This window comes from Kitasatospora sp. NPDC001683, from assembly GCF_053596495.1.
The window spans coordinates 1-51,007 of the sequence record NZ_JBSFGK010000058.1; the positions used below are offsets into that span (position 1 = coordinate 1).

Sequence of the window (51,007 nt, forward strand, 5' to 3'; positions counted from 1 at the left end):
GTGGGTCGCCAGCAGCACGGCGTGGCCCTCGGCGGCCAGCGAGCGCAGGATCTCCACCAGCCGGGCCTTGGCGGCCGACGGAGACGGGTCCTACGCCCAGGGCGCCGCCGGTGCCGTGCGGGCCGGGGTCGCGGCCAGGGCGGCGAGGGCGATCCGCACGCCCTCGACCAGCTGCGGGTCCTCGCCGGCCGCCCGCTGGTGCGGGGCGATCGGCACCTCGACGTCCGGGTCGACGCCGTGGTTCTCCACGCCCCAGCCGTACTTCTCCAGCCAGAACGCGTACTTGGGCTGGGTGACCAGGGTCCCGTCGACCAGCCGGTAGCGGCTGTCGATGCCGATCACCCCGCCCCAGGTGCGGGTGCCGACCACCGGGCCGATCCCGAGCGCCTGGATCGCGGCGTTGACGGTGTCGCCGTCCGAGCCGGAGAACTCGTCGGCCAGCGCGACCACCGGTCCGCGCGGGGCGTCGGCCGGGTAGGGCATCGGGTGGGCGACGTCCCGGGCGAAGTCCCAGCCGACGATCCGGCGGGCCAGCTTCTCGATCACCAGCTGGGAGAGGTGGCCGCCGCGGTTCTCCCGGACGTCGACGATCACCCCCTCCTTGGCCATCTCGGTGGTCAGGTCGCGGTGCAGCTGGGCCCAGCCGGCCGACTGCATGTCGGGGATGTGCAGGTAGCCCAGCCGCCCGCCGGACAGCTCGCGCACGGCGGCCCGCCGCCCGGCCACCCAGTCGTGGTAGCGCAGCGGTTCCTCGTCGGCGAGCGGGACGACCACCGGATGACGCCGGTCGGTGCCGTCCTTGCCGACCACGGTCAGCTCGACCGGCTGCCCGGCGGTGCCGGCCAGCAGCGGCGCCGGGCCGGTGACCGGGTCCACCCGGCGCCCGTTGACGGCGAGCACCGCGTCGCCCGGGCGGATCGCCGCGCCGGGGGCGGCCAGCGGCGAGCGGGCCCGGGGGTCGGAGGACTCGCCGGGCAGGATGCGGGCGACCCGCCACCGCTCGCCGTCCTTGACCAGGTCGGCGCCCAGCAGCCCCTGCCGGCGGGCGGGCTCGGTGGGCCGGCCGTACGGGAGCACGTAGGCGTGCGAGGTGCCGAGTTCGCCGTGCACCTCCCAGAGCAGGTCGACCAGTTCGTCGTGCGAGCCGATCCGCTCGACCAGTGGGCGGTAGCGCTCCAGCACGCCCGCCCAGTCGAGGCCGCCGAGGTCCGGGTGCCAGAAGTTGTCGCGCATCAGGCGGCCGTTCTCGTCGTACATCTGGCGCCACTCGGCGGCCGGGTCGACGGTCACCCGCAGCCGGGTGAGGTCGACGGCGGTCTCGTCGTCCTCGCCGCCCGCCTTGTGGTCGGCCGGGACGATCCGCAGCTCGCCCTCGTCCAGCACGGCGACCCGGGTGCCGTCCCCGCTGACCGCGAAGTCGTCCAGGCCGTGCACCAGTTGCTCGGCGCGGCGGCGCTTCAGGTCGAACCGCTCCAGCACCGGCCGGGGCCGCTCGTCGTCCAACGAGGCCGCGTCGTCGCCGAGTTCGCCGAGCAGCGGGGAACGGGTCCACAGCACGCCGTCCTTGGCGGCGCGCAGCCGGCCGAAGCGGCCGCCCTCGACCGGGAAGGGCACGATCCGGTCGGCGATGCCGTCCAGGTCGACCCTGGTCACCGGCGGGGCGTCGGCCTCGCCGTCCTCCTTCCTGCCGCGCGGCTCGTCCTCCTCCCCGCCGAGCGGGCGCCCGGCCCGCTGCGGCCCGAACGGCGAGGGCGTGTCGGCGGCCAGCGTGATCAGGTACGGGCGGCAGCCACCCGGGAAGGCCATGTCGAAGCCGTGCGAGTCGTACACCGGGTCGAAGTTGCGCACCGACAGGAAGGCCAGGTGGCGGCCGTCCGCGGTGAAGGCCGGCGAGGTGTCGAAGAAGCGCGGCTGGGTGGCCTCGCTGACGGTGCGGGTGGCCAGGTCGGCCAGCACGATGTGGCGCAGCGAGAACGGGCCGAGGCCGTGCACCGGGCGGGACCAGGCCAGCCAGGCCGAGTCCGGGCTGAAGGTCAGCCCGCTGACCTCGCCGTCCTGGCTGCGGGCCAGCTCGTGCACGGCGCCGTCGGCGAGCGCCACCAGCAGCACCCGGCCGTCGTGCACGCCGAGCGCGGCCTGCCGGCCGTCCGGGGAGACGGCCAGCGAGTTGACCCGGCCGAGCCGCCCGGCCGCCAGCCGGCGGCGCGCGGCGCCGTCCACGGCGGGCGCGAACTCCAACGCGTCCTCGCCCTCGGCGTCGGAGACCCACAGCACGCCCTGGGCGCCGTCCTCCCCCGGCACCACCCGGGCCAGCCGCCCGCGCACGCCCGGCGTCTCGTCCAGCACCCGGGCCGGGCCCTCCCGGTGGGTCAGCCAGTGCACGCTGCCGCGCACCACCACGGCGGAGGCCCGGCCGGTGCGGTCGGGGGCGGCGGTCTCCAGCCAGTGCCCGGCGTGGACCGGGCGGGGGCGGCGGCCGGTGCGCGGGCCGGCCAGCCGGACATCCAGGCGGCGCGGCGCGGCGCCCTCCAGATCGTCCACCAGCCAGAGGTCACCGGCCCGGTGGAAGACCACCCGGGTGCCGTCGGTGCTGGCGTTGCGGGCGTAGAAGCCGTCCGGGTCGGTGCTGTGGCGGCGCAGGTCGGAACCGTCCGGGCGGCTGGAGTACAGCTCGCCGACGCCCTCGTGGTCGGACAGGAACCCGATCCGGCCGCCCTCCGCCCCCGCCCCGGCGACCCACAGCGGCGAGCCGAGCTGACCGTCCAACTCCTCGTGGATCCGGACGAATTCGTCCCGGCCCAGCCACAACTTTCCCGCCCGGCCGCCCCGGTAGCGCTTCCACCAGGCCGGCTCGCGGGTGTTGGCGCTGACCAGCAGCACCCGGTCGCCGTCCGGTTCGAAGGCCAGCCCGCCGACCAGCCCGTACGGCAGCCGCTGGGCCTCGCCGCCGTCCAGCGGCACGGCGTAGGCGTGGGTGCGGCGCAGGGTGGCCTCGCCCGCGGTGGTGGCGGCGATCGGGCGCCCGTCCGCCGTCCAGCCGTGCACCTGGGTCTGCTGGCTGCCCCAGTACGTCAGCCGCCGGGACGGACCGCCGTCCACCGGCACCACGTGCACCTCGGGGGCGCCGTCCCGGGTGGAGGTGAAGGCGATGTGCCGCCCGTCCGGGGCGAACCGGGGGTGGTGCACCGGCAGGTGATCGGCCGTCAGCCGCCAGGCCCGGCCGCCGTCCAGCGGGGCGAGCCACAGGTCGTCCTCGGCGACGAAGGTGACCAGGTCACCGTGCAGATGGGGGTGGCGCGGATAGGCGCCCGCAGAGGTGCTCAGGGAGTCCGTCACCCGGTCAGCGTAGGCAGGTACGGGTAGGAGCCGCTCCGGTTTTCCGACACTCCCGGCGGGCGCACGGGAGTTGCGCCGGGCGGCCGGACGAGCCCTACGCCCAGCGGCCGGTGCGCCCCAGCAGCAGCGCCCCGGCGGCCACCCCGGCGGTGGAGGTGCGCAGCACCGACGGGCCCAGCCGGTACGGCTGGGCACCCGCCTCGGCGAAGGCGGCCAGTTCCTCCGGGGAGACCCCGCCCTCCGGGCCGACCACCAGCACGATGTCCCCGGCGGCGGGCAGCGCGGTCTGCGCCAGCGGCTCGGCGCCCTCCTCGTGCAGCACCGCCGCGAGGGAGGCCTGGGCCAGCAGCGGCGCCAGCTGGCGGGTGGTCATCAGCTCGCGCACCTCGGGGAAGCGCAGCCGGCGGGACTGCTTGCCCGCCTCCCGGGCGGTGGCCCGCCACTTGGCGAGCGCCTTGGCGCCGCGCTCGCCCTTCCACTGGGTGATGCAGCGGGAGGCGGCCCAGGGGATCACCACGTCCACGCCGACCTCGGTCATGGTCTCCACGGCCAGCTCGCCGCGGTCGCCCTTGGGCAGCGCCTGGACGACCACGATCCGCGGCGCCGGCTCCGGCTCCCGCCGCACGACGGCCACCGTGACGTCGATCGCGTCCTTGCCGAGCACCTCGGCGACCGTCCCGTCCACCCCGAGGCCCAGCCCGTCCGCCAGGGTCACCGCCTCGCCGGCCGTCAGCCGCTTCACCGCCGCCGCGTGCCGCCCCTCCGCCCCGTCGAGCCGCACCACGGCCCCGGGCGCGGCGGCGGCGATCCGCTCGGTCTCGACGACGAAGACGGGGGCGGTCATGACGGGGAACCTCCAGGGAAAGGGACGGGGGGACACGAAAGGGGTGCCGGGGAACTGCCCCCGGCACCCCTTCCCGGACGACTACCGGCCGTTGAAGGCGTCCTTCAGGCGCGAGAACAGGCCCTGCTGGCCCGGCGCGAACTGGCCGGACGGCCGCTCCTCGCCGCGCAGCATGGAGAGCCGGCGCAGCAGCTCCTCCTGCTCGGCGTCGAGCTTGGTGGGCGTCTGCACCTCGACGTGCACTATCAGGTCGCCCCGGCCGCCCCCGCGCAGGTGGGTGATGCCCCGGCCGTGCAGCGGGATCGACTGGCCGGACTGGGTGCCGGGCCGGATGTCGACCTCCTCCAGCCCGTCCAGGGTCTGCAGCGGCACCTGGGTGCCGAGCGCGGCGGCCGTCATCGGGATGGTGACGGTGCAGTGCAGGTCGTCCCCGCGCCGCTGGAAGACGCTGTGGGTGGTCTCGGCGATCTCGACGTACAGGTCGCCGGCCGGGCCGCCGCCGGGGCCGACCTCGCCCTCGCCGGCCAGCTGGATCCGGGTGCCGTTGTCCACACCGGCCGGGATCTTGACCGTCAGGGTGCGGCGGGCCCGCACCCGGCCGTCGCCGGCGCACTCGGGGCACGGGGTCGGCACGACGGTGCCGAAGCCCTGGCACTGCGGGCACGGGCGGGAGGTCATGACCTGGCCCAGGAAGGAGCGGGTGACCTGGGAGACCTCGCCCTTGCCGCGGCACATGTCGCAGGTCTGGGCGGAGGTGCCGGGGGCCGCGCCCTCGCCGCTGCAGGTGGTGCAGGTGACGGCGGTGTCGACCTGGAGTTCCTTGGTGGTGCCGAAGGCGGCCTCCTCCAGGGTGATCTCCAGCCGGATCATGGCGTCCTGGCCGCGGCGGGTGCGCGAGCGCGGGCCGCGCTGGCCGGCCGCGGCGCCGAAGAAGGCGTCCATGATGTCGGAGAAGCCGAAGCCCGCCGCGCCGGCGCCGAAGCCGCCCGCGCCACCGCCGCCGCCGGGCGACAGCGGGTCGCCGCCGAGGTCGTAGACCTGGCGCTTCTGCGGATCGGAGAGCACCTCGTAGGCGGCGTTGATCTCCTTGAACCGCTCCTGCGTCTTCGGGTCCGGGTTGACGTCCGGGTGCAGTTCGCGTGCCAGGCGCCGGAACGCCTTCTTGATCTCGTCCTGCCCCGCATCCCGTCGGACGCCGAGTACCGCGTAGTAGTCCGTGGCCACCAAATGCTCCGCTTGTTCCGCCTGTAGTAGTGCGACTGGACATCGCCGCCGGAATTCCCGACGGCGGTTGCTTGCTACGACTCGGCCAGGATCTGGCCCACGTACCGTGCCACCGCTCGCACCGCCCCCATTGTGCCCGGGTAGTCCATCCGGGTCGGACCGATCACACCCAGTTTGGCCACGCTCTCGTCGCCCGAACCGTAGCCGACCGAAACGACCGAGGTGGAATTCAGCCCTTCGTACGCGTTCTCCCGCCCGATCCGGACCGTCATCGCGGCGTCCGTGGTCTCACCCAGGAGGCGGAGCAGGACGACCTGCTCCTCCAGGGCCTCCAGCACCGGCTGGATGGTGAGCGGGAAGTCGTGCCCGAAGCGGGTCAGGTTGGCCGTGCCGGCCAGCATGATCCGCTCCTCGTTCTGTTCGGCGAGCGCCTCGAACAGCGTGGCCAGGACCGTGCTGACGGTCGGCTGGTCGATCTGCTCGAAGGTCGCCGGCAGCTCCTCCAGCAGACCGGGGACGTCCGGCAGCCGCTGGCCGGCCGCCCGCGCGTTGATCCGCGCCCGCAGGTCCGCCAGGACCGTCTCGCCGACCGTGCCCGGGCAGTCGATCATCCGCTGCTCGACCCGGCCGGTGTTGGTGATCAGCACCAGCATCACCTTGGCCGGGGCCAGCGCCACCAGCTCGATGTGCCGGACGGTGGATCGGGTGAGCGAGGGGTACTGCACCACGGCGACCTGCCGGGTCAGCTGGGCGAGCAGCCGCACCGTGCGCCTGACCACGTCGTCCAGGTCGACGGCGCCTTCCAGGAAGTGCCGGATCGCCCGGCGCTCCGGGGAGCTCATCGGCTTGACCTCGGCGAGCTTGTCGACGAACAGCCGGTAGCCCTTGTCGGTGGGGATGCGCCCGGCGCTGGTGTGCGGCTGGTGGATGTACCCCTCCTCCTCCAGCGCCGCCATGTCGTTGCGCACCGTGGCCGGGGACACCCCGAGGTTGTGCCGCTCCACCAGCGCCTTGGAGCCGACCGGCTCCTCGGTGCCCACGTAGTCCTGGACGATCGCGCGGAGCACGGCGAGCTTGCGGTCGTCCAGCTGGCGGACCTCACCGGCCATGGGGCACGCACCTCCGTCTTCGCACGTTGTCCGTCTGTGATGCTGCGAGCCGCTCCGGGGAGGGCCCCGATCCTGGCACTCTGCACGTACGAGTGCCAAAACCGTACCTGCCAGTGTACGGCCCGGGTCCTACCGCAGGAACGGCCCGGCCGGGGTGATCCTGCCCGCAGTTCCGGACGGCCGCCACGACACTCCGCGTGCGGGGGGTGGTGCCCCGGGGCCGTCCGGGTGGCAGCATCGAAAGCGACGGCGAACGGAGGAGCAAGAGATGTCGAGCTCGGGCCAGCACACCCGTTTCGCGCCCGACCGCGGCCTGACCAGCCGCATGGTCGCGACGATGTTCGTGATCGGGCTGCTGTACGTCGGTTTCACGGGCCTGCTGATCGCGCTGCTGCGCGGGGCCTGGCCGCTGATCGTGCTGATCTCCGGCGGGCTATTCGTGGCCCAGTTCTGGTTCAGCGACAAGATCACCGAACGGGCCATGGGCGCCCGCCCGGTGACCGAGGAGCAGTACCCCCAGCTGCACGGCACGATCGACCGGCTCTGCGCCCTGGCCGACATGCCCAAGCCCCGCGTGGCCGTCGCCGACAACGACATGCCGAACGCCTTCGCCACCGGCCGCAACCCGCAGAACGCCGTGGTGTGCGTGACCACCGGCCTGCTGCGCCGGCTCGAACCGGAGGAACTCGAGGGCGTCCTGGCGCACGAGCTGTCGCACGTCGCCCACCGGGACGTCGCGGTGATGACCATCGCCGGCTTCCTCGGCGTGCTCGCCGGGGCGATGACCCGGATCGCCATGTACGGCGGGTTCATGGGCGGCGGCCGCAACAACAACGACCAGAACGCGGCCATCGCGGCGCTGATCATCCCGCTGGTGTCGATGGTCGTCTACGCGATCAGCTTCCTGCTCACCCGGCTGCTCTCCCGCTACCGCGAGCTGGCCGCCGACCGGGCCGCCGCCCAGCTCACCGGCCGGCCCAGCGCCCTGGCCTCCGCCCTCACCAAGGTGACCGGGCAGATCGCGGCCATCCCCACCGAGGACCTGCGCCGCTCCCAGCCCTACAACGCCTTCTACTTCGCCCCCGCGCTGAGCGCCCGGGAGACCGCCTCCCAGCTGTTCTCCACCCATCCGACGCTGGAGAAGCGACTGGCCCAGCTGGCGAAGATCTCCGCGCAGCTCGGCCGCTGATCGACCTCCCCGACCCGAAAGGCCCGCCGTGGGATTCCTGGACGCCCTGTTCGGCCGCACCAAGCCCGTCAAGCCCGACCTCGACCAGCTGTTCGGCGTGCCGTCCGCCGCACTCACCCTGGAGGCCGCGGCCGGGTTCCTGCCCACCGGGCTCGGCTCGGTCTGCTTCGCGGCCGTCGAGGGCGCGGCCTTCGTCCAGGTGGAGCAGCAGGTCCGAGCGCTGCTCGACGCCGACACCGAGCGCGGCGGCGTCCCGGTGGAGGCCTCCAAGGACGGCTACGGCTACTCCTGGCTGCTCGCCCGGCACACCCCCGAGGAACTCCCGGAGCTGGTCAACGACCTGCACGCGGTCAACAGCGAGCTGGAGGCCAACGGCTTCGGCCCCCAGCTGCTCTGCTCACTGGTGGGCTTCCGCAATCCGGAGGGGCAGTCGCTGGCCCTGGTCTACCTCTACAAGCGCGGCACCTTCTACCCCTTCGCCCCGATGCCCGGCGGCGGGGAGCGGCGCAACAGTCCGCTGGAGCTGCAGGTCAACGCGATGCTGGGGAACGACCTGCGGCTGGAGAAGGACCTGAGCCGCTGGTTCCCGGTCTGGGGCGCGCCGGGCCTCTGACGGGCCGTCCGTATAGTCGCCTCCATGCGCAGCCACCAGTACGGACCCGACCTCACCCCGCCGTGGAAGAAGCAGCAGCCGGCACCCGAGGTGCCGGCCGAGCGGGATCTGGTGGTCGAGGAGGTGGCCACCGGCTTCTGCGGGGCGGTGGTGCGCTGCGAGAAGACCGCCGAGGGCTTCACCGTCACCCTGGAGGACCGTTTCGGCAAGCACCGGGTCTTCCCGATGGTCCCGCGCGGCTTCCTGCTGGAGGGCAGGGTCGTGACCCTGGTCCGCCCGACCGCCCCGGCCACGCCCCGCGCCCCGGGGCGTACGGCCTCCGGCTCCATCGCCGTCCCCGGCGTCCGCGCCCGGGTCGCCCGCGAGTCCCGGATCTACGTCGAGGGCCGGCACGACGCCGAACTGGTCGAGCGGGTCTGGGGCGACGACCTGCGCATCGAGGGCGTCGTCGTCGAGTACCTCCAGGGCATCGACGACCTCCCCGCGATCGTCGCCGACTTCGCCCCCGGCCCGGGACGGCGCCTCGGCGTCCTGGTCGACCACCTGCTCCCGGGAACGAAGGAACACCGCATCGCCGCCCAGGTCACCGGCGACTCGGTCCTGGTCGTCGGCCACCCCTACATCGACATCTGGCAGGCCGTGAAGCCGTCCTCCGTCGGCATCCCCGCCTGGCCCGCCGTCCCGAGGGGAGAGGACTGGAAGGAGGGCACCTGCCGCCGCCTCGGCTGGCCGGTGGACACCCCGGCCGCCTGGAAGCACATCCTGTCGAAGGTCGACAGCTACAAGGACTTGGAGCCCGAACTGCTCGGCCGAGTGGAAGAGTTGATCGACTTCGCCACTTTGGCCGATTGATCCGCGAGTGGCGTATATCCTGATACGGAAACGGATATACGCCACTGGTCTCGGAGGCTCGGATGTCCCGCACTGTGATTGACCTCGATGACGAGGCCCTCGCCGACGCAGCGCGCTTCCTCGGCACCACGACCAAGAAGGACACCGTCAACGCCGCCCTCCGGGAGATAGCGGATCGGCGGCGGCGTGCGGCGGCGCTCGCCCGGATGCGGGAGATGGTGGCCGAGGGCAAGATCGACTTCTCGGTCATCGGCTACCCGGACGAGCCTGAGCGGCCTGCGAGGCCGGCCGCGTGACCGAGGAATTCCTGATCGACACCAGCGCACTGGTGCGGTTGATGCGCGGCCGGGCTGGATCGGCCTGGGACGAGACGGTCAACGCCGGGCTGGTGTTGCTGTGCGAGCCGGTCCGCCAGGAGTACCTACGAGCGGTCGGTGGCCGGGCGGACTACTTCGAGGCGGCCGGCCTGCTGCGCGAGCTCTTCCCGTATCAGCACCTTCGGGACAACGCCTGGCAGGAGGCCGCCGAACTCCAGGAGCGGCTGGCACAGTCGGGTCGGCACCAATGCGCGAGCCCGGTGGACCTGCTGGTCGCGGTCACGGCGGCGCAGCACAAACTCACCGTGCTGCACCTGGATGCCGACTTCGAGACGATCGCCGAACTCACCGGCCAGGTTGTGCGCCGGATCTGCTAATCCACCAGATCCCGCACCACGGCATCCGCCAGCAGCCGGCCCTGGAGGGTCAGGGCAGCGCGGCCCTGTTCGTACGGCTCGGGGGCGAGGAGGCCGTCGGAGAGGGCCTTGGCGGCGGCCTTGCGGCCCGTCTCGGTCAGCAGGTCGAGCGGGACGCCGTCGACCAGGCGCAGTTCCAGCAGGATGCGCTCGACCCGGCGGTCCTCGTCGCCGAGCACCTCGCGGCCCAGGGCCGGGGTGCGGCCCTCGGCGAGGGACTGGGCGTAGGCGGCGGGGTGCTTGGCGTTCCACCAGCGGACGCCGCCGACGTGGCTGTGGGCGCCGGGGCCGGCGCCCCACCAGTCGGCGCCGGTCCAGTAGAGCTCGTTGTGGCGGCAGCGGCCCTCGGGGGTGGTGGCCCAGTTGGAGACCTCGTACCAGGAGTAGCCGGCCGCGCCGAGCGCCTGCTCGGCGATGAGGTAGCGGTCGGCGTGGACGTCGTCGTCGATCATCGGCAGTTCGCCGCGCTTGACCCGGGCGGCGAGCCGGGTGCCCTCCTCGACGATCAGGGAGTACGCGGAGACGTGGTCCGGGCCGGCGCCGATCGCGGCGTCCAGGGAGGCCCGCCAGTCGTCGTCGGACTCACCGGGAGTGCCGTAGATCAGGTCGAGGTTGACGTGCTCGAAGCCGGCTGCGCGGGCCTCGGCCACGCAGGCCTCGGGGCGGCCCGGGGTGTGGTGGCGGTCGAGCAGTCGGAGCACGTGCGGGCGGGCGCTCTGCATGCCGAAGGAGATCCGGTTGTAGCCGCCCTCGCGCAGTTCGGCCAGGTACGCCGGGTCGACGGACTCCGGGTTGGCCTCGGTGGTGACCTCGGCGTCCGGGGCGAGCCCGAACTCCTCGCGCAGCGCGGCGAGCATCTTCACCAGGTCGCGGGCCGGCAGCAGGGTGGGGGTGCCGCCGCCGAGGAACACCGTCCGCACCGGCAGGTCCGTGTCGCCCAGCACCTTCCGGGCCAGCCGGATCTCGGCGACCACGTTGTCCGCGTACGTCTCCTGCGAGGCGACCGCCCCGGAGGAGCGCAGCTCGGTGGCGGTGTAGGTGTTGAAGTCGCAGTAGCCGCAGCGGCTGGCGCAGTACGGCACGTGCAGGTAGAAGCCGAACGGCCGCGAGCCCAGCCCGGCGAGGGCGTGCGCGGGCAGGGAACCGTCGGACGGCACCGGTTCGCCGTCGGGGAGTGCGGAGGGCATGACCCCATTGTCCCGTACGGCCCGCGAAACCCGGCGCGGACCGTACGGGAACCGGGATCAGGCCTCGTTGGCGCCCGCGTACATGGCCGCCACGGCGTCCGCGTAGGTCCGCTCGACCACCGGGCGCTTGATCTTCAGGCTGGGGGTGAGCTCGCCGTGCTCGACGTCGAGGTCGCGCGGCAGCAGGTGGAACTTCTTGATCGTCTGCCAGCGCTGGAGGTCGGCGTTGACCCGCTTGACGAAGCCCTCGACCAGCTGGTGCACGGCCGGCTCGGCGGCCAGCTCGGCGTAGCTCTTCCCGGCCAGGCCGCGCTCGGCGGCCCACGGCAGCAGCACCGCCTCGTCCAGGCTGATCAGCGCGGTGCAGTAGTTGCGGCCGTTGCCGATCACCAGGATGTTGCTGGCGAACGGGCAGACCGCCTTGAACTTGCCCTCGACCTCGCTGGGCGCCACGTACTTGCCGCCGGAGGTCTTGAACAGGTCCTTCTTGCGGTCGGTGATCCGCAGGAAGCCGTCGGGGCTCAGCTCGCCGATGTCCTCGGTGTGGAACCAGCCGTCCGGCTCCAGCACCTCGGCGGTCTTCTCCGGCAGGTTGTGGTAGCCGCGCATGACGCCGGGGCCGCGCAGCAGGATCTCGCCGTCCTCGGCGATCCGCACCTCGGTGCCGGGCAGCGGGCGGCCGACCGTGCCGATCCGCACGTCCTCCTTGCGGTTGACGCAGGAGCCGGCGCTGGTCTCGCTCAACCCGTAGCCCTCCAGGATCGGCACGCCCGCGCCGAGGAAGAAGTAGCCGATCTCGGGGGCGAGCGCGGCGCTGCCGGAGACGGCGCCGCGCAGCCGGCCGCCGAAGGCCGCCCGGATCTTCGCGTACACCAGCTTGTCGGCCAGCGCGTGCTGCAGCCGCAGGCCGAGCGGGGCCCTCTCGACGCCGGTGGCGATCCGGCTCTCCTGGACCACCCGGGCGTACTCGCGGGCGACCTGGGCGGCCCACAGGAAGATCTTGTACTTGGCGCCGCCCTCGGCCCGGGCCCGGCCGGCGATGCCGTTGTAGACCTTCTCGAAGATGCGCGGCGCCGAGGCCATCACGGTGGGCCTGATGGCCGGCAGGTTGTGGATGATCCGGTCCACCCGGCCGTCCACCGCCATCACGTGGCCGGTGGCGATCTGGCCGGAGATCAGGGTCTTGCCGAAGACGTGCGACAGCGGCAGCCACATGAACTGGACGTCGTCGGGGCCGAGCAGGCCGCTGGCCTCCTGGGCCCTGCCCTCGTACGCCCAGCAGTCGTGCACCAGGCGCACGCCCTTGGGGCGGCCGGTGGTGCCGGAGGTGTAGATGAGGGTGGCCAGCTGCTCCTTGTCGAGCGCGGCCACCGCCTTCTCGACCGCGTCCGGGTACTGCTCCAGGTACTCGGCGCCGCGCCGTTCCAGCTCGGCGAGGGTGATCAGGTCCAGCCCGGCGGTGTCGGGGGCCTCGGCGGGCTCGTCGAAGAGGATCACGGTGCGCAGCTCGGGCAGCTGCTCGATGTGCTCGACGGCCTTGGCCAGCTGGGCGGCGTTCTCGGCGAACATGGCCCGGGAGCCCGAGTTGGAGAGGATGAAGGCCGTCTCGTCCGCGTTGGTGCTCGGGTAGACCGTGGTGATGGCCGCGCCCGCGCACATGGCGCCCATGTCGGTGAGGATCCACTCGAGCCGGGTGGAGGAGGCCAGCGCGACCCGGTCCTCCGGCTGGATGCCCAGCGCCATCAGGCCGGCGGCCACCGCCTTGACCCGGACCGCGGTCTGCGCCCAGGTGAGCGAGCGCCACTGCTCGGCGCCCGGCGCGCCGTCCGCGGCCTGCTCGTCGACCGAGGCGGGGTAGCGGTAGGCCTCATGGTTCGGGGTGGCGGCGACGCGTTCCAGGAACAGGTGGGCGACGGAGGCGGGACGCCCGGCCACGATGTCGGCTTTGCCGGAGTCGATCAGGGACTGCGCGGAACTCAACGAGGACCTCCGGGGGCGGGTGGCCGTCTGAGGGATTGTCGCGGCGTCCGTGGGGGCGGCCGCCGGGCCCCGGTCCAGCTGGACGGCGGGTGGTACCGGTCAGTAACAAGGGCTCAGTCAGCAGCCTAGGGGGAAACCGGTCATTCCGTAAGGGGGCGGATCCAGCTGACACCCCGCCGCACGGCAATTGGCAAAGGCCCGGCAAACCTCAGCCGGACAGCCGCCGAATCGTCTGTGCGACGCCACCGAACAACGAGAATTGGGGTGCGAACCCGACCGGCGACGACAAGAGTGGGCCAGTGCTGATCAGACTGCTCCGGGCGCACCTGCGCCCGTACTCCCGACCGATCACCCTGCTGGTGGTCCTCCAACTGGTATCCACCCTCGCGGCGCTCTACCTGCCCACGCTCAACGCCGACATCATCGACAAGGGCGTGGTCAAGGGCGACACCGGCTACATCCTGCGCCTGGGCGCGGTCATGATCGGCGTCACCCTGGTCCAGGCGCTGTGCTCGATCGGCGCCGTCTACTTCGGCGCCCGCACCGCGATGGCCTTCGGCCGCGACCTCCGCGCCGCCGTCTTCGAGCGGGTGCAGAGCTTCTCCTCCCGCGAGGTCGGCCAGTTCGGCGCACCCTCCCTGATCACCCGCACCACCAACGACGTCCAGCAGGTCCAGATGCTGGCCCTGATGAGCTTCACCCTGATGGTCGCCGCACCGATCATGTGCGTCGGCGGCATCATCATGGCGCTCAACCAGGACGTCCCGTTGTCCGGCCTGCTGCTCGCCGTCATCCCGGCGCTCGGCGCTGTCGTCGTCCTGCTGGTGCGCGCCCTGCGGCCGAAGTTCCGCAGCATGCAGGTGAAGATCGACACCGTGAACCGGGTGCTGCGCGAGCAGATCACCGGCATCCGGGTCATCCGCGCCTTCGTCAAGGACGACCACGAGCAGAACCGCTTCGGCGACGCCAACGAGGACCTCACCCAGACCGCCCGCCAGGTCGGCCGGCTGATGTCCGTCATGTTCCCGAGCGTGATGCTGGTCGTGAACGTCTCCAGCGTCGCGGTGCTCTGGTTCGGCGCCCACCGCATCGACAGCGGCGACATGGAGATCGGCGCGCTCACCGCCTTCCTCACCTACCTGATGCAGATCATGATGAGCGTGATGATGGCCACCTTCATGTTCATGATGGTGCCGCGCGCCGAGGTCTGCGCCGAACGCGTCCAGGAGGTCCTGGGCACCTCCTCCAGCGTCGTCCCGCCCGCCGCCCCGGTCACCGAACTGCTGCGCCGCGGCAACCTGGAACTGCGCGACGTCGACTTCCGCTACCCCGGCGCCGAGGCCTCGGTGCTGCGCGGCATCGACCTCACCGCCCGCCCCGGCGAGACCACCGCCATCATCGGCTCCACCGGCAGCGGCAAGTCCACCCTGCTCGGCCTCGTCCCCCGGCTCTTCGACGCCACCTCCGGGCAGGTCCTGCTCGACGGCGTGGACGTGCGCGAGCTCTCCGCCGACGCCATCGCCGACAGCGTCGGCATCGTCCCGCAGAAGCCGTACCTCTTCTCCGGCACCGTCGCCAGCAACCTCCGCTACGGCCGCCCCGACGCCACCGACGAGGAACTCTGGCACGCCCTGGAGATCGCCCAGGCCAAGGAGTTCGTCGAGCAGCTGGCCGAAGGCCTGGACGCCCCCATCGCCCAGGGCGGCGGCAACGTCTCCGGCGGCCAGCGCCAGCGCCTGGCCATCGCCCGGGCACTCGTCCGCAGGCCCGACGTCTACCTCTTCGACGACTCCTTCTCCGCACTCGACTACGCCACCGACGCCAAGCTGCGCAAGGCCCTCGCCCGCGAGACCGCCGACGCCACCGTCCTGATCGTCGCCCAGCGGGTGTCCACCATCCGCGACGCCGACCGGATCATCGTCCTCGACGAGGGCGCCGTCGTCGGCACCGGCACCCACCACGAACTGATGGCCGACAACCCGACGTACCGGGAGATCGTGCTCTCCCAGCTCACCGAGCAGGAGGCGGCGTGACCACCCCCGGAAAGCCCGCCACCAAACCGGAGGAGCGGCTCCCCAGCGACTCGCAGGCCGCCGCCGCCCGCCGCGGCCCGGCCGGACCGGGCCGCTTCATGGGCGGCCAGGGCGCCGAGAAGTCCATGGACTTCAAGGGCTCCGGAAAGCGCGTCCTCGGCCTGCTGCGCCCCGAACGCAAGCTGCTGATCGGCGTCCTGGTGCTCGGCGTGCTCGGCATCGGCTGCGCCGTCACCGGCCCCAAGATCCTCGGCGACGCCACCGACCTGATCTTCGCCGGCGTCATCGGCGCCCGCTTCCAGCCCGGCACCTCCAAGGCCGAGGTCATCGACGGGCTGCGCGCCCACGGCCAGGGCGGCATCGCCGACCTGCTCTCCGCGGTCGACTTCACCCCCGGCCACGGCATGGACTTCGGCGCCATCGGCTCCGTCCTGCTCTGGGTGCTCGGCATCTACCTCGCCTCCGCCGGCTTCGGCATCCTCCAGGGCCGCCTCGCCACCAAGGCGATCCAGTCCGCCGGCTACCGGCTGCGCCAGGACGTCGAGGCCAAACTCGCCCGGCTGCCGCTCAGCTACTTCGACAAGCAGCCGCGCGGCGAGGTGCTCAGCCGGGTCACCAACGACATCGACAACATCGGCCAGTCCATGCAGCAGACCATGGGACAGGTCGTCAACTCGCTGCTCACCGTGGTCGGTGTGCTGGCGATGATGTTCTGGATCTCCTGGCTGCTGGCGCTGATCGCCCTGGTCTCGGTGCCGCTGTCGGTGGTCGTCGCCGCCAAGGTCGGCAAGAAGGCCCAGCCGCAGTTCGTCCAGCAGTGGAAGTCCACCGGTCAACTCAACGCCCACATCGAGGAGATGTACACCGGCCACACCCTGGTGAAGGTGTTCGGCCGGCAACGCGAGTCCGCCGAGACCTTCCGCGAGCACAACGACGCGCTGTTCCACGCCAGTTTCCGCGCCCAGTTCATCTCCGGGATCATCCAGCCCGCGATGATGCTGATCGGCAACCTGCAGTACGTGCTGGTCGCGGTCGTCGGCGGGCTACGGGTGGCGAGCGGCTCGCTGTCCATCGGCGACGTCCAGGCCTTCATCCAGTACTCCCGGCAGTTCAGCCAGCCGCTCACCCAGGTCGCCAGCATGGCCAACCTGGTGCAGTCCGGGGTCGCCTCCGCCGAGCGCGTCTTCGAACTGCTCGACGCCCCCGAGCAGAGCCCCGAACCGGCCATGCCCGAGAAGCCCGACACCGTCCACGGCCGGGTCGTCTTCCAGGACGTGTCCTTCCGCTACGACCCCGACAAGCCGCTCATCGACGACCTCTCCCTCAAGGTCGAACCCGGCCAGACCGTCGCCATCGTCGGCCCCACCGGCGCCGGCAAGACCACCCTGGTCAACCTGCTGATGCGGTTCTACGAGGTCAGCTCCGGGCGCATCACCCTCGACGGCGTCGACATCGCCGCGATGTCCCGCGAGGACCTGCGCTCCGGCATCGGCATGGTCCTCCAGGACACCTGGCTGTTCGGCGGCACCATCGCCGACAACATCGCCTACGGCGCCCAGGGCGCCACCCGCGAACAGGTCGTCGAGGCGGCGAAGGCCGCCCACGTCGACCGCTTCGTGCGCACCCTCCCGGACGGCTACGACACCGTCATCGACGACGAGGGCACCGGCGTCAGCGCGGGCGAGAAGCAGCTGATCACGATCGCCCGGGCCTTCCTCGCCCAGCCGTCCATCCTGGTCCTGGACGAGGCCACCAGCTCGGTCGACACCCGCACCGAGGTGCTCATCCAGCGGGCCATGGCCCGGCTGCGCACCGGCCGCACCAGCTTCGTCATCGCCCACCGCCTCTCCACCATCCGCGACGCCGACGTCATCCTGGTGATGGAGAACGGCTCCATCGTGGAGCAGGGCTCGCACGACGAACTGATCGCCGCCGGCGGCGCCTACGCCCGGCTCTACCAGGCGCAGTTCGCGGAGGCCGTGGCCGAGGTCGACTGACCGGTCCGCACCTGGCGGCGAGCATGCGGAAGGGCCCGGGGCGATGCGCCCCGGGCCCTTCCGTCACCGCTACTTCTTGTCCTTCGGCCCCTCGGCGTCGGTGGACAGCGCGGCGATGAAGGCCTCCTGCGGGACCTCCACGCTGCCGACCATCTTCATCCGCTTCTTGCCTTCCTTCTGCTTCTCCAGCAGCTTCCGCTTGCGGGAGATGTCACCGCCGTAGCACTTGGCGAGGACGTCCTTGCGGATCGCGCGGACCGTCTCGCGGGCGATCACCCGGGAGCCGATGGCGGCCTGGATCGGCACCTCGAACTGCTGGCGCGGGATCAGCTTCTGCAGCTTGCCGGCCATCATCACGCCGTAGCTGTAGGCCTTGTCCTTGTGCACGATCGCGGAGAAGGCGTCCACCGCGTCGCCGTGCAGCAGGATGTCGACCTTGACCAGGTTGGCGGTCTGCTCGCCGATGGGCTCGTAGTCGAGCGAGGCGTAGCCGCGGGTCTTGGACTTCAGCTGGTCGAAGAAGTCGAAGACGATCTCCGCGAGCGGCAGGGTGTAGCGCAGCTCGACCCGGTCCTCGGACAGGTAGTCCATGCCCTGGAGGCTGCCGCGACGGGACTGGCACAGCTCCATGATCGCGCCGACGAACTCGTTCGGCGCCAGGATGGTGCCGCGCACGACCGGCTCGTACACCTCGGAGATCTTGCCGGACGGGAACTCGCTCGGGTTGGTGACGGTGTGCTCGGTGCCGTCCTCCATCACCACCCGGTAGATCACGTTCGGGGCGGTGGAGATCAGGTCGAGGTTGAACTCGCGCTCCAGGCGCTCCCGGATGATCTCCAGGTGCAGCAGGCCGAGGAAGCCGCAGCGGTAGCCGAAGCCGAGCGCGACCGAGGTCTCCGGCTCGTACACCAGGGCGGCGTCGTTGAGGCGCAGCTTGTCCAGGGCGTCGCGCAGCAGCGGGTAGTCCGAGCCGTCCAGCGGGTACAGGCCGGAGAACACCATCGGGCGCGGGTCCTTGTAGCCGCCGAGCGGCTCGGTGGCGCCCTTGTGCTGCGAGGTGATCGTGTCACCGACCTTGGACTGCCGGACGTCCTTCACACCGGTGATGATGTAGCCCACCTCGCCGACGCCGAGGCCGTCGGCGACCTTCGGCTCGGGCGAGATGACGCCGATCTCCAGCAGCTCGTGGGTGGCGCCGGTGGACATCATCTGGATGCGCTCGCGCTTGTTCAGCTGGCCGTCCACCACACGGACGTAGGTGACCACGCCGCGGTAGGCGTCGTACACCGAGTCGAAGATCATCGCGCGGGCCGGGGCCTCCGCGACGCCGACCGGGGCCGGGATGGTGTTGACGATGTGGTCCAGCAGGTCCTCGACGCCCAGACCGGTCTTGGCGCTGACCTTGAGCACGTCGCCCGGGTCGCAGCCGATGATGTGGGCGATCTCCTCGGCGTACTTCTCCGGCTGGGCGGCCGGCAGGTCGATCTTGTTGAGGACCGGGACGATCGTGAGGTCGTTCTCCAGCGCCAGGTACAGGTTGGCGAGGGTCTGCGCCTCGATGCCCTGGGCCGCGTCGACCACCAGGATGGTGCCCTCGCAGGCCGCCAGGGAGCGGGACACCTCGTACGTGAAGTCCACGTGGCCGGGGGTGTCGATCATGTTGAGGATGTGCGTCGTCCCGGCGTCCGGCCCGGTCTTGGGGGCCCACGGGAGGCGGACCGCCTGCGACTTGATGGTGATGCCGCGCTCGCGCTCGATGTCCATGCGGTCGAGGTACTGGGCACGCATCTGCCGGGGGTCGACGACGCCGGTGATCTGCAGCATCCGGTCTGCGAGCGTCGACTTGCCGTGGTCGATGTGGGCGATGATGCAGAAGTTGCGGATCAGCGCCGGGTCGGTACGGCTGGGCTCTGGCACATTGCTGGGGGTCGCGGGCACCTTGGTCCGATTCTCCGTTGGTCCGGGGCCGGGGGTGTCCGGATCATCGCTGACCGGCTATCCCGGGGACCGGACAGTCTCGTCCGATCGAAATAGTTCCTCCCATCTTCCCACGACTGCGACACCGGGCGCCGTTCGGGCACCTCGCAGCCTTCCGCCGCCCGGCCGCCGGGGGGCAGGATGGCCTGCCATGATCCTCGAAAGCGCCCTGCTCGACGTCCTGCCCGGCCGGGAGGACGAGTTCCTCGCCGCCTTCGCCGAGGCCCGTCCGCTGATCTCCGTCCAGCGCGGCTTCCGCTCCCTGCGGCTGCACCGCTGCCTGGACGAGGGGCGCGGCTCGCGCTTCCTGCTGCAGGTGGAGTGGGAGACGCTCGCCGACCACACCGAGGGGTTCCGCGGCTCGGCCGAGTACCAGCGGTGGCGGGAGCTGCTGCACCGGTTCTACCGGCCGTTCCCGGAGGTCGAGCACTACGGGGAGCCGGTGCTGAGCGCCTGAGCCGTCCGCGGGCCCGGCGGCCGGTTTGGGGCGGGCGGCGGGCCCCTGGTAGCGTGGGCTGCCGCACCTGGCCTCGGCATGCCCTCTCAGCTGGTCCGACGGCCACCGCGTGCAGCCCGTTCAAACCATTCAGACAAGACTGAGGCTCCTTCGTGGCGAACATCAAGTCCCAGATCAAGCGCAACAAGACCAACGAGAAGGCGCGCCTGCGCAACAAGGCCGTCAAGTCCTCGCTGAAGACCGCCCTGCGCAAGGCCCGTGAGGCCGCTGCCGCCGGCGAGACCGAGAAGGCCACCGTGCTGGCCCGCGCCGCCTCCAAGGCGCTGGACAAGGCCGTGAGCAAGGGCGTCATCCACGCCAACCAGGCCGCCAACAAGAAGTCGGCCATCACCAAGCGCGTCAACGCGGCCGCCCAGGCCTGACGCCTCCGGGGGCTCCGGCCCCCACCGCCTCCGGACGACCCGGCCCTCTACCCGGACCCCTGAGGCGCGCGAGACTCGCACCGCACGCGGCCTGCGTTCGCCACGCGGGTGCGGTGCACAGCAGCTGTACGGCAGGCGCCGCAGCCGGACTCCTCCCCGGAGACCGACTGCGGCGCCTGTCGCGTTCCGCGACCCGGCCGCTAAGGTCGATCACGCGCGACCGAGGATGCGGGGGCATCCCGGCGCCGGTCCCGAGGGGGGAACAGTCATGCCGACGCCACCACCGCCGAGCCCGGCGCCGAACGGGCCGGGATACGGGTTCCCGCAGCGGACGCAAGGGGCGCCCGGTTACGGTCCCCCTCCGGGGCCGCCCGCCGCGCCGGGGGCGCCCGGGGGCCGTTCTGAGGGCCGCTCCGAGCGCAACCTGCGGCGCAACGCCGTCTGGGCGTTCGTCGGCGCGGTGCTCGCCTCGGCCGGCTGGGCCACCGCCGTGACGGTCATCCCGGGCATGGTCGGCAACAGCGGCGACTCCGCGCCGCGCAGCCTCGGCAGCTACCACGTCTCGGACGACTTCTGCGCCACCGGGAAGCCCAACCGGCTGCTGGAGAAGTACTCGGTCAGCACGAGCAGTTCCTCGCCGAGCCACCACACCGACCGGAACCCGGCCCTGGACAGCATGAACTGCTCGATGACACTCAAGCGGATCGGCGGCGACAGCGACAGCGAGTACGCCTCGGCCTACCTGCGCGCCGACCTGCACAAGGCGGTCAACCCCGCGCCCGAGCTCTCGGCGAACAAGGAGACCTACCGGTCGCGCGGCTACCAGATCACGACCATCCCGGGGATCGGCGAAGAGGCCTACTTCGTCTACAAGGAAGACGGCTCCGACAAGTACCGGGACATCTACGCCGAGGTGGACGTCCGCGACGGCGGGATGACCTACTACATCACCTACAACGCCAGCTACACCCAGGGGAAGACCACCCCGCCGTCCATGAACGACCTCCGCACCATGCTGCAGGCGGACGCCGACAACGCCGTACGGGCCATGCGCAAGTAGCGCTCCCCGGCCCGGACGTCGCGGTCAGTACGCCGGGCGGGAGCCGGCCCGGGCGGCCCGGGCGACGGCGACCACCGCGCGCTCCAGGGCGAAGGCCGGGTCGTCCGAGCCGCCCTTGACGGCGGCGTCGGCCTGGGCGATGGCGGTCAGCGCGGTGGCCACCCCGTCGCCCGTCCAGCCGCGCATCTGCTGGCGGACCCGGTCCACCTTCCACGGCGGCATGCCCAACTCGCGGGCCAGATCGGCCGGGCGCATGTTCCGCCCGGTCGTCGCCAGCCGCCCGATGCTGCGCACGCCGGAGGCCAGCGCGTAGGTGATGCCGGTCGGCGGCTGGCCGACGGCCAGCGCCCAGCGCAACCGCTCCAGCGCCTCCGCCGCCCGGCCGGTGACGGCCAGGTCGGCCACCTCGAAGCCGGTCGCCTCGGCCCGGCCGCTGTAGTAGCGGGCCACCACCGTCTCGTCGATGGTGCCCTCGACGTCCGAGGTCAACTGGCTGCACGCGGCCGCCAGTTCGCGCAGGTCGCTGCCGAGCGCGTCCAACAGCGCCTGGCAGGCCTCCTGGGTCGCGGAGCGGCCCAGGGTGCGGAACTCGCCCTTGACGAAGGCCAGTCGCTCGCTCGCCTTGGCCAGCTTGGCGCAGGTCACCTCGCGGCCGCCCGCCTTGCGTCCGGCGTCCAGCAGGCCCTTGCCCTTGGCCCCGCCGGCGTGCACCAGCACCATGATCACTTCTTCGGCGGGCGCCTCGATGTAGGCCTTGACCTCCTTCACCGAGTCGGCGGAGAGGTCCTGGGCGGCGCGGACCACGATCACCTTGCGCTCGGCGAACAGCGAGGGCGTGGTCAGCTCGGCCAGGCTGCCGGGCTGCAGCCCGCCGGGCGGCAGGTCCCGTACGTCGGTGTCCGGGTCCGCGGCCTTCGCCGCGGCCACCACCTGGGCGACGGCACGGTCCAGCAGCAGCTCCTCCTGGCCGACCGCGAGGGTCAGCGGGGCGAGCAGGTCGTCGGGTGCACTCTTCCTGGCCATCGCCTACCAGCATCCCACGCGCCGCGGACACTCCCGGCCGTCCCGACCGAGTGCTCTGCCGACCGCCCTGCCGGAGCGTACGGGCCGACCTGGAGAATGGCCCGGTGACCGAGAACCACACCCCCGCCCTCCCGGACGTCGACGACCCGTTCGTCCGCCAGCTGCTCGTCCTGCCCGACCGCGACACCGCCGACGAGGCCGCCGAGGAACTCGGCGCCGCCCATCCGGACCTCGGCGAACCGGAGATCGTCCGCGACGCCCTGGCCGGCGAGGACGACGCCGAGGACGCCCAGTGGCTCGTCGTGCTCGACCCCCCGTCCACCGGCTGGACCCCCACCCTGCTGCAGGCCCTGGACACCCTCGCCGCCTCCTACGAGGGCTGGCGCGAAGAGGCCTGACCGGCTCCCGACCCGCCCAGCCGCCCTCGTTCAAGGATGTCCCCGTGACTGCTCCCGCCACCCCCTCGGTGCTGTTCGTCTGCGTGCACAACGCCGGGCGGTCCCAGATGGCCGCCGCCTTCCTCACCCACCTCGCCGGCGACCGGGTCGAGGTCCGGTCGCCGGCTCCGCCCCCGCCGACACCGTGAACCCGGCCGTGGTCCGTGCCATGGCCGAAGTCGGCATCGACCTCTCCGGCGAGATCCCCAAGGTCCTCACCGACGAAGCCGTCCGGGCCTCGGACGTGGTGATCACCATGGGCTGCGGCGACGCCTGCCCGTTCTTCCCCGGCAAGCGGTACCTGGCCTGGAAGCTCGACGATCCGGCCGGCCGGGGCGTCGACGCGGTCCGCCCGATCCGCGACGAGATCGAGACCCGCGTCCGCGCCCTGCTCGCCGACCTCTCCGTGCCGGCCCGGCACTGACTCCGACCGCCGGCCAGACCGGCCGCAGACCAGGCCGGCCGCGGCGGGGTCCGGTCAGTGCGGGAGCACCCAGTCCGGCCGCCAGGTGCCGGGGGCGTCGAGGGCGGGCCGGGTGGCGGCGAGGTGCGCGTGGAGGGCGGCCAGTGCCGGGTGGGGGTTGTCGCGGTGCCACAGCAGGGAGTGCGGGTAGACGGGCGTCGGGTCGGTCACCGGGATGCGGCGCAGGTCGTGGCCGGCGGGCCAGACGAGGCGGGTCCGCTCGCTCATGAAGGTGGCCAGGGCCGGGGTGTCGGCGACCGTGTCCAGGAGCACGTCGGAGCCGAAGTTCGGGCCGGTCGCCTCGATGGTGAGGCCGAACCCGGCCACGAGGTCGTCGTAGTAGGCGCCCCACTCGGTGCCGGGGACGATGCCGGGCATCCAGATCCGGTGACCGACGAGCTGGGCGACGGTCACCGAGCGGGCGCCCGCCAACGCGTGGGCCGGGCCGGTGAGCAGCTGGAGCGGCTCGTCGAGCACCCGGACGGACTCGATGTCCTCGGGAAGGGGCCGGCCGGGCATGGCGACGGCGCGGAAGGACGCGTCGATCGCACCGGAGCGCAGGGCGGCGACGGCCGCCTCGATCTCGAACAGCATCACTACGTTGAGGTCGAACTCGGGGTGCGCGGCGTGGAACCCGCGCATCAGGCCCGCCGCCGCTCCGCGCGAGGCGATCACGTCGACCCGCAGCGGGCGCCGGTCGGTGCGCACGGAGGCGACCGCGCGCTCGGCCACCTGCAGCAGCTCGCGCGCGTGCGGCAGGAACGCCTGCCCGTCGATGGTGAGCTCGGCGCCGCGCGGGGTGCGGCTGAAGAGCCGGACGCCGAGGTCCCGCTCCAGGGCGGCGACGCGCTTGGAGACGGCCTGCTGGGTGATCGCCAGGTCGACGGCGGCCTTCTGGAACTGGCCCGCTTCCGCGACGGCGGCGAAGGTGCGTACGGCTTCGAGGTCCACGTCGATCCACCCTAGTGAACAACGGTTGGTTGTGCGGCAACGGCCATGCGGTTGTTTGACCTGCGGTTGTGCCGCTCGGTTAGCTCTCACCGGTCAACGCCGGATTGTTCGAACGGAACATCGAGGGAGCGCGCCGGGCATGCTGAGCAGGGTGGGCGGACTGAGTAGGATCGGCAGGAAGCGGTTGGGGCGGCAGTTCGGCTGGCTGTGGGCGGCGTACGCGGTGAGCGCGTACGGGTCCGGGCTCGGGTTCGGGGCCCTGCCGCTGATCGCCGTGCTGGCGTTGCACGCCGGGCCGGCCCAGGTGTCCGCGCTGTCCGCGGTGGGCCCCGCGGTGGGCGCGCTGATCGCGGTACCGCTCGCGCCGTGGGTGGAGTTCCGGCGCAAGCGCCCGGTGATGATCGCGATGGACCTGATCCGGTTCGCCGCCATGGCGACGATCCCGCTCGCCTACGCCATCGGCCTGCTCGGCCTCGTCCAGCTGCTGGTGGTCTCGGCCGTGGTCGCCGCGGCCAAGATCGCGTTCAACGCGGCCAGCGGCGCCCACCTCAAGGCCCTCGTCCGACCGGACGACCTGCTCGTGGCCAACGCCCGCTTCGAGTCCACCAACTGGAGCTCCATCGCGATCGGACCACCACTGGGCGGGGCGGCGATCGGCCTGTTCGGGCCGGTCACCACCGTGGTGGCCGACGCGCTCAGCTACCTGCTCTCCGCCCTCGGCATCACCGCGATCCGCGGCCGGGAGGAGACCCCGCGGCCCATCGGTAGTACCCCGGTGCGGGCGGGCGCGGTGCTCGACGGCTGGCGGCACATCCTGGGCGACCCCGGCCTGCGGGCGCTCTACCTCAACAACATGCTCGTCGGCGGCCTGATCATGGCCACCGAACCGCTGCTCGCCGTGCTCCTGCTGCGCCAACTCCACTTCCCGGCCTGGCAGTACGGCCTCGCCTTCGCCGCCCCCTGCCTCGGCGGACTCATCGGCTCCCGGCTCGCCCAGCGCGTCGTGGCCCGCTACGGACGGCACCGGGTCTTCCGGACCGTCGGCACCCTGCGCGCGGTCTGGCTGATCGGTCTGGTCTTCGTCCGCCCCGGCGTCGTCGGCCTGGTCACCGTGATGGCCGTCGAGCTGGCGATCATCGTCAACATGAGCCTGTACACCCCGGTGCTCGCCACCTACCGGCTCGAACGCACGCCCAAGCACCTGGTCGCCCGCACCCTGTCGGCCTGGTCGATCGGCCAGCAGGCGTCCATCGCCGTCTGCACCGCACTCGGCGGGCTGCTCGCCGACGCCACCGGCCCGCGCACCGCCCTCGCGGTCGCGGGGCTGCTCGTCCTCGCGACCCCGCTGCTGCTCCCACGACGCGACCAGGCGTCGGCGCACGAGCCGGAGCCGTCCCTCAGCCACTCCTGACGCCACCGGCGCCCTCCGTCGCCGGCGAGACCGCACACCACCAGCACCAGCAAGGAGACACCCGCGTGAGCACCACCCCCGCGCTCGCCCCCGCGCACACCGCTCTTCTCGTCCTGGACTGCCAGCCCGCGATCCTGGCCGCCCTGCCCGAGGACGGTGCCCGCGAAGCCCTGCTCGGCCGCATCGAACGGGCCGTCGCCGACGTCCGGGCGGCCGGCGGCACCGTCGCCCACGTGCGCGTCGGCTTCACCGAGGCCGACTGGGACGCCGTCCCGGCCGCCAACAAGGCCTTCGCCCCGCTGGCCCGGCACCGCGCCATGCACCACGAGGACCCCGCCACCGCCGTCCACGAGCACCTGGCTCCCCGAGCCGGCGACATCGTCGTGCGCAAGACCCGCTTCGGCGCCATCTCCACCACCGACCTCGACCGGCAGCTGCGCGAGCGCGGCATCACCACCCTGGTCGTCGCCGGCCTCAGCACCGGCGGCGCCGTCCTGTCCACCGTCCTCGACGCGGCCGACCGCGACTACCTGCTGTACGTCCTGTCCGACGGCGTCGCCGACCCGGACCGCGAAGTCCACGACGTCCTGCTCAGCCGGGTCCTCCCCACCCGGGCGCACTTCGTCGACACCGCCGGACTGCCCGAGCTGCTCCGGACCGGCTGACACGCCCGACGACCGGGACCGCACACCACCGGGGTGAATCGACGGTGTGTCAGGACTCCGTCTCCGTCGGCGCCCGGGCCTCCTGATCCACAGTTGCGGACGGCAATCGACTGCCGAAGCACCCCTTTCCGCCTTCCAGGAGTAGCTCGTGAACATCTCACCGCCGGCCGCCGCCGGTCAGCCGGGCCCAGCGGCCAACGGGGGACGTGCCGGTTCGGCCGCCCGCCGCGGACGGGCACTGGCCGTCGCGGCCGGCCTGCTCGGCGTCGCCGGACTCGCCCCGGTCGCGCTGCCCGGGACCGCCCACGCGCAGGGCACCTGTACGGTCTCCGGCCCCACCACCACCTGCACGTTCGCCTTCACCGGCACCGAGCAGACCTTCACCGTCCCGAACGGCGTCACCCACGTCGACGTCACGGCGATCGGCGCGGCCGGCGGCCTGGAGGGAGGCAACAACACACCCGGCGGCCGTGGCGCTCAGGTTTCGGGCACGCTCACCGGCCTGTCCGGCGGACAGACCCTCTACGTCGAAGTCGGCGGCAAGGCCACCAACGACGGCTCCTGTTACGCGTTGTCCCAGTGCACCGGCGGCTTCAACGGCGGTGGCAGCACCTATTTCGGCGGCGGCGGAGGCGGAGCCTCCGACATCCGCACCCAACCTCGCACCACCCCCCTCACCACCACCGACTCGCGCCGCATCGTGGCCGCGGGCGGCGGTGGAGCCGGTCTGGTGGCGACCATCGGGTGCGCGGCAGGCCCGGGCGGGGATGCCGGCCAGGCGGGCACAGACGGGGGTTGCAGCGGCGGAACCGGAGGCGGGGCGGGCACGGCCACTCAAGGCGGGGCCGGCGGGCAGCAGTTCGGCAGCCCCGGCACGCTCGGCACCGGCGGCACCGGCGGCGGTCCAGGGATCAGCCTGACGGGGGGCGGAGGCGGCGCCGGCTACTACGGGGGAGGCGGTGGCGGCAACATCAACGTCGAGGTAAGCCCGATCGGGAATGCGGCTGGTGGGGGCGGCGGGTCGTCCCTCGTCCCGGCCGGCGGCACCGGCCCCACCGTGACCAGCGCCGCCGCAGGCATCACCATCAGGTACCCCACCCCGGGCAAACCGGTGAACACCCGCCTGTTCGCGATCCCCCAGCAGGTCCGGGTCGGCCGACCGGTGGTCCTCGACGACCTGGTCTGCCCGGCCGGCACGGGCGCCACGACCCCGCCCACCGGCACCGTGACGTTCACCGACACCACCACCGGCACGACCCTGGGCACCGCGCGCCTGGTCCTCAACATCGGAGACTGCGCCGCCGCCGGGCGCGTGGTCTTCTTCCGGACCACCGGCGCGCACGTCATCACGGCCGTCTACAGTGGCGACTCGGTCTACCAGGGCAACAGCGGCAACCCCGAGAGCATCACCGTGACGGTGAAATCCTGACGCCGAAGGGACCGCCGCGGCACAACCGCTGAGCAGTTCCACGAGGGCCCCGCCGGGTGGTCGGCGGAACCCGCGCCGTCTCCGTGTCCTGCACGTCCCCCGGCGCGCACCCTGGACGGCCACAGACCGGAATCGGATCGTCAAACTCCGCAAGGCATAGCCAATTCGGGTGAAGGTTCATCCACCGCTCGACGGGACGCCGGCGGGCCGCCATAGCCTCGGTGACGCCCTGTCGCCGCTCGGGTGCGCCATCCGGGCTAAGGTGCGGGATCCGTCGCCCCGGAAGGCCATCGAGACCAATGACACGCTCAGCGGACGCGAACGGCGAGACCACCGGCGGGCCCTCCCGCCGCAGGCTCCTCCCCCCACCCCCACCCCTACCCCAGCCCCACCCCACCTCGTGGAGGGAAGAGAAGAGGGGAGCGGGGTCACAGGGGCGGGGCGCGGGGCCTGCGGGTGGGGTGCCCGGAGGTGGAGTGGCCGGCGCGGGAGCCATGGTCAGGCCGGGGGTGAACGGCGACGGCGAGGGTGGACGGCGAGTCGCCGGTCACAGCAACGTCCCCCACGCGGTCGGTGCGCAGGACGGTCGCGCCCAGCGCGCGCAGCCGGTCGACCGTACGCGGCGACGGGTGCCCGTACGCGTTGCCCTCGCCGCAGGAGATCAGGGCGAGCCGAGGCCGCAGGGCACCCGTCAGGTCCCAGTCCTGGTGAGCCGAACCGTGGTGCGCCACCTTCAGGACGTCCACCCGGCCGAGTCGGCCCAACAGCGCGGACTGGGCGGGCGGTTCGAGATCGCCGAGCAACGCCATCCGCACACCTCCGGCCAACGACACCATCAGCGCCACGCTCGCGTTGTTCGCACCCGGCGCGTCGACAGCCGCCCCCGGATCGGGCCACACCACGTCCCAGGACAACTCCGCACCGGCCGAACGCCGTTCACCACGGCCGGCGCGCAGCAACGGCACACCGGCCCCGGCCACCCAGGCCGTCACCCTGGCCGCCTCACCCGGCGGATCGTCCAGCGCCGTGCCCTCGACCGCTCCCACCTGGCGCCCGCGCAACACCCCTGGCACGCCCTCGACGTGATCCGCGTGGAAGTGCGTCAACAGCAGCAACGGCACCGTGGTGATGCCGAGCTCGCGCAGGCACCGGTCGGCCGCATCGGGATCCGGCCCGGTGTCGATCACCACCGCGCTGCCCGGCAGATCGGTCGCAAGGGCCAACATGTCTCCCTGCCCGACGTCGCACATCACCAGCCGCCACCCCGGCGGCGGCCAGCCCGTGGCGATCCGGGCGAGCTGCGGCGGGCGCAGCAGCACGGCCAGCAGCACCACCAGCAGGGTGCCGGTCACCAGAGCCCGGGCCCAGCGGCGCCGGGCGCGGGCGGGCCGGCCGGGCTCCGTCCGCCGGGGCAGCAGCAGGGGCGCCGCCCAGCAGGCGGCCAGGGTCGCCAGCGCGACCGTCACCACCCCGAACCAGCCGCCGGGCCACGACAGTTGGCCGCCGGGCAGTTCGGCCCCGCGCCGCCCGACGAAGGCCAGCCAGCCGGCCGGCACCCCGGCCGGCTCGGCCAACAGCCGAGCCAGGGACGGGAAGAACGGCTGCAGGGCGAGCACTCCGAAGCCGAGCAGCGTCGCCGGGGCCACCGCCAGCTCGGCCAGCAGGTTGCACGGGACCGCGACCAGGCTGATGTGCCCGGACAGCACCACCGTCACCGGCGCGCAGAGCGCCTGTGCCGCCGCCGCGGCCGCCAGCGCGCCCGCCAGGTGGTGCGGCCAGCGTCGGGCGCGTAGCGACTCGGCCCAGTGCGGCCCGAGGACGAGCAGCCCGGCGGTGGCGAGCACCGAGAGCAGGAAGCCGAAGGAGCGGGCCAGGAACGGGTCAAGCAGGACGAGGACCAGGACGGCCCCGGCGAGCGCCGGTACGGCCTGGCGGGGGCGGCCGGTGGCCAGGGCCAGCATGCCGATCAGTCCCGTCCCCGCCGCCCGCAGCACGCTGGGCTCGGGTCGGCAGACGGTCACGAAGGCCAGGATCAGACCCGTGCCGAGCAGCGCGCTGGTGCGCAACGACAGCCCCAGCAGCGGGGCCAGTCCGCGCCGTTCCGGGGTGCCGGCCTGGCCCGGGGCGCCCAGCAGCACGCCGAGGACGATCGCCAGGTTGGCCCCGCTGACCGCCACCAGGTGCACCAGGTCGGTGGCCCGGAAGGCGTCCACCAGGTCGTCGGGCAATCGCGAGGTGTCGCCGACGACGAGCCCTGGGAGCAGTCCGCGCGCGTCCGGCGGGAGTCCGTCGCTGGCCGTGCGCAGGCCCTCGCGCAGTCGGCCGGCGATCCGCTGCGGCAGGCTCGGCGGTGCGAGCTGCCGGGGTGGGCCGTGGACGGCCAGCAGTGCCGCGGACTCGGTCTCGTAGCCCTCCCTCGCCGGCCGCACCTCGGCCTCGACGGCCAGCCGCTCGGAGGGCAGCAGTCGCAGCCAGGGCCCGCTCTCCGGCCCGCGGACCATGACGGTCACCGGGGTGTGCGTCCGAATGGCCCGCCCGTCCGGGAGGAGGGTGGCGCGGTCGGCCACGGCCTCGACGGTGAGGAGGGTCTGCCCGCCGGTGGTGCCGCTCCGGGAGGTGTGCACCTTCGGGTCCCCCGCGACGGTCAGCTCCACCTCGACCGCCGGGGCGGGTGTGCCCGGAGTGCGCGGCGGTGCGTGCTCGGCCGCACGGACGAGCTCCGGCAGCGGTCCCCGGTGCAGGTCGGCGGTGTGCAGCGGAGTCGCGATCGCGGCCGCCGCACCGGTGAGCAGGACGGCTGCCAGCGCCACCGCGGCACCGCGCCGGCGCAGGAGGCCCGGCCGGGCGAGCAGCAGGACGGCCGCGAGCACGGCGACGCCCGCCAGCGAGAAGACCAGCACCTCGGCCCCCGGCTCGAGGGGCAGGAGCACCGCCGTGACCAGCCAGGCCGAGACGGCGGGCAGCAGCAGCCGGAAGTCGGCGCCCGAGGACCGGAGGCCCGGAAGCGGCGCCGTGGTGGCGGACATGGCGGTACCTCCTTTCGGGGGGTGCGGGGAGGACGGCAGGGGTGGTGTCAGAGGGTGAGGAGCGGACGGAGTTCGGCGAAGGTCCGGGCACCGATGCCGCTGACCTGTCGGAGCTGGTCGACCGAGCGGAACGAGCCGTGCGAGGTGCGGTAGGCGAGGATGCGCTGGGCGAGGGTCGGGCCGACGCCGGGGAGGGCGTCGAGCTGTTCGAGGGTGGCGCGGTTGAGGCTGACGGGCGGTCGGGGCACGCCCGCCCCGGGAGGTCCGCCGGCGCCTGCGGGCACCTGGACGGGAACCGGAGCGGGTGCCTGCTCACCGACCAGGATCTGCTCACCGTCCGTCAGGACGCGGGCCAGGTTCAGGCCCCGGGTGTCCGTCTCCGGCAGCGGACCGCCCGCCGCCCGCAGGGCGTCGGCCACCCGGGAGCCGCCGGGCAGGGTGTGCAGGCCCGGCAGGTGGACCCGGCCGCCGACGTCGATGACGACGGCGGGCCCGGCGCCCGGGCCCGCGGAGGCCTCGGGCGGACCGGCCCCGCTGCCGCGTGGTGCATCGGCGGCGGGCGGGCCCGACTCCGGGAGTGCCGAGGCGGCCGCGAGCGACGGAACGGCCACCATCTCCGGCCTGGCCAGCCAGAAGTGCTGTACGGCGTAGCCCACCGCGAAGAGCAGCAGGATGGCCAACCCCGCCACTGCTCGGCGGTCGAGCGCCAGCACCGAGGCGAGCCGCAGACGTGCTCCGCCGCCCGGCGGGTCGGGGAGGTCCTCCGCCTTCGGAGGCAACACCACCGGCTGCCCCACTGCCGTGGAAACCGCCGGTGACGGAGCGGCAGGCGGAGCGCCATCCACCGGCTCGTCGTCCGCCGGCAGCAGCGCCGCCATCCGCAGCCGCACCGTCTCGTTGATCGCTTGGCGCTTCGCCGCGCCCAGGCCCGAGGTCGTCATGGCGAGGACGCTAGGAGCCGTCCGGCGAACACGCAGGAATTACCGAAAGCCTGTGGACAACCCGGGGGTTGTGGATAAAAGACGTCACTCACACGAGTGGCCAGGCCATGCCCGAGTTGACCGACCCAGCCCGACCCAAGCCCGACCCCGGCCCCGGCCCCGGCCCGACCGACCCAGCTCGACCAACCCAGAACCGACCAACCCAGAACCGACCAACCCAGCCGGTCCAACCCAGCCCGACCCGCCTCAGCGCGGCGCGACCACCACCGCGAGCAGCCCCGGCCCGACGTGCGCGCCGATCACCGCCCCGACCTCACCCACGTACAGGTCCCGGAGCCCCGGTACCCGCGCCCGCAGCCGCTCCGCGAGCGGCTCGGCCCGCTCCTCGGCCGCCAGGTGGTGGACGGTGATGTCCACCTCGCCCTCCCCCGACCGCTCGACCGCGATCTCCTCCAGCCGGGCGATCGCCCGCGACGCCGTCCGCACCTTCTCCAACGGCTCGATCCGCCCGCCGTCCAGGTGCAGCAGCGGCTTGACCGCGAGCGCCGACCCGAGCAGCGCCCGCGCCGCCCCGATCCGCCCGCCCCGGCGCAGGTGCTCCAGGGTGTCCACGTAGAAGAAGCCACTGGTCCCGGCCGCCCGCCGGGTGGCCGCCTCGGCCGCCTCCGCCAGCCCCTGGCCCGCCGCGATGGCCCCGGCAGCCGCCAGCACCCCGTACCCGAGGGCCATGCCGACCAGCCGGCTGTCCACCACCCGCACCGGTACGGGCGCCTCGGCGGCCGCCAGCCGGGCGGCCTCGACCGTGCCGGACAGCTCGCCGGAGATGTGGACCGACACGATCCCCTTCGCCCCGGCCTCGGCGGCGGCCCGGTAGGTGGCGGCGAAGGTCTCCGGGTTGGGCCGGGAGGTGGTCACCCGCTGCTTGGCGCGCAGTGCCTCGGCGACGTCCTTCGGGGAGATCTCGACCCCCTCGCAGAGGACCGAGTCACCGACCGCGACGCTCAGCGGAACCACCGTGATCCCGTGCCGGTCGAGGGCCTCCTGCGGCAGATAGGCCGTGGAATCGGTGACAAGTGCGAGGTCGGAGGGCATGAGGCGGAGGTTACTCCCCGTTGGTCCGGGAAGACAGCGTCCGCCCCAGCGCTCCCCGCACGCCCCGACACGACCCGGGGCTCAGCCCGCCGAAGGCCCCACCGAGGTCCCCGTCGAGGTGCCCGTCGACGGCTTGCGCAGCCGCTGCGCCAGCTTCGCCAACGGTTCGGCCAGCCCGAGCAGGTCCTCCGCGCTCGGCCGCCCCTTCCCGTCCGTCAGCCCGGCCCGAACCGCACCGCCCGGACTGCCCGCACCACCCGCACCACCCGCACGGCCCACACCAGCCGAACCGGTACCAGCCCCGGAAGCAGCGCCGGCACCCCCGCTCGCCGCCGTGTCCCAGTGCCGCAGCGCCCCCGCCTCGCTCTCGCACTCCTGGCTCAGCCGGCTCAGCTCGTCGTCCGCGAACCGGTGCATCCGGTCCTGCGCCGCCCACCGCATGGTCTCCGCCGCGTGGGTGATCCGCTCCGCCCGCTCCCGCAGTTCCGGCAGCTTGGCCGCGATCCGCGCGGTGTCCGGTTCGCGTTCCAGCACCCGCAGCTCGCCGTCCAGCTCCGCCGCGTGCGCGTCGAGCCGGGTCAGCAGCGCGAGGGACTCGCCGAGCTGGCTGTCCTGTGGCAGCCCGCCCTCGAGCACCTGCCGGGTGCCGTCCAGCGAGGTCCGCAGCTTGAGCCGGACGGTGGCGATCTGCGCGGGCGGGCCGACCTTGGTGTACGTCTTCGCCTTGAGGGTGGCGGTCTCGACGGCGCGCCGGGCGTTGGCCTCGTGCTTCTCGACCTTCGCGGCGACGGCCTTGGCCGCCTTGACCGCACCGACCACCGCCAGGACGAGCGCCGCGATCCCGAACAGCAGGACCAAGCCGATCATCACGCCGAACACGTCCATCGCGCGTCACCTTCCGCCACCGTTTCGGCCCCCAACGGGCCCAACGCGGGCCGCAATGCCGAGGGTTCCACGGTAGCCGCCGTGCCCGGCGCGAGGAGGTCCGAACGGGCCCGGCGGCCGGAGATCAGGGACAGATCGGGGATCTCCCCGAGGGCCCGAACCCCCACCTCCCCGACAGCCCGAAAGCACACCGAAACGCACCGGGCGGGCGCCCCGAAGGACACCCGCCCGATCAATCACGGACCATCGATCGATCACGCACTACCGGTCAAACACCGACCAGCTCCGACCTCACCCGGTCACGATGTTGACCAGCTTCGGCGCCCGCGCGATCACCTTCCGCACCGCCGCGTCGCCGATCGCCGCGACCACCGCCGGGTCCGCCAGCGCCAGCGCCTCCAGCTCCGCGTCCGTGATGCCGGGCGCGACCTCCAGCCGGGCCTTGACCTTGCCCTTGATCTGCACCACGCAGGTCACCGTCTCGTCGACCACGTACGCCGGGTTCGCGACCGGGTAGTCGGCGTGCGCCAGCGACTCGCCGTGGCCCAGTCGGCGCCACAGCTCCTCGGCGATGTGCGGGGCCAGCGGCGCGACCATCAGCACCAGCTGCTCGGCCACCGCCCGCGGCGTGGAGCCGCGCTTGACCAGGAAGTTGTTCAGCTCGATCGCCTTGGCGACGGCCGTGTTGAAGCGCAGCCCGGCCATGTCGCCGCGGATGCCGTCGATGGCCTTGTGCAGGGCGCGCAGGGTCGCCTCGTCCGGCTCCTCCTCCGTGACGACCAGCTCGCCGGTGCCCTCGGACACGACGTTGCGCCACAGCCGCTGCAGGAAGCGGTACGAGCCGACGACGGCCCGGGTGTCCCACGGGCGGGAGACGTCCAGCGGGCCCATCGACATCTCGTACAGGCGCAGGGTGTCCGCGCCGTACTCGTCGGCGATGTCGTCCGGGGCGACGGCGTTCTTCAGGGACTTGCCCATCTTCCCGGCCTCGCGCTTGACCGGCTCGCCCTGCCAGAAGTACTTGCCGTCGCGCTCCTCGACCTCGGCGGCGGGCACCGGGAAGCCGCGCTCGTCGCGGTAGACGTCCGCGGTGATCATGCCCTGGTTGAACAGCTTGTGGAACGGCTCGACGGAGGAGACGTGGCCCAGGTCGTGCAGCACCTTGTGCCAGAAGCGGGCGTACAGCAGGTGCAGCACGGCGTGCTCGGCACCGCCGACGTACAGGTCGGCACCGCCGCCCGGCTTGGCCTCGGTCGGGCCCAGCCAGTAGCCCTCGTTGGCCGGGTCCACCACGGCGTCGGTGTTCGTCGGGTCGACGTAGCGCAGGTCGTACCAGCACGAACCCGCCCAGTTGGGCATGGTGTTGGTCTCGCGGCGGTACCGCTTGACGCCGTCGCCCAGGTCCAGTTCGACGTTGACCCAGTCCTCGTTGCGCGACAGCGGGGTCTCCGGCGAGGAGGCGGAGTCGTACGCGTCGTAGGTGCGCGGCGAGTAGTCGTCGACCTCGGGGACCTCGACCGGCAGCATCGACTCGGGCAGCGCGTGCATCACGCCGTCCTCGTCGTAGACGATCGGGAAGGGCTCGCCCCAGTACCGCTGACGGCTGAACAGCCAGTCGCGCAGGCGGTAGTTGACGGTGCCCTCACCGATGCCGCGCTCGGCCAGCCAGGCGGTGACGTGGGCCTTGGCGTCGACGACGCTCAGCCCGTCCAGCGACAGGACCGAACCGTCCACGGTGCGCGCCGAGTTGACGATGACCGAGTCGTAGGTGTCGAAGGCGTCGTCCCACTGCGCCGGGTCCGAGCCGCGGCCGTCGGTCGGCTCGACGACGCAGCGCATCGGCAGCGCGAAGGCGCGGGCGAAGGCGAAGTCGCGGTGGTCGTGGGCGGGGACGGCCATGATGGCGCCGGTGCCGTAGCCCATCAGCACGTAGTCGGCGATGAACACCGGGACGGACTCGCCGCTGACCGGGTTGACGGCGTAGGCGCCGGTGAAGACGCCGGTCTTGACCTTGGCCTCGACCTGGCGCTCGACGTCCGACTTGGCGGCGGCCGCGGCACGGTAGGCGGCGACGGCCTCGGCGGGGGTGGCGGCGCCGCCGGTCCACTCGGCGGGCACGCCCTCGGGCCAGGCCGCGGGGACGATCGAGTCGACCAGGCCGTGCTCGGGCGCCAGCACCATGTAGGTGGCGCCGAACAGGGTGTCGGGCCGGGTGGTGAAGACGGTGATCTTCCCGCCGTCAACAGCGAAGTCCACCCGGGCGCCCTCGGAGCGCCCGATCCAGTTGCGCTGCTGCAGCTTGATGGCCTCGGGCCAGTCCAGCAGGTCCAGGTCGGCGATCAGGCGGTCGGAGTACGCGGTGATGCGCATCATCCACTGGCGCAGGTTGGACTTGAACACCGGGAAGTTGCCGCGCTCGGAGCGGCCGTCCGCGGTGACCTCCTCGTTGGCCAGCACGGTGCCCAGGCCCGGGCACCAGTTGACCGGCACCTCCTTGGCGTACGCCAGGCGGTACTCGCCCAGCACCTCGTCGCGCTCGGCGGCGGACAGCGCGGACCAGGCGCGACCGCCCGGCACCTCACGCGTGCCGGCCTCGAACTGGGCGACCAGCTCGGCGATCGGACGGGCCTTGCCGGCGGCCTCGTCGTACCAGGAGTTGAAGATCTGCAGGAAGATCCACTGCGTCCAGCGGTAGTAGTCCGGGTCGATCGTGGAGATCGAGCGGCGCGGGTCGTGGCCCAGGCCCAGCCGGCGCAGCTGCTGGCGCATGTTGGCGATGTTGGCCTCGGTGGAGACCCGCGGGTGGGTGCCGGTCTGCACCGCGTACTGCTCGGCGGGCAGGCCGAAGGCGTCGTAGCCCAGCGTGTGCAGCACGTTGTGGCCGGTCATCCGCTGGTAGCGGGCGAAGACGTCGGTGGCGATGTAGCCCAGCGGGTGACCGACGTGCAGGCCCGCGCCCGAGGGGTACGGGAACATGTCCATGATGAAGCTGTGCGGCTTCGCGGCGACGTCACCGGCGGACGGGTCGGCCAGCTCACCGGTGGGGTTGGGGGCGTGGAAGGTGCCCTCCTTCTCCCAGATGTCCTGCCAGCGGGACTCGATCTCCGCCGCCAGCGCGGCGCTGTACCGGAACGGCTCGGTCGCGGTCTCGGCCGCGCCGGACGCAGGGGTCGTCTCGCTCATGGTCCTTCAAGCTCCATCGGTGTCAGTTGGCGAACCGCGCGACGCGGCCGACCGTGGACCCGTCCCACGACGCGGGCGGGGGCGGAAAACAAAAAATCCCCTCGCAGGAGGGGACGCCACGCCGACTCCGGCACCGCCCGAGGGCGCGGCCGGTCCTGGTCAGCGCGGCCGGCTAAGGAGCAGGCGCACGGTTCGCATGGGCTCAGGGTACCGCAAGCGGGTCAGGGCACTCCTGACCGTCCCATCCAGCGCACCCCGTCCCGTCCAGCGCACCGCACTCCCGCGAGCACCCGCCGCGGACCCGGCCCCCTCACCGCGCCGGCGCCCGCCCCGCCGCCTCGAAGTCCCGCAGCGCCCTGGCCAGTCGCTCCGACTGCATCCCGGCCGCCAGCGCCCGCGCCAGCCCCGCCGTCCGGGCGGCCTCCCGCTGGTCGCCGAGGCGCCGGTGGGCCTCGGCGAGGCGGACCATCAGCATCGCCTTGGCGCGGGCCCGTCCCGGTCCGAGCCCGGCGACGGCCTCGGCGAGCAGCCCCTTGGCCATCCGGTACTGGCCGAGCGCCAGCCGCCCCTCCCCCACCATCCCGGCGAGGTCGGCCCGGGCCTCCTCGGCGCCGGGCACGCCGTCGAGTTCGGCGAAGGCCCGGGCGGCGGCGGCCTCGGCCTGTTCGGCCTCGCCGCGGCGGCCGTGGGCGCGGGCGATCCGGCCGAACTGGCGGGCCCGGGCGGTGGCGCTGAGCGCGGGGCCGTGGGCGTCCAGGGCGGTGCGCAGCGCGGTGACGGCGTCCAGGCCGCGCCCGCCGGTGCCCTGGGTGGCGAGCACCACCAGCGCGCCGAGCCCGGCGACGCCGAGGCGGGCGTCGCCGCTGACGTGGGCGGCGCGCAGCGCGGCGACGAAGGCCCGCTGGGCGGCCGCGTCGTGGCCGAGGTCGTACGCGGCCCAGCCGGCCAGGCGGGCGAGCCTGCTGGCGGTGCCGTACAGCTCGCGGCCGAGCCGTTCGTCGTACGCGCCGAGTTCCAACAGCTTGGCCAGCATGGCGAGTTCGGCCCGGGTGGGGCCGAGGACGAGGCCGCCGCCGCAGGAGCGTTCGAGGCGCTGCTTGCTGCGGTAGGACAGCCCGAGTTCGCCGGCCAGCGAGGGGTCGACGCGCAGCGCGCCCTCGCCGCCGCCGACCGGTGGCGGCGGCGAGGAGAGCCGTTCGGCGGCGTGGTCGAGGTCGGCGCTGCGGAACAGGTCGGTGAGGCGGACCGGTCCGGCGTCGGTGGCGGCCTCGCGCAGCGCGGTCTGGGCGGTGTCGGCGGTCCACGGGTCGGTGAGCAGCCGGGGCGAGAGGATCTTGGCACCGCGGTGGCCGCCCATCCTGCCCCAGAGCTGCTCGTAGGTGACGGCGATGCCGAGGGTGCGGCTGAGCACCTCGCAGACGGTCTGGTCGTGCGGGCTGCGTGGCACCATGCCGCGGTCGCGCCACTTGTAGGGGGCGGTGGAGCTGATCGCCAGGCCCGGCGGCAGGGCGAGGCTCACCTCACGGGCGAGCCGTTCCGGACTCCAGCCGAGCTGGTGCAGTATCCGGGCCAGCTCCTCGTTCCGCCTTCGCTGCAGATCGGCCATGGCACGACGGTAGCGGTCTTTCCGGCCGGCCCGCCGATGGCGTGCACACAACGGCGAAGAGCCGCCCCCCTAATCGGGAGGCGGCTCTCAATCACTGTGGAGCTATGGGGAATTGAACCCCAGACCTCTTGCATGCCATGCAAGCGCTCTACCAACTGAGCTATAGCCCCTTGACCTGCGATGTCACCGGGTTCCCCGTCGTTTCCGTCCGGTTTCCCTCGGCGACATCGACTACTTTACACGGTCCGGGGCGTGCTCCTGAAATCCGTTTCCCGGGGCAGCCGAGCCGGCCGAGGGCGACCGGTCGGCACCCCGCTCAGCGCACCTCCCTCCGGCTGCGCTCGGCGAAGACCGCCCCGACGAGCACCAGCACGGTGTTGACCGCCAGGGTGACCAGCAGCGCGTGCCCGGAGTCGGCGGCCGGCGCCGGCAGGTCCACCTGCCCGAGGAACACCGAGCCGAGCACCGCGACCCCGATCACCTGCCCGAGCTGGAGGACGGTCACCGTCACCCCGCTGGCATCGGCCGCGTCCTCGGGCGCCACCCCCGCGAGCGCCCGGGCGAACAGCGGCGCGTACGCACAGCCCGCGGCCAGGCCGAACAGGGCCGTCTCCACCAGCACCGCCGCCCCGACCCCGGCGCCCCCGCCGAGCAGCACCCCCAGCACCAGGTAGCCGCCCCCGAGCACCACCCCGGAGACCGACGGCAGCATCCCGTGCAGCCGGCCCGGAAGTCGGTGCCAGTGCAGGCTGCCCACGCCGAAGCCGATCGCGACGGGCGCCGAGCAGAGCCCGGCCCGCAGCGCGCTGTGGCCGAGGCCCGCCTGCTGGTGCAGGGCGAAGGCGAACATGAAGCCCGCGTAGGCCGCCATGATCGTGAACAGTCCGACCGCTGCCGGCCGCAGCCCGGGGGCGCGCAGCACCCGCCCGGGGATCAGCGGCTGCCCGCCGCGCCGGGCGACGCCGCGCTCGACCACGACGAACAGGCCGAACAGCAGCACGCCGCCCGCGAGCATCGCCCAGCCCCAGGCCGGCCAGCCGAGCTCGTGGCCGAGCACCAGCGGCACCACCAGCAGGCCGAGCGCCGCGCCCAGCACCACCAGGCCGGGGACGTCGAAGCCGCGCGAGGCGTCACCGGGCAGCCGCGGCAGCAGCCGGGCGCCCACCGCCAGCAGCACCAGCCCGAACGGCACGTTGACCAGGAACACCGGCCGCCACCCGGTGCCGAACAGGTCGGCGCTGACCAGCACCCCGCCGAGCACCTGGCCGGACGCGACGCCGACGGCCAGCACCGCCGAGTAGAGGCCGATCGCCCGGGTGCGGGCGGCCCCGGTGAAGGTGCGCTGCAGCAGGCTCATCACCTGCGGCACCATCAGCGCCCCGGCCGCGCCCTGGAGCAGCCGGAAGGCGATCAGCCAGCCGGTGGTCGGGGCGAGGCCGCAGGCCAGCGAGGTGGCGGTGAAGGCGGCCAGGCCCAGCTGGAACAGCCGGCTGTAGCCGTAGCGGGCGCCGAGCCGGGCGCCGGTGATCAGCAGGACCGCGTAGGCGATGGTGTAGCCGGCGATCACGAGTTGCAGGGCGGCGCCGGAGGCGCCCAGGTCGGTTCGGATGGTGGGCACCGCGACGTTGACGATGGAGGAGTCGAGCACGGCCATGAACTGCCCGCACAGGACGAGCGCGAGGAGCAGCCCGGGCCGTACGGTCGGCGCCCCGGTGGTGCCTCCGGCCACGCCGGGCCGGATCTGGAGGTCCGTCATGGCCACCAGCCTGGGGCCGCGCCGGTACTGGTGGTTAGAGCCTGCTGATCCTGGTACTGGCAGCACCTGTATCGCCCGCGCGCGCTGCGGCACGATGGACGCCATGACCGTGCTCGAGGAACTCCCCACCGCGGCGGGCGACCGCGAACGCCGCCGGACCGAGCTGGCCCGCTTCCTGAAGGCCTGCCGGGCGCGGGTCACCCCCGAGGACGTCGGCCTGCCGCCCGGGCTGCGCCGCCGCACGCCGGGGCTGCGGCGCGAGGAGGTCGCGCAGCTCGCCGGGGTCGGGGTCACCTGGTACACGTGGCTGGAGCAGGGGCGGCCGATCAACGCGAGCGAGCAGGTGCTGCTGGCGGTGTCCCGGGCGCTGCGGCTCGACGGCACCGAGCGCCAGCACCTGTTCCGGCTGGCCGGGATGTCGCCCTCGCCGCTCGCCCAGCCCGCCCCGCCGGAGCTGAGCCCGTCGATCCAGGTGATCCTGGACTCGCTCGCCCCGCTGCCGGCGGCGGTCTCCAACACCCGGTTCGACGTGCTGAGCTTCAACCGGCCGTACCGGTCACTGTTCGGCACCGACCGGATGCGCCCGGCCGGCGGGGTCTTCTTCAACAGCCTCTGGTGCATGCTGGCCGCGCCGTCGTGCTGCAACCCGTGCGAGAACCCGGAGGAGACCCTGCCGCGGATGGTGGCGGTGCTGCGCGCGGCGTACGGCAAGCACGTCGGCGAGCCGGCCTGGGAGGAGCACGTGCAGCGGCTGTCGGCCCGCAGCGAGCTGTTCCGGGAGCTGTGGGCCCGCCAGGAGGTGTCGCCGCCGAAGACCCTGCTGCGGATGTTCCGCCACCCGGAGCTCGGGGTGATGCGGCTGAACGCCACCTACCTGACGATGCCGGGCGTGCCGGAATGCTACATCGTCGTGTACGTCCCGAAGAGCCCGGAGGACCGGGAGCTGGTCGAGCGGCTCAACTCCCTGCCGCCGGGCGGCTGGAGCCACACCTGCGCGCTGTGACGAGCCGGGCGCAGCCCGGGGAAAGGCCGAGAGGCCGCCACCCACCGGGTGACGGCCTCTCGAACTGCTGTGGAGCTATGGGGAATTGAACCCCAGACCTCTTGCATGCCATGCAAGCGCTCTACCAACTGAGCTATAGCCCCGCGACACGGACGACCCTGGCTCCGGAATTCCAACCGCCACGACCGCCGATGCGGAGTGGAGCTATGGGGAATTGAACCCCAGACCTCTTGCATGCCATGCAAGCGCTCTACCAACTGAGCTATAGCCCCGCACTCACCGGATCTCCCGCTTCCCTTCCGGGCCGCGTTCCTTCCCTGCGAACGAGGAAGACTCTAGCTGGTCAGGCCCGGAACTGCGAAATCCGCTCCTTCCGGGCCCCCGTGAAGCCCCGCCGCCGAGTGCCGCCGAGTGCCGTCAGGTGTCGTCGCCGATCACCGGCTGCGGGAGCGTGCCCGCGTTGTGCTCCAGCAGCCGCCAGCCGCGCGCCCCCTTGCCGAGCACCGACCAGCAGCAGTTGGACAGGCCGCCGAAGCACTCCCACAGGGGCGGCTCCAGGCCCAGCAGCCGCCCGAGCATGGTCCGGATGGTGCCGCCGTGGCTGACCACGACCAGCGTGCCGTTCTCCGGCAGCTTGGCGACGGCCTCCAGCACCACCGGCACCGAGCGGTCGGCCACCTCGGTGGACAGCTCACCGCCGCCGCGCCGCACCGGTTCCCCGGCCGCCCAGGCCGCGTACTCCTCCGGGTGGCGCTCACGGATCTCGGCGTTGGTCAGGCCCTGCCAGGAGCCCGCGTACGTCTCCCGCAGGCCCTCGTGGTGCTGCACGTCCAGCCCGGTGACCGCGGCGAGCTCCTCGGCGGTGCGCCGGGCGCGCTTGAGGTCCGAGGAGATCAGCAGGTCGGGGCGCAGCCCTGAGAGCAGCCGGGCCGCCCGCTGGGCCTGCAGCACGCCCTGGCCGGTCAGCTCGATGTCCGTGGTGCCCTGGAACCGCGATTCGAGGTTCCACGAGGTCTGACCGTGCCGCCAGAAGACGATGCGCGGGCCGCGCGCCTCCCGGCTCAGTGCAGGTCCTCGGGCTTGCCGAAGTCGTCGGCCGGGGCGACGGCGTTGCCGGCCTCGTCCGTGATGGCGTCGGGCCGGTTGCGCGACTCCATGGCGTCCGCGGGCAGCGGCAGCTCGGGGCAGTCCTTCCAGAGCCGGTCCAGCGAGTAGAAGGAGCGCTCCTCGGAGTGCTGGACGTGCACGACGATGTCCAGGTAGTCGAGCAGGATCCAGCGGCCCTCGCGCTCGCCCTCGCGGCGCACCGGCTTGATGTCCAGCTGCTCCCGCAGCCGGTCCTCGATCTCCTCGGCGATCGAGCGGACCTGGCGGTCGTTGTTCGCGGAGGCGATCAGGAAGGCGTCGGTGATCGACAGCACCTCGCTGACGTCGAACGCGATGATGTTGTGCGCGAGCTTGTCGGCCGCCGCCTGCGCGGCGACGGTGATGAGCTGCTGGCTGTGGTCGGTGACGGTCACGTTGTTCTTCCGGCTCGGCGGCTTGGGGCGGCCCGGCGCGCGGCCGGGGTCGTTTTCCAGGATCTCACGCCGCCCCTGCGGCCTCGGAACGCATTTCCGGGGCCGCGGGGCGCGCGGGGCCGGACCCGAGGCCGGACGGAGCCGAACCCGGGGCCGGACGGGGGCCGGTCCGCCGCCGCCCGGCCGACCGGCTACTGGTTCTTCGGCGGCTGGTAGTCCTTGCCGAGCACGACCACCAGGTCCGCGTTCTGGGCGTCGGCGACCTTCTTCACCGCCGTGTCCGGCAGCCCCAGGCTGCTCGCCAGGGACTTCGCCGCGGCCTGCCGGGCGTCGTCGGTGTAGCGGATCTCACTGGTGGCCTGCGGCGCGGTCTTGGCTCCGCCCGGGATGAACGTCAGGCCCGAGTTGACGATCTGGACCTGCGCGGCGGCACTCGCCGCGTCGTTGCCGGAGGCGTCCTGCACCGAGACCCGGGCGGGGGCGTCGCCGGCCGCCGCGGACTTCACGGTGCCGCCGAGCACGTCCTTGACCTGCTTGCCCGCGGTCGCCTCGTCCAGGGTGCCGTCCGGCTTGACGGTCAGCGCGGTGGTGCTGAAGTGGCCGTCCTTCGCCTGCTGGGCGAGCTGGGCGAGCACCCCGGCCAGGGCGTCCTCGGGCAGCGAGGGGTCGAGCACCGCGTTCATCCGGTGCACGTCGTCCTTGGCGTCCTTGAACTCGGTCGGCATGGTGCGCACCACCGCGTCCATCACCTGCCCGAACCGGGCCAGCTGGGCGTCCCGGTTCTCGCCGGGCGCCTGCAGGGTGGCGTACGCGACCGCGGCCTTGCCGCTGAGCAGGGTGTTCTTGCCCGCCGGGGACAGCTCCTTGCCGTCCGGCTTGCCGCCCTCGTAGGTCGCGGCGTTGGTGTCCACCCGGACGCCGCCGAGCTGGGAGACCAGCAGTTCCAGGTACGGGGTGTCCAGCCGCCAGGTGCCGGCCACCGGGGCGCCGAGCACGGTGGACAGGCCGTCGCGGGTCGCCGAGGCGCCGATCGCGTCCATGGCCTGGCCGACGGTGGTCACCGGCGGATCGCCGGGCCCGGGCAGCCGCAGCACGTCGGGCAGCAGCAGCACCGTGCCCTTGTGCCCGGAGGCGTCGTCGACCAGCAGCGCACTGGACACCTTGCCCTGCAGGTCGCGCAGGTGGACGACGTTGACCTGCCGCCCACCGGCCGCGGCGGCCGCGGTCGGCTTGTCCCCGGTGAACCACAGGTAGCCGCCGACGCCGCCGGCCGCGAGCGCCAGCACCACGCCGAGGCCGACCAGCCGGTTCTTCAGCTTGCGGCGGCGCTCGGCGCGCACCTCGCTGCGGGACTCGGCGAACTTCAGCCAGTCGATGACGTCCTCGGACTCCTCCGCCTCCTCGTCGACGAAGGTGAACTCGCCCGTGGTGTAGCTGTCCTTGGGCGCCCGTCCGCCGGCCTTGCCGGACCGGGCGCCGGCGACCTGCTCGGAGGGCGCCCCGGGCTCGGCCGGGGCCGCCTCGGCGGCCGGCCGGGGCGTGCGCCGGCGCGGCGGCGGCACGGCGGCGGGCGCGGGGGTGGGGGCGGGCGCCTCGGGCGCGACGGGCGGCTCGGGCAGCGGCTCGGCGACCAACGGCGCGACCGGCGCGGCCTGGTACGGCTGCTGGTACGCCTGGTACCCCTGCTGCTGGTAGCCGCCGTACGGGGCCTGGGGGTACACCGGCTGCCCGTACTGGTCGTACTGGCCGTACTGCTCGTGCGACTCGTACTGGTCGTGCTGCTGCCCGTACGACTGCTGCTGCGGGAACTGCCCGGTCTGCTGGGCCTGCTGGTAGCCCTGGGCCTGGCCGCCGTAGTAGCCCTGCCCGTACGCCAGCTGCCCGTACTGGTCGTACTGCCCGTACTGCTGCTCGTACGCCTGCTGCTGGTGGTACTCCTGGCCCTGGTACGGCTGCTGGTACTGCCCGGTGGACCACTCCTCCGGCTGCTGCCCGCTGCCATTGCCGTTGCGATCGGTCACGCCCGCTCCTGGCTCAGGTCCCGTGCGGCGCGTACAGCGCCCGCTTGTCGATGTAGCGGACCACGCCGTCCGGGACGAGGTACCAGACCGGCTCGCCCTTGGCGACCCGGTTGCGGCAGTCCGTGGAGGAGATGGCCAGCGCCGGGACCTCCACCAGGGAGACCCCGCCCACCGGAAGCCCGGCGTCCGACAGAGTGTGCCCCGGGCGGGTGCATCCGATGAAGTGGGCCAGCGAGAAGAGTTCGTCCGAGTCGTGCCAGGACAGGATCTGGGCGAGCGCGTCGGCGCCGGTGATGAAGAAGAGGTCGGCGTCCGGGTGCAGGGCGTGCAGGTCGCGCAGGGTGTCGACGGTGTACGTCGGGCCCTGGCGGTCGATGTCGATCCTGCTGACCGAGAACTGCGGGTTCTCCGCGGTGGCGATGACCGTCATCAGGTAGCGGTCCTCGGCCGGGGTGACGTGGCGGTCGCTCTTCTGCCAGGGCTCCCCGGTCGGGACGAAGACCACCTCGTCCAGGTGGAACGCGCTCGCCACCTCACTGGCGGCGACCAGGTGGCCGTGGTGGATCGGGTCGAAGGTGCCGCCCATCACGCCGAGGCGCTTCTTCACCGGTTCCGGTCCGCCGGGATTCCCGGCCTGCTCTCCCATGCCGCCACACCTTACGCGACGCCCGTCACGGTGCGGGAACGTCCGTGTGGAGGTGGTCCGTAGATGGTGGAGGTGGTCGGTAGATGCGTGAGGGAGCGGCCGGCCCACCGGCCGGACGCTCCCCGAGCGGTCCGTGGTCCCGGCTCAGCGGTCCCGGTTGAAGCGGGTGGTGATGAAGAGCAGGAGCACCAGGATGAACAGCGCGGAGCCGCCCGTCAGCAGCGGGTTCAGGCTGTCGTGGTTGCCCCCGCCCTCGGCGAGCAGGTTCAGAACGGGGAGTGCGGCGGCATTGCTCATGGTCGGCGGGACCTTCTCGGCTCGGTGAACGGACCTGGGGGTTGTTCCGGGCCGGTGAGGGCCCACCCGTCATCGTACGGGGGGTTACCCGGCAACCGCTCGGCGGCCCACCGCCGCTGACCGGGCGTGAGCGGGCACCACCGGAGGCTGCGGTCTACTGGCCCCGGAAGGCGCGGGCCATGATCCAGACCAGCAGGCCGATCCCGACCAAGGACGCGATCACGATGATCCGCAGGAACAGGCCCGGGCCGGCCTCGTCGGAGATGGGTGCGGCCAGGCTGACCAGCGCTTCGGTGGACATCTGAGGGGCTCCTCGTACTGCTCGGTACCGCGGCCGGGTCCGGTCCCGGTTCTCCAGGGCATTCAGGGTAAACCGGCCTCACACCGGCACCGCCCACCGGCCCCCGAGCCGCGCCCCGGCCCGCGCGTACGCTGGCTCCGGGGACGAGTACGCAACCGCGGACGTTGCACAGGCAGTCGTTGCAGACGAGTCGTTGCAGGCGAAGACCAGCGGGGGGCCGGCCACTGCGCCGGGGCCGCCGTCGACAGGAGGCACTCACACCATGACCGACACGACCGCGAAGACCCCGAGCCGGCGTCGCCAGCGCTTCCCCGGGATCTCCACCCGGGCCTGGGAGCACCCCGCCGACCGCTCGGCGCTGGTCGCCCTGCGCAAGCTGTCCGGCTTCGACGACATCCTGAAGAAGCTCGCCGGGCTGGTCTCCGAGCGCTCGATCCGGCTGATGTTCCTGGCCACCGCGGTGAAGACCTCCGAGCGCCAGTTCCCCGAGCTGTACGACATGGTCCGCGACGCCGCCTACGCGCTCGACCTGGAGCAGGTCCCGGACCTGTACGTCACCCAGGACCCGGCGGTCAACGCGTACACCATCGGCATCGACACCCCGATCATCGTGATCACCAGCGGCCTGGTCGAGCTGCTGGACGAGGAGGAGCTGCGCTCCGTCATCGGCCACGAGATCGGCCACGCGATGTCCGGCCACGCCGTCTACCGGACGATGCTGATGATCCTCACCAACATCGCCACCCGGATCGCCTGGGTGCCGCTCGGCAACCTGGCGATCATGGCGATCGTCACCGCACTCAAGGAGTGGTTCCGCAAGGCCGAGCTGTCCAGCGACCGGGCCGGCCTGCTCGCCGGGCAGGACCTCCAGGCGTCCATGCGGGCCCTGATGAAGCTGGCCGGCGGGCACAACCTGGCCGAGATGAACGTCGACGCCTTCCTGGAGCAGGCCGAGGAGTACGAGAAGGCCGGCGACCTGCGCGACGGCGTGCTCAAGCTGCTCCAACTGCTGCCGCAGACCCACCCGTTCGCGGTGGTCCGGGTCGCCCAGCTGAAGAAGTGGGCGGAGAGCGACGAGTACCGCTCGATCATGGCCGGCGCATACCCGCGCCGCACGGACGACCGGGACACCTCGGTCGGCGAGCAGTGGAAGGCCGCCGCCGAGCACTACACGACCTCGGTGAAGGAGAGCAAGGACCCGCTGATGGGCCTGCTGCGGGACGTGGCCGGCGGCGCCGCGACCGTCGGCGGCAAGCTGCGCGACACCTTCACCGGCGGCAGCCGCGCCGGCTCCCCGTCGGACCACGGCTCCGCCGAGCGCACCGACGGCTGACCGTGACGGCCGGTGACCCGCCCGGGTCACCGGCCGTTCCACCGCACGCAGGCCGTCAGCCCCCCGCCAGCACCCCGCACACCTGCCAGGCCGGGCGCGCGTGGTTGCCCGGGTCGACCGCGGTCGGCGGCGCCACCGTGGTGCCCTGCGCGGTGGCCAGCACCGGCTGCAGGAAGCCCGCCATCGAGGCGGTGCACGGCTCCGGCCCGGCCTGCAGCACCGAGTCCACAAGCCGCAGCTGCGCCGAGGCCAGGTCCACCCGGTCGAACTGGAAGGTCAGCTCGCGCCGCACGGTCTCCAGGGTGACCTGTGCACCGGCCGGGGCGCCGGCCGGCTTCAGCGCGTAGACGAAGGTGTGGTCGGTGGTGACCTGCAGCGTGCTGCTGTCCGCCTCGTCGACCCGCATCGCACCGACCACCTTCACGGTGCCGGAGGCCAGCGCGACCTGCGCCGGGTCGAAGCGGACGATCCAGCCGGTCACCGCGTGGTGCCGGTCGTCCACCGGCTGGGTGACGGCGGCGTCGAACTGGGCCTGCTCACCGGGCGTGACGAAGGCCCGCACGTCGGTGGTGGCGCCCTGGACCAGCGCCGCCGGCGTCAGCGAGGAGGCCACCAGGTAGCGCTGCACGGTGTCCAGCGCCTTGGTCACCTCGACCTTGCTGAAGTGCTCGGTGGCGGCGCCCGCCGGGGTGTTCAACCCGGCCGCCCCGTCGCCGTACCCGGGCGGCAGCGCGGCGAACGGATCCGCCGGGTCGGCGACCGGGCGGACGGCCGAAGCCGGGCTCAACGCCACCAGACTGACGGTCAGTTGGCTGCCCTCCGGCCGGATCGGAAGGCCCTTGGGCGAGTTCACCCCGAAGTACACCGCGGCCCCGAAGGCCAGCAGGATGAGCAGCAGCAGGGCCAGCGCCTGGCGCGGCACCGTCCCCAGCGGCCCGAGCCGCACCCGCGCCCGGGTGGCCTTGCCGAAGGAGCCCGCGAGCCGCTCCCGGGCGGACAGCTCCTGGATCCGGGCAGCCCGGACGAACGATTCGTCGAAGACGACGGACCGGAACTCGTCCTCGTTGCCGGAACCGCCCTCGGGCGTACCCTCAGGAGGCTCGCGCGGGTCACCCATGTCACCAGGGTAGGCGTACACTCGCCCCGCCACGAGGGCCCGGCGCAGATTGCCGGGAACGCTCCGTGACCGCCCGCCCGGGGCGTACGCCCCCTGGCCAGGTCAGCCCGCGGGCGCCGTGACCACCGCCGACGGCGCGGCCGGCGCGGACCGCGGGTCCGTCCCCGGACTGCTGCTGCCGGACTCCGGGCGCCGGGGCGCGCCGGAGGAGCCGCCCACGCCCTGGTAGATCGCCGCGACCGCCACCGCCACCAGGCTCACGCCCATGATCACGGCCAGCACCCAGGCCACCGGCCGGTGCCAGCGCTGCTGGGCCACGTACCGCCCGCGGGCGCGCACCGGGTCGTAGCGCCGCCCCCAGCGCCGGCCCTGGCGACCGCTCGCCCGGCCCGGGCCCGACCAGGGGTCGGGGTACAGGTGGTCCTCGTCGAGTCCGCTCGGGTACGGGCGCAGCTCCAGCGGCAGCCCGTCCCCGGCCGGTACGTCATAGCTCCAGCCCGGTCCCGCGGTGTCCGGCTCGAACCGCGCCTCGGCGGCGGCCAGCTGCCGCTCCTTGGCCGTCGGCTCGTGCACGGCGGCGGACCGGACGAAGGCCTCATCGAAGACCACGGTGGCGAACTCGTCGTCCGCACCACCGTGGTCGGCGCCGTCGGGGTACGGCAAGCCCCCCACATCCTCAGCCACGGGATTCAGCGTATTACCGGAGGGGCGATTTGTCTGTGGCTCCTGGCAGTTGGTCCGTCACACGTGTGACGGCCGCCCCGCGCGCCGCGCTCAGCGGGCGTCCGCGTCCCCGCCGACGGTCTGCGTCGCCTCGCCGCGGACATGCCCGTCACCAGTGACGATGTACTTGGTGCTGGTCAGCTCCGGCAGGCCCATCGGACCGCGGGCGTGCAGCTTCTGGGTGGAGATGCCGATCTCCGCCCCGAAGCCGAACTCACCGCCGTCGGTGAACCGGGTGGAGGCGTTGACGGCCACCGTGGTCGAGTCCACCAGCTGGGTGAAGCGGCGGGCGGCGGCCTGCGAGGTGGTGACGATCGCCTCGGTGTGGCCGGAGGACCAGCGGCGGATGTGCTCCACCGCGGCGTCCAGCGAGGGCACCACGGCCGCGGCCAGGTCGTACGAGAGGTACTCGGCGCCCCAGTCCTCGTCGGTGGCCGGCACCACGGTGGCGCCGCTGCCCTCGGCGGCCTTGAGCACCGCCTCGTCGCCGTGCACGGTCACCCCGGCCTCGGCCAGGGCCGCCAGCGCCAGCGGCAGGAAGGCGTCCGCGACGTCCTGGTGCACCAGCAGCGTCTCGGCCGAGTTGCAGACGCTGACCCGCTGCGCCTTGGAGTTCAACAGGATGCCGACCGCCATCGCCAGGTCGGTCCGCGCGTCCACGTACACGTGGCAGTTGCCGGTGCCGGTCTCGATCACCGGGACGGTCGAGCCCTCGACCACGGTGCGGATCAGCGAGGCCCCGCCGCGCGGGATCAGCACGTCGACGTACCCGCGGGCGCGCATCAGCTCCTGCACCGAGTCCCGGTTCTCCCCCGGGACGAGCTGGATCACGTCGGCCGGCAGCCCGGCCGCCTCGACGGCGTCCCGCAGGACGGCGACCAGCGCGGTGTTGGAGCGGTAGGCCGAGGCGGAGCCGCGCAGCAGCACCGCGTTGCCGGACTTCAGGCAGAGCGCGGCGGCGTCCACCGTGACGTTCGGCCGGGCCTCGTAGATGATGCCGACCACGCCGAGCGGCACCCGCACCTGGCGCACGTCCAAGCCGTTCGGCAGGGTGTAGCCGCGCACCACCTCGCCGACCGGGTCGGCCAGCCCGGCCACGGAGCGCACGTCGGAGGCGATCGCGGCGATCCGCTCGTCAGTCAGGCTCAGCCGGTCGATCACCGACTCGGCCGTCCCCGCCTCGCGGGCCCGGGCCACGTCCTCGACGTTGGCCGCGACGATCTCGGCGCTGCGGGCCACCAGCGCGTCCGCGATCGCCAGCAGCGCGGCGTCCTTGGCGCGGCGCGGCAGCGGGGCGAGCGCGGCGGCGGCCTCCCGGGCTCGGCGCGCTACGGCGAGGACGGGGCTGTCGGCGGTGGCGAGGTCGCTGGTCATGCCGCCAAGCGTAGCGACTGCCCCCGCCCTGCCCGGCGCCGTTCCGGCATCTGAACAGGGCCGGCCGGTACGGCCCTGTCAGCGCGGCCCGGTCAGCCCCGGCCGCCGGTCAGCGCGGCACGGTCAGCCCCGGCCGCCGGTCGGTCAGTACGGGTACACCCCGCCCAGCTGCGGCGGCGGACCGCCGAAGCCCTCCGCCACCCGCTTCTGGTACGTCGCCCGGTCGACCACCTCCAGCCCGACGATCTCCCACGGCGGCAGGTTCGCGGTCACCTTGTGCTCGCCCCACAGCCGCAACGCGATCGCCGCCGCGTCGTGCAGGTCCCGGGCCTGCTCCCAGTAGCGGATCTCGGCGTGGTCGGCCGCGTAACGGGCGGTCAGGAAGAACGAGTGGTCGTGCGCCAGCCGCTCCAGCGAGGCCCGTAGCGAGGACAGCGGGGTGGTCTGCCCGGCCACGCTCAGCACCACGTGCCACAGCCGGGCCTGCTCCGGCACGCCGGGCGGCTGCGCCGACTCCGCGCGCTGCGGCCGAGGCGCGCGCGCCCCGCCGGGCCCCTGCGGCGGCGGACCGGCCGGCTCGGCGGGGCCGTCCTCGCGTCCGCCGTCGATGCTGGTCAGCCGCCGGCCCGCCGTCCCTCCGGTCAGCGCTGCCTCGCGCCTGCGTTCCACCGGCGGCCTCCTGTTCGGCGATCTCGTGTCGTCCCCACCGGCCCCGTCGACCCTCGGCCGACCGGTCCGGCTGCGCCCCTCCTCACCCGCGGCCGGGCCGCTCCCGGTACGGAGCGGCCCGC

42 protein-coding genes, 3 tRNA genes and 1 pseudogene are annotated in these 51,007 nt (G+C 73.2%); 17 read left to right on the forward strand and 29 right to left on the reverse strand.

Going from position 1 to position 51,007, the window contains the following annotated elements:
• Window positions 1-90: 90 nt before the first annotated feature.
• The 4 genes from ACWCYO_RS27125 to hrcA all read right to left on the reverse strand — a co-directional run bounded on the left by ACWCYO_RS27125 (window position 91) and on the right by hrcA (window position 6,513).
• Complete coding sequence (locus ACWCYO_RS27125; RefSeq protein WP_449785647.1) at window positions 91-3,336, reverse strand: S41 family peptidase; 3,246 nt, start codon at window positions 3,334-3,336, stop codon at window positions 91-93.
• A gap of 94 nt (window positions 3,337-3,430) precedes the next feature.
• Window positions 3,431-4,180, reverse strand: coding sequence for a 16S rRNA (uracil(1498)-N(3))-methyltransferase (locus ACWCYO_RS27130; protein WP_270147030.1), 750 nt, complete (start codon window positions 4,178-4,180; stop codon window positions 3,431-3,433).
• Between the two features lie 81 nt (window positions 4,181-4,261).
• On the reverse strand, window positions 4,262-5,404 hold the full coding sequence (gene dnaJ, locus ACWCYO_RS27135; protein ID WP_270147029.1) for a molecular chaperone DnaJ: 1,143 nt from the start codon (window positions 5,402-5,404) through the stop codon (window positions 4,262-4,264).
• Between the two features lie 74 nt (window positions 5,405-5,478).
• The gene (gene hrcA / locus ACWCYO_RS27140) at window positions 5,479-6,513 is read right to left on the reverse strand and encodes a heat-inducible transcriptional repressor HrcA (protein ID WP_270147028.1); all 1,035 of its coding nucleotides are present in this window, start codon (window positions 6,511-6,513) and stop codon (window positions 5,479-5,481) included.
• Between the two features lie 268 nt (window positions 6,514-6,781).
• Between hrcA and htpX the strand changes: the two genes are divergently transcribed.
• The 5 genes from htpX to ACWCYO_RS27165 all read left to right on the forward strand — a co-directional run bounded on the left by htpX (window position 6,782) and on the right by ACWCYO_RS27165 (window position 9,861).
• Window positions 6,782-7,702: a zinc metalloprotease HtpX gene (htpX, locus tag ACWCYO_RS27145; protein WP_270147027.1), complete on the forward strand. Its 921-nt coding sequence runs from the start codon at window positions 6,782-6,784 to the stop codon at window positions 7,700-7,702.
• A gap of 28 nt (window positions 7,703-7,730) precedes the next feature.
• Window positions 7,731-8,315: a PspA-associated protein PspAB gene (gene pspAB, locus ACWCYO_RS27150; protein ID WP_270147026.1), complete on the forward strand. Its 585-nt coding sequence runs from the start codon at window positions 7,731-7,733 to the stop codon at window positions 8,313-8,315.
• Window positions 8,316-8,339: 24 nt separating this feature from the next.
• Window positions 8,340-9,167, forward strand: a complete 828-nt coding sequence (locus ACWCYO_RS27155) for a DUF3097 domain-containing protein (protein WP_449785648.1) — start codon at window positions 8,340-8,342, stop codon at window positions 9,165-9,167.
• A 62-nt stretch (window positions 9,168-9,229) separates the two neighbouring features.
• The gene (locus tag ACWCYO_RS27160; RefSeq protein WP_270147024.1) at window positions 9,230-9,463 is read left to right on the forward strand and encodes a type II toxin-antitoxin system VapB family antitoxin; all 234 of its coding nucleotides are present in this window, start codon (window positions 9,230-9,232) and stop codon (window positions 9,461-9,463) included.
• Window positions 9,460-9,861, forward strand: coding sequence for a PIN domain nuclease (locus tag ACWCYO_RS27165; protein WP_270147023.1), 402 nt, complete (start codon window positions 9,460-9,462; stop codon window positions 9,859-9,861). Before ACWCYO_RS27160 ends, ACWCYO_RS27165 begins: the two co-directional genes overlap by 4 nt.
• Here ACWCYO_RS27165 and hemW read toward each other — a convergent pair.
• The gene (hemW, locus tag ACWCYO_RS27170; RefSeq protein WP_270147022.1) at window positions 9,858-11,087 is read right to left on the reverse strand and encodes a radical SAM family heme chaperone HemW; all 1,230 of its coding nucleotides are present in this window, start codon (window positions 11,085-11,087) and stop codon (window positions 9,858-9,860) included. The two genes, ACWCYO_RS27165 and hemW, sit on opposite strands and share 4 nt — an antisense overlap.
• Window positions 11,088-11,144: 57 nt before the next feature.
• Window positions 11,145-13,067 carry an AMP-dependent synthetase/ligase gene (locus ACWCYO_RS27175; protein ID WP_270147021.1) on the reverse strand — a complete coding sequence of 641 codons (1,923 nt, stop codon included), beginning with the start codon at window positions 13,065-13,067 and terminating at the stop codon, window positions 11,145-11,147.
• Window positions 13,068-13,366: 299 nt separating this feature from the next.
• On the opposite strand from ACWCYO_RS27175, the gene ACWCYO_RS27180 reads away from it, so the two are divergent.
• Together ACWCYO_RS27180 and ACWCYO_RS27185 are read left to right on the forward strand one after the other, a co-directional pair.
• On the forward strand, window positions 13,367-15,100 hold the full coding sequence (locus ACWCYO_RS27180; protein WP_449785649.1) for an ABC transporter ATP-binding protein: 1,734 nt from the start codon (window positions 13,367-13,369) through the stop codon (window positions 15,098-15,100).
• A gap of 98 nt (window positions 15,101-15,198) precedes the next feature.
• A complete protein-coding gene (locus ACWCYO_RS27185) occupies window positions 15,199-17,097 on the forward strand; it encodes an ABC transporter ATP-binding protein (RefSeq protein ID WP_270151274.1) in 1,899 nt (632 codons plus the stop codon).
• 69 nt (window positions 17,098-17,166) lie between these two features.
• Here ACWCYO_RS27185 and lepA read toward each other — a convergent pair whose 3' ends face one another.
• On the reverse strand, window positions 17,167-19,035 hold the full coding sequence (gene lepA, locus ACWCYO_RS27190) for a translation elongation factor 4 (protein ID WP_270147019.1): 1,869 nt from the start codon (window positions 19,033-19,035) through the stop codon (window positions 17,167-17,169).
• 190 nt (window positions 19,036-19,225) lie between these two features.
• On the opposite strand from lepA, the gene ACWCYO_RS27195 reads away from it, so the two are divergent.
• The 3 genes from ACWCYO_RS27195 (at window position 19,226) to ACWCYO_RS27205 (ending at window position 21,013) form a co-directional block, all read left to right on the forward strand.
• A complete protein-coding gene (locus ACWCYO_RS27195; RefSeq protein ID WP_270147018.1) occupies window positions 19,226-19,531 on the forward strand; it encodes an antibiotic biosynthesis monooxygenase family protein in 306 nt (101 codons plus the stop codon).
• Between the two features lie 152 nt (window positions 19,532-19,683).
• Window positions 19,684-19,953, forward strand: a complete 270-nt coding sequence (gene rpsT, locus ACWCYO_RS27200) for a 30S ribosomal protein S20 (RefSeq protein WP_270147017.1) — start codon at window positions 19,684-19,686, stop codon at window positions 19,951-19,953.
• A 268-nt stretch (window positions 19,954-20,221) separates the two neighbouring features.
• The gene (locus tag ACWCYO_RS27205; protein WP_449785650.1) at window positions 20,222-21,013 is read left to right on the forward strand and encodes a hypothetical protein; all 792 of its coding nucleotides are present in this window, start codon (window positions 20,222-20,224) and stop codon (window positions 21,011-21,013) included.
• A 24-nt stretch (window positions 21,014-21,037) separates the two neighbouring features.
• Here ACWCYO_RS27205 and holA read toward each other — a convergent pair whose 3' ends face one another.
• Complete coding sequence (gene holA / locus ACWCYO_RS27210) at window positions 21,038-22,036, reverse strand: DNA polymerase III subunit delta (RefSeq protein ID WP_270147015.1); 999 nt, start codon at window positions 22,034-22,036, stop codon at window positions 21,038-21,040.
• Window positions 22,037-22,140: 104 nt separating this feature from the next.
• On the opposite strand from holA, the gene ACWCYO_RS27215 reads away from it, so the two are divergent.
• Both ACWCYO_RS27215 and ACWCYO_RS27220 read left to right on the forward strand, forming a co-directional pair.
• Window positions 22,141-22,434, forward strand: coding sequence for a hypothetical protein (locus ACWCYO_RS27215; RefSeq protein WP_449785651.1), 294 nt, complete (start codon window positions 22,141-22,143; stop codon window positions 22,432-22,434).
• A 107-nt stretch (window positions 22,435-22,541) separates the two neighbouring features.
• Window positions 22,542-22,897: pseudogene (locus ACWCYO_RS27220) on the forward strand (arsenate reductase ArsC).
• A 54-nt stretch (window positions 22,898-22,951) separates the two neighbouring features.
• On the opposite strand, the gene ACWCYO_RS27225 reads toward ACWCYO_RS27220, so the two are convergent.
• Window positions 22,952-23,887 carry a LysR family transcriptional regulator gene (locus tag ACWCYO_RS27225; RefSeq protein ID WP_270147012.1) on the reverse strand — a complete coding sequence of 312 codons (936 nt, stop codon included), beginning with the start codon at window positions 23,885-23,887 and terminating at the stop codon, window positions 22,952-22,954.
• A 139-nt stretch (window positions 23,888-24,026) separates the two neighbouring features.
• On the opposite strand from ACWCYO_RS27225, the gene ACWCYO_RS27230 reads away from it, so the two are divergent.
• From ACWCYO_RS27230 to ACWCYO_RS27240, 3 genes are all read left to right on the forward strand, one after another.
• On the forward strand, window positions 24,027-25,298 hold the full coding sequence (locus tag ACWCYO_RS27230) for an MFS transporter (protein ID WP_449785652.1): 1,272 nt from the start codon (window positions 24,027-24,029) through the stop codon (window positions 25,296-25,298).
• 65 nt (window positions 25,299-25,363) lie between these two features.
• On the forward strand, window positions 25,364-25,963 hold the full coding sequence (locus tag ACWCYO_RS27235; RefSeq protein ID WP_449785653.1) for a cysteine hydrolase: 600 nt from the start codon (window positions 25,364-25,366) through the stop codon (window positions 25,961-25,963).
• Between the two features lie 148 nt (window positions 25,964-26,111).
• Window positions 26,112-27,392 carry a glycine-rich protein gene (locus ACWCYO_RS27240; RefSeq protein ID WP_270147009.1) on the forward strand — a complete coding sequence of 427 codons (1,281 nt, stop codon included), beginning with the start codon at window positions 26,112-26,114 and terminating at the stop codon, window positions 27,390-27,392.
• 428 nt (window positions 27,393-27,820) lie between these two features.
• Here the strand turns inward: ACWCYO_RS27240 and ACWCYO_RS27245 are convergent, their stop codons facing one another.
• From ACWCYO_RS27245 to ACWCYO_RS27280, 8 genes are all read right to left on the reverse strand, one after another.
• A complete protein-coding gene (locus ACWCYO_RS27245; protein ID WP_449785654.1) occupies window positions 27,821-30,418 on the reverse strand; it encodes a ComEC/Rec2 family competence protein in 2,598 nt (865 codons plus the stop codon).
• A gap of 47 nt (window positions 30,419-30,465) precedes the next feature.
• On the reverse strand, window positions 30,466-31,359 hold the full coding sequence (locus ACWCYO_RS27250; RefSeq protein WP_449785655.1) for a helix-hairpin-helix domain-containing protein: 894 nt from the start codon (window positions 31,357-31,359) through the stop codon (window positions 30,466-30,468).
• 246 nt (window positions 31,360-31,605) lie between these two features.
• Window positions 31,606-32,451: a DegV family protein gene (locus ACWCYO_RS27255; protein WP_270147006.1), complete on the reverse strand. Its 846-nt coding sequence runs from the start codon at window positions 32,449-32,451 to the stop codon at window positions 31,606-31,608.
• A gap of 81 nt (window positions 32,452-32,532) precedes the next feature.
• A complete protein-coding gene (locus tag ACWCYO_RS27260) occupies window positions 32,533-33,336 on the reverse strand; it encodes a hypothetical protein (RefSeq protein WP_449785656.1) in 804 nt (267 codons plus the stop codon).
• 291 nt (window positions 33,337-33,627) lie between these two features.
• Entirely contained in the window at window positions 33,628-36,519 is a 2,892-nt protein-coding gene (leuS, locus tag ACWCYO_RS27265) for a leucine--tRNA ligase (RefSeq protein ID WP_449785657.1), read from the reverse strand.
• 310 nt (window positions 36,520-36,829) lie between these two features.
• On the reverse strand, window positions 36,830-38,125 hold the full coding sequence (locus tag ACWCYO_RS27270; RefSeq protein WP_270147003.1) for a hypothetical protein: 1,296 nt from the start codon (window positions 38,123-38,125) through the stop codon (window positions 36,830-36,832).
• Window positions 38,126-38,222: 97 nt separating this feature from the next.
• Window positions 38,223-38,295, reverse strand: a tRNA-Ala gene (locus ACWCYO_RS27275).
• Between the two features lie 146 nt (window positions 38,296-38,441).
• The gene (locus ACWCYO_RS27280) at window positions 38,442-39,881 is read right to left on the reverse strand and encodes an MFS transporter (RefSeq protein WP_449785658.1); all 1,440 of its coding nucleotides are present in this window, start codon (window positions 39,879-39,881) and stop codon (window positions 38,442-38,444) included.
• 103 nt (window positions 39,882-39,984) lie between these two features.
• On the opposite strand from ACWCYO_RS27280, the gene ACWCYO_RS27285 reads away from it, so the two are divergent.
• Window positions 39,985-40,884, forward strand: a complete 900-nt coding sequence (locus ACWCYO_RS27285) for a helix-turn-helix transcriptional regulator (RefSeq protein ID WP_270147001.1) — start codon at window positions 39,985-39,987, stop codon at window positions 40,882-40,884.
• A gap of 70 nt (window positions 40,885-40,954) precedes the next feature.
• Here ACWCYO_RS27285 and ACWCYO_RS27290 read toward each other — a convergent pair.
• The 8 genes from ACWCYO_RS27290 to ACWCYO_RS27325 form a co-directional block, all read right to left on the reverse strand.
• A tRNA-Ala gene (locus ACWCYO_RS27290) sits at window positions 40,955-41,027 on the reverse strand.
• 56 nt (window positions 41,028-41,083) lie between these two features.
• Window positions 41,084-41,156: transfer RNA gene (locus ACWCYO_RS27295), tRNA-Ala, on the reverse strand.
• Between the two features lie 145 nt (window positions 41,157-41,301).
• Window positions 41,302-41,949: a histidine phosphatase family protein gene (locus tag ACWCYO_RS27300; protein ID WP_270151273.1), complete on the reverse strand. Its 648-nt coding sequence runs from the start codon at window positions 41,947-41,949 to the stop codon at window positions 41,302-41,304.
• A complete protein-coding gene (rsfS, locus tag ACWCYO_RS27305) occupies window positions 41,946-42,404 on the reverse strand; it encodes a ribosome silencing factor (protein ID WP_270147000.1) in 459 nt (152 codons plus the stop codon). Before rsfS ends, ACWCYO_RS27300 begins: the two co-directional genes overlap by 4 nt.
• Before the next feature lie 191 nt (window positions 42,405-42,595).
• Window positions 42,596-44,425, reverse strand: coding sequence for an LCP family protein (locus ACWCYO_RS27310; RefSeq protein WP_449785659.1), 1,830 nt, complete (start codon window positions 44,423-44,425; stop codon window positions 42,596-42,598).
• A 13-nt stretch (window positions 44,426-44,438) separates the two neighbouring features.
• The gene (gene nadD, locus ACWCYO_RS27315; protein ID WP_270146998.1) at window positions 44,439-45,071 is read right to left on the reverse strand and encodes a nicotinate-nucleotide adenylyltransferase; all 633 of its coding nucleotides are present in this window, start codon (window positions 45,069-45,071) and stop codon (window positions 44,439-44,441) included.
• A gap of 144 nt (window positions 45,072-45,215) precedes the next feature.
• On the reverse strand, window positions 45,216-45,368 hold the full coding sequence (locus ACWCYO_RS27320; RefSeq protein WP_270146997.1) for a hypothetical protein: 153 nt from the start codon (window positions 45,366-45,368) through the stop codon (window positions 45,216-45,218).
• Window positions 45,369-45,522: 154 nt separating this feature from the next.
• On the reverse strand, window positions 45,523-45,669 hold the full coding sequence (locus tag ACWCYO_RS27325) for a hypothetical protein (protein ID WP_270146996.1): 147 nt from the start codon (window positions 45,667-45,669) through the stop codon (window positions 45,523-45,525).
• A gap of 262 nt (window positions 45,670-45,931) precedes the next feature.
• Here ACWCYO_RS27325 and ACWCYO_RS27330 point away from each other — a divergent pair, with 262 nt between their 5' ends.
• Complete coding sequence (locus ACWCYO_RS27330; protein ID WP_270146995.1) at window positions 45,932-47,002, forward strand: M48 family metallopeptidase; 1,071 nt, start codon at window positions 45,932-45,934, stop codon at window positions 47,000-47,002.
• Window positions 47,003-47,057: 55 nt separating this feature from the next.
• On the opposite strand, the gene ACWCYO_RS27335 is transcribed toward ACWCYO_RS27330, so the two are convergent.
• The 4 genes from ACWCYO_RS27335 to ACWCYO_RS27350 form a co-directional block, all read right to left on the reverse strand.
• On the reverse strand, window positions 47,058-48,119 hold the full coding sequence (locus ACWCYO_RS27335) for an SCO2583 family membrane protein (protein WP_449785660.1): 1,062 nt from the start codon (window positions 48,117-48,119) through the stop codon (window positions 47,058-47,060).
• Between the two features lie 102 nt (window positions 48,120-48,221).
• Window positions 48,222-48,803 carry an SCO2584 family spore wall biosynthesis protein gene (locus ACWCYO_RS27340; RefSeq protein ID WP_270146993.1) on the reverse strand — a complete coding sequence of 194 codons (582 nt, stop codon included), beginning with the start codon at window positions 48,801-48,803 and terminating at the stop codon, window positions 48,222-48,224.
• 90 nt (window positions 48,804-48,893) lie between these two features.
• Window positions 48,894-50,216 carry a glutamate-5-semialdehyde dehydrogenase gene (locus ACWCYO_RS27345; RefSeq protein WP_449785661.1) on the reverse strand — a complete coding sequence of 441 codons (1,323 nt, stop codon included), beginning with the start codon at window positions 50,214-50,216 and terminating at the stop codon, window positions 48,894-48,896.
• A gap of 144 nt (window positions 50,217-50,360) precedes the next feature.
• A complete protein-coding gene (locus ACWCYO_RS27350; RefSeq protein WP_449785662.1) occupies window positions 50,361-50,885 on the reverse strand; it encodes a hypothetical protein in 525 nt (174 codons plus the stop codon).
• Window positions 50,886-51,007 lie beyond the last annotated feature (122 nt).

Excerpts from the sequence above, each read along its gene's own strand:
- ACWCYO_RS27130 (WP_270147030.1), bottom strand. The coding sequence starts at position 4,180 with ATGACCGCCCCCGTCTTCGTCGTCGAGACCGAGCGGATCGCCGCCGCC.
- hrcA (WP_270147028.1), bottom strand. The coding sequence starts at position 6,513 with ATGGCCGGTGAGGTCCGCCAGCTGGACGACCGCAAGCTCGCCGTGCTC.
- htpX (WP_270147027.1), top strand. The coding sequence starts at position 6,782 with ATGTCGAGCTCGGGCCAGCACACCCGTTTCGCGCCCGACCGCGGCCTG.
- ACWCYO_RS27155 (WP_449785648.1), top strand. The coding sequence starts at position 8,340 with ATGCGCAGCCACCAGTACGGACCCGACCTCACCCCGCCGTGGAAGAAG.
- ACWCYO_RS27160 (WP_270147024.1), top strand. The coding sequence starts at position 9,230 with ATGTCCCGCACTGTGATTGACCTCGATGACGAGGCCCTCGCCGACGCA.
- hemW (WP_270147022.1), bottom strand. The coding sequence starts at position 11,087 with ATGCCCTCCGCACTCCCCGACGGCGAACCGGTGCCGTCCGACGGTTCC.
- ACWCYO_RS27185 (WP_270151274.1), top strand. The coding sequence starts at position 15,199 with ATGGGCGGCCAGGGCGCCGAGAAGTCCATGGACTTCAAGGGCTCCGGA.
- ACWCYO_RS27195 (WP_270147018.1), top strand. The coding sequence starts at position 19,226 with ATGATCCTCGAAAGCGCCCTGCTCGACGTCCTGCCCGGCCGGGAGGAC.
- ACWCYO_RS27205 (WP_449785650.1), top strand. The coding sequence starts at position 20,222 with ATGCCGACGCCACCACCGCCGAGCCCGGCGCCGAACGGGCCGGGATAC.
- holA (WP_270147015.1), bottom strand. The coding sequence starts at position 22,036 with ATGGCCAGGAAGAGTGCACCCGACGACCTGCTCGCCCCGCTGACCCTC.
- ACWCYO_RS27230 (WP_449785652.1), top strand. The coding sequence starts at position 24,027 with ATGCTGAGCAGGGTGGGCGGACTGAGTAGGATCGGCAGGAAGCGGTTG.
- ACWCYO_RS27245 (WP_449785654.1), bottom strand. The coding sequence starts at position 30,418 with ATGTCCGCCACCACGGCGCCGCTTCCGGGCCTCCGGTCCTCGGGCGCC.
- ACWCYO_RS27250 (WP_449785655.1), bottom strand. The coding sequence starts at position 31,359 with ATGACGACCTCGGGCCTGGGCGCGGCGAAGCGCCAAGCGATCAACGAG.
- ACWCYO_RS27255 (WP_270147006.1), bottom strand. The coding sequence starts at position 32,451 with ATGCCCTCCGACCTCGCACTTGTCACCGATTCCACGGCCTATCTGCCG.
- ACWCYO_RS27260 (WP_449785656.1), bottom strand. The coding sequence starts at position 33,336 with ATGGACGTGTTCGGCGTGATGATCGGCTTGGTCCTGCTGTTCGGGATC.
- leuS (WP_449785657.1), bottom strand. The coding sequence starts at position 36,519 with ATGAGCGAGACGACCCCTGCGTCCGGCGCGGCCGAGACCGCGACCGAG.
- ACWCYO_RS27270 (WP_270147003.1), bottom strand. The coding sequence starts at position 38,125 with ATGGCCGATCTGCAGCGAAGGCGGAACGAGGAGCTGGCCCGGATACTG.
- ACWCYO_RS27280 (WP_449785658.1), bottom strand. The coding sequence starts at position 39,881 with ATGACGGACCTCCAGATCCGGCCCGGCGTGGCCGGAGGCACCACCGGG.
- ACWCYO_RS27285 (WP_270147001.1), top strand. The coding sequence starts at position 39,985 with ATGACCGTGCTCGAGGAACTCCCCACCGCGGCGGGCGACCGCGAACGC.
- nadD (WP_270146998.1), bottom strand. The coding sequence starts at position 45,071 with ATGGGAGAGCAGGCCGGGAATCCCGGCGGACCGGAACCGGTGAAGAAG.
- ACWCYO_RS27320 (WP_270146997.1), bottom strand. The coding sequence starts at position 45,368 with ATGAGCAATGCCGCCGCACTCCCCGTTCTGAACCTGCTCGCCGAGGGC.
- ACWCYO_RS27325 (WP_270146996.1), bottom strand. The coding sequence starts at position 45,669 with ATGTCCACCGAAGCGCTGGTCAGCCTGGCCGCACCCATCTCCGACGAG.
- ACWCYO_RS27330 (WP_270146995.1), top strand. The coding sequence starts at position 45,932 with ATGACCGACACGACCGCGAAGACCCCGAGCCGGCGTCGCCAGCGCTTC.
- ACWCYO_RS27335 (WP_449785660.1), bottom strand. The coding sequence starts at position 48,119 with ATGGGTGACCCGCGCGAGCCTCCTGAGGGTACGCCCGAGGGCGGTTCC.
- ACWCYO_RS27345 (WP_449785661.1), bottom strand. The coding sequence starts at position 50,216 with ATGACCAGCGACCTCGCCACCGCCGACAGCCCCGTCCTCGCCGTAGCG.